This window comes from Nocardioides marinus, assembly GCF_013408145.1.
Classification (GTDB): Bacteria; Actinomycetota; Actinomycetes; order Propionibacteriales; family Nocardioidaceae; genus Nocardioides; species Nocardioides marinus.
The window spans coordinates 1,301,451-1,342,500 of record NZ_JACBZI010000001.1 but is presented as its reverse complement, the minus strand read 5'-3'; the positions used below and the strand labels follow the sequence as shown (position 1 = coordinate 1,342,500).

The 41,050-nt window shown below is 72.5% G+C and carries 35 protein-coding genes and 2 tRNA genes (2 of these 37 only partly in view); 12 read left to right on the top strand and 25 right to left on the bottom strand.

Features of this window, described 5'->3' with window-relative positions; genetic code table 11:
* Together BKA05_RS06460 and tyrS are read right to left on the bottom strand one after the other, a co-directional pair.
* A protein-coding gene (locus BKA05_RS06460; protein ID WP_179530697.1) for an alpha-hydroxy acid oxidase crosses the window boundary here: on the bottom strand, positions 1 to 554 show its 5' portion. The gene continues 526 nt to the left of window position 1, outside the view; only the first 554 of its 1,080 coding nucleotides appear in the window; its start codon is at positions 552 to 554; the stop codon falls past the left edge of the window.
* Positions 551 to 1,822 carry a tyrosine--tRNA ligase gene (gene tyrS, locus BKA05_RS06455; protein ID WP_179530696.1) on the bottom strand — a complete coding sequence of 424 codons (1,272 nt, stop codon included), beginning with the start codon at positions 1,820 to 1,822 and terminating at the stop codon, positions 551 to 553. Before tyrS ends, BKA05_RS06460 begins: the two co-directional genes overlap by 4 nt.
* A gap of 187 nt (positions 1,823 to 2,009) precedes the next feature.
* Between tyrS and BKA05_RS06450 the strand changes: the two genes are divergently transcribed.
* Positions 2,010 to 3,476: a protein kinase domain-containing protein gene (locus BKA05_RS06450; protein WP_179530695.1), complete on the top strand. Its 1,467-nt coding sequence runs from the start codon at positions 2,010 to 2,012 to the stop codon at positions 3,474 to 3,476.
* An 88-nt stretch (positions 3,477 to 3,564) separates the two neighbouring features.
* Positions 3,565 to 6,756 carry a response regulator gene (locus tag BKA05_RS06445; RefSeq protein WP_179530694.1) on the top strand — a complete coding sequence of 1,064 codons (3,192 nt, stop codon included), beginning with the start codon at positions 3,565 to 3,567 and terminating at the stop codon, positions 6,754 to 6,756.
* Here the strand turns inward: BKA05_RS06445 and BKA05_RS20220 are convergent.
* Both BKA05_RS20220 and BKA05_RS06435 read right to left on the bottom strand, forming a co-directional pair.
* Positions 6,741 to 8,072: an LCP family glycopolymer transferase gene (locus BKA05_RS20220; protein ID WP_179530693.1), complete on the bottom strand. Its 1,332-nt coding sequence runs from the start codon at positions 8,070 to 8,072 to the stop codon at positions 6,741 to 6,743. The genes BKA05_RS06445 and BKA05_RS20220 overlap by 16 nt on opposite strands.
* Positions 8,073 to 8,392: 320 nt before the next feature.
* Positions 8,393 to 8,983 (bottom strand): sulfotransferase family protein, encoded by a 591-nt coding sequence (locus BKA05_RS06435; RefSeq protein WP_179530692.1) that lies wholly within the window; start codon positions 8,981 to 8,983, stop codon positions 8,393 to 8,395.
* A 130-nt stretch (positions 8,984 to 9,113) separates the two neighbouring features.
* On the opposite strand from BKA05_RS06435, the gene BKA05_RS06430 reads away from it, so the two are divergent.
* The gene (locus BKA05_RS06430) at positions 9,114 to 9,341 is read left to right on the top strand and encodes a hypothetical protein (protein WP_179530691.1); all 228 of its coding nucleotides are present in this window, start codon (positions 9,114 to 9,116) and stop codon (positions 9,339 to 9,341) included.
* Here the strand turns inward: BKA05_RS06430 and BKA05_RS06425 are convergent.
* The 8 genes from BKA05_RS06425 to dusB all read right to left on the bottom strand — a co-directional run bounded on the left by BKA05_RS06425 (position 9,339) and on the right by dusB (position 16,609).
* Positions 9,339 to 9,412, bottom strand: a tRNA-Ile gene (locus BKA05_RS06425). The genes BKA05_RS06430 and BKA05_RS06425 overlap by 3 nt on opposite strands.
* A 124-nt stretch (positions 9,413 to 9,536) precedes the next feature.
* Positions 9,537 to 9,609 (bottom strand) — tRNA-Asn (locus tag BKA05_RS06420).
* A gap of 57 nt (positions 9,610 to 9,666) precedes the next feature.
* Positions 9,667 to 10,185, bottom strand: coding sequence for a hypothetical protein (locus tag BKA05_RS06415; RefSeq protein ID WP_179530690.1), 519 nt, complete (start codon positions 10,183 to 10,185; stop codon positions 9,667 to 9,669).
* Positions 10,185 to 12,080, bottom strand: coding sequence for a DNA primase (gene dnaG / locus BKA05_RS06410; RefSeq protein WP_179530689.1), 1,896 nt, complete (start codon positions 12,078 to 12,080; stop codon positions 10,185 to 10,187). The genes BKA05_RS06415 and dnaG overlap by 1 nt, the downstream gene beginning before the upstream one ends.
* A gap of 30 nt (positions 12,081 to 12,110) precedes the next feature.
* Positions 12,111 to 13,049, bottom strand: coding sequence for an NAD(P)-dependent oxidoreductase (locus tag BKA05_RS06405; RefSeq protein ID WP_179530688.1), 939 nt, complete (start codon positions 13,047 to 13,049; stop codon positions 12,111 to 12,113).
* Complete coding sequence (locus BKA05_RS06400) at positions 13,046 to 14,326, bottom strand: deoxyguanosinetriphosphate triphosphohydrolase (protein ID WP_179530687.1); 1,281 nt, start codon at positions 14,324 to 14,326, stop codon at positions 13,046 to 13,048. Before BKA05_RS06400 ends, BKA05_RS06405 begins: the two co-directional genes overlap by 4 nt.
* Positions 14,327 to 14,394: 68 nt before the next feature.
* The gene (locus BKA05_RS06395) at positions 14,395 to 15,297 is read right to left on the bottom strand and encodes a VldE C-terminal domain-containing protein (RefSeq protein ID WP_179530686.1); all 903 of its coding nucleotides are present in this window, start codon (positions 15,295 to 15,297) and stop codon (positions 14,395 to 14,397) included.
* A 169-nt stretch (positions 15,298 to 15,466) separates the two neighbouring features.
* Complete coding sequence (gene dusB, locus BKA05_RS06390; RefSeq protein WP_179530685.1) at positions 15,467 to 16,609, bottom strand: tRNA dihydrouridine synthase DusB; 1,143 nt, start codon at positions 16,607 to 16,609, stop codon at positions 15,467 to 15,469.
* A gap of 44 nt (positions 16,610 to 16,653) precedes the next feature.
* Between dusB and BKA05_RS06385 the strand changes: the two genes are divergently transcribed.
* On the top strand, positions 16,654 to 17,316 hold the full coding sequence (locus tag BKA05_RS06385; protein WP_179530684.1) for an inositol monophosphatase family protein: 663 nt from the start codon (positions 16,654 to 16,656) through the stop codon (positions 17,314 to 17,316).
* On the opposite strand, the gene BKA05_RS06380 is transcribed toward BKA05_RS06385, so the two are convergent.
* From BKA05_RS06380 to BKA05_RS06370, 3 genes are read right to left on the bottom strand one after another with little or no spacing between them, the layout of a single operon-like run.
* Positions 17,288 to 17,947, bottom strand: a complete 660-nt coding sequence (locus BKA05_RS06380; protein ID WP_179530683.1) for a hypothetical protein — start codon at positions 17,945 to 17,947, stop codon at positions 17,288 to 17,290. The two genes, BKA05_RS06385 and BKA05_RS06380, sit on opposite strands and share 29 nt — an antisense overlap.
* A 26-nt stretch (positions 17,948 to 17,973) precedes the next feature.
* Positions 17,974 to 19,371: a glycine--tRNA ligase gene (locus tag BKA05_RS06375; RefSeq protein WP_179530682.1), complete on the bottom strand. Its 1,398-nt coding sequence runs from the start codon at positions 19,369 to 19,371 to the stop codon at positions 17,974 to 17,976.
* 54 nt (positions 19,372 to 19,425) lie between these two features.
* Complete coding sequence (locus BKA05_RS06370) at positions 19,426 to 19,746, bottom strand: antibiotic biosynthesis monooxygenase (RefSeq protein ID WP_179530681.1); 321 nt, start codon at positions 19,744 to 19,746, stop codon at positions 19,426 to 19,428.
* A gap of 107 nt (positions 19,747 to 19,853) precedes the next feature.
* On the opposite strand from BKA05_RS06370, the gene BKA05_RS06365 reads away from it, so the two are divergent.
* From BKA05_RS06365 to BKA05_RS06350, 4 genes are read left to right on the top strand one after another with little or no spacing between them, the layout of a single operon-like run.
* Positions 19,854 to 20,855 (top strand): metal ABC transporter substrate-binding protein, encoded by a 1,002-nt coding sequence (locus tag BKA05_RS06365; RefSeq protein WP_179530680.1) that lies wholly within the window; start codon positions 19,854 to 19,856, stop codon positions 20,853 to 20,855.
* A complete protein-coding gene (locus tag BKA05_RS06360) occupies positions 20,846 to 21,652 on the top strand; it encodes a metal ABC transporter ATP-binding protein (protein ID WP_179530679.1) in 807 nt (268 codons plus the stop codon). The genes BKA05_RS06365 and BKA05_RS06360 overlap by 10 nt, the downstream gene beginning before the upstream one ends.
* A complete protein-coding gene (locus BKA05_RS06355; RefSeq protein ID WP_179530678.1) occupies positions 21,652 to 22,659 on the top strand; it encodes a metal ABC transporter permease in 1,008 nt (335 codons plus the stop codon). The genes BKA05_RS06360 and BKA05_RS06355 overlap by 1 nt, the downstream gene beginning before the upstream one ends.
* Positions 22,646 to 23,086, top strand: a complete 441-nt coding sequence (locus tag BKA05_RS06350) for a Fur family transcriptional regulator (RefSeq protein ID WP_179530677.1) — start codon at positions 22,646 to 22,648, stop codon at positions 23,084 to 23,086. The genes BKA05_RS06355 and BKA05_RS06350 overlap by 14 nt, the downstream gene beginning before the upstream one ends.
* On the opposite strand, the gene BKA05_RS06345 is transcribed toward BKA05_RS06350, so the two are convergent.
* The 5 genes from BKA05_RS06345 to BKA05_RS06325 form a co-directional block, all read right to left on the bottom strand.
* Entirely contained in the window at positions 23,083 to 24,516 is a 1,434-nt protein-coding gene (locus BKA05_RS06345; protein WP_179530676.1) for an alpha/beta hydrolase family protein, read from the bottom strand. The genes BKA05_RS06350 and BKA05_RS06345 overlap by 4 nt on opposite strands.
* A 52-nt stretch (positions 24,517 to 24,568) precedes the next feature.
* Complete coding sequence (locus tag BKA05_RS06340; RefSeq protein ID WP_179530675.1) at positions 24,569 to 25,375, bottom strand: isoprenyl transferase; 807 nt, start codon at positions 25,373 to 25,375, stop codon at positions 24,569 to 24,571.
* Between the two features lie 11 nt (positions 25,376 to 25,386).
* Positions 25,387 to 27,003 (bottom strand): sensor histidine kinase, encoded by a 1,617-nt coding sequence (locus BKA05_RS06335; protein WP_179530674.1) that lies wholly within the window; start codon positions 27,001 to 27,003, stop codon positions 25,387 to 25,389.
* Between the two features lie 115 nt (positions 27,004 to 27,118).
* Complete coding sequence (recO, locus tag BKA05_RS06330) at positions 27,119 to 27,847, bottom strand: DNA repair protein RecO (RefSeq protein WP_179530673.1); 729 nt, start codon at positions 27,845 to 27,847, stop codon at positions 27,119 to 27,121.
* A gap of 35 nt (positions 27,848 to 27,882) precedes the next feature.
* Complete coding sequence (locus BKA05_RS06325) at positions 27,883 to 28,743, bottom strand: alpha/beta fold hydrolase (protein ID WP_179530672.1); 861 nt, start codon at positions 28,741 to 28,743, stop codon at positions 27,883 to 27,885.
* 57 nt (positions 28,744 to 28,800) lie between these two features.
* On the opposite strand from BKA05_RS06325, the gene BKA05_RS06320 reads away from it, so the two are divergent.
* The gene (locus BKA05_RS06320; protein ID WP_179530671.1) at positions 28,801 to 31,644 is read left to right on the top strand and encodes an ATP-binding protein; all 2,844 of its coding nucleotides are present in this window, start codon (positions 28,801 to 28,803) and stop codon (positions 31,642 to 31,644) included.
* Between the two features lie 56 nt (positions 31,645 to 31,700).
* Here the strand turns inward: BKA05_RS06320 and leuA are convergent, their stop codons facing one another.
* A complete protein-coding gene (gene leuA, locus BKA05_RS06315; RefSeq protein ID WP_179533027.1) occupies positions 31,701 to 33,392 on the bottom strand; it encodes a 2-isopropylmalate synthase in 1,692 nt (563 codons plus the stop codon).
* Between the two features lie 285 nt (positions 33,393 to 33,677).
* Here leuA and BKA05_RS06310 point away from each other — a divergent pair, with 285 nt between their 5' ends.
* Positions 33,678 to 34,280 carry a response regulator transcription factor gene (locus BKA05_RS06310; RefSeq protein WP_179530670.1) on the top strand — a complete coding sequence of 201 codons (603 nt, stop codon included), beginning with the start codon at positions 33,678 to 33,680 and terminating at the stop codon, positions 34,278 to 34,280.
* A gap of 30 nt (positions 34,281 to 34,310) precedes the next feature.
* Here BKA05_RS06310 and BKA05_RS06305 read toward each other — a convergent pair whose 3' ends face one another.
* Positions 34,311 to 36,425: a glycosyltransferase gene (locus BKA05_RS06305; RefSeq protein WP_179530669.1), complete on the bottom strand. Its 2,115-nt coding sequence runs from the start codon at positions 36,423 to 36,425 to the stop codon at positions 34,311 to 34,313.
* Complete coding sequence (locus BKA05_RS06300; RefSeq protein ID WP_179530668.1) at positions 36,400 to 37,992, bottom strand: hypothetical protein; 1,593 nt, start codon at positions 37,990 to 37,992, stop codon at positions 36,400 to 36,402. Before BKA05_RS06300 ends, BKA05_RS06305 begins: the two co-directional genes overlap by 26 nt.
* A gap of 164 nt (positions 37,993 to 38,156) precedes the next feature.
* Between BKA05_RS06300 and BKA05_RS06295 the strand changes: the two genes are divergently transcribed.
* Together BKA05_RS06295 and BKA05_RS06290 are read left to right on the top strand one after the other, a co-directional pair.
* On the top strand, positions 38,157 to 38,669 hold the full coding sequence (locus BKA05_RS06295) for a flavodoxin family protein (RefSeq protein WP_179530667.1): 513 nt from the start codon (positions 38,157 to 38,159) through the stop codon (positions 38,667 to 38,669).
* Between the two features lie 26 nt (positions 38,670 to 38,695).
* Positions 38,696 to 39,484, top strand: a complete 789-nt coding sequence (locus tag BKA05_RS06290; RefSeq protein WP_179530666.1) for a septum formation family protein — start codon at positions 38,696 to 38,698, stop codon at positions 39,482 to 39,484.
* A 19-nt stretch (positions 39,485 to 39,503) separates the two neighbouring features.
* Here the strand turns inward: BKA05_RS06290 and era are convergent, their stop codons facing one another.
* Together era and BKA05_RS06280 are read right to left on the bottom strand one after the other, a co-directional pair.
* Positions 39,504 to 40,442: a GTPase Era gene (gene era, locus BKA05_RS06285; protein ID WP_179530665.1), complete on the bottom strand. Its 939-nt coding sequence runs from the start codon at positions 40,440 to 40,442 to the stop codon at positions 39,504 to 39,506.
* Positions 40,439 to 41,050, bottom strand: the 3' portion of a protein-coding gene (locus BKA05_RS06280; RefSeq protein WP_179530664.1) for an SIP domain-containing protein. 171 nt of this gene lie beyond the right edge of the window; the window shows 612 of its 783 coding nt (coding positions 172-783); its start codon lies off the right edge, out of view; it ends in the stop codon at positions 40,439 to 40,441. Before BKA05_RS06280 ends, era begins: the two co-directional genes overlap by 4 nt.

Genomic DNA, 41,050 nt, shown 5'->3' with positions numbered 1-41,050 from the left:
TCGGCGGGTTCGTACTTGGTCCCCGGGAACGGTGTGTCCACGGTCAGGGCCACCGCTCGGGCGCCGGCCGCCGCCGCGGCACGCAGCACGGGGGTCGCCGCCTCCCGGTCGGGCGGGAGGTAGGCCTGGAGCCACCACACGGCGTCGGGGTCGACGGCGCGGGCCGCCTCGCCGATGTCCGAGAAGCGGTGGCCCGCGTTGGACGACACCACGTGCAGGGCACCGGCCGCCGCGGCACCGGCCGCCATCGCGAGCTCGCCGTCGGGGTGCACCACCCGCTGCATCGAGGTGGGCGCGACACCGACCGGCGTGCGTACCGGCGCGCCGAGGACCTCACCGCGGGTGTCCGGCTCCCCGGTCCCGTGCAGGACACGGGGCCACAGCCGGACCGCCCGCCAGGCGTCGACGGCCTCGTCCCGGGTCACGCCCTCGCGGGCGCCGGCCTCCAGGTAGGCCCACATGGGTGCGGGCACCACCTGCTGCGCCAGAGCGGCGAGCTCGGCCGGCCACCCGCGGCGGCGGGGGTCGGCCCAGCTCGGCCGCGCCGGGGTCATCGGACCTCGACGCCCTTGAAGCTCTTCTTGCCCTTGCGCAGCACCATCCACCGTCCACCGATGAGGTGCTCCGCACCGGGCACGAGCTCGGGGTCCTCGACGCGCTCGTTGTTGAGGTAGGCGCCGCCCTCCCCGACGGTGCGTCGTGCCTCGCCCTTGCTCTTGGCCAGGCCGGCCTCCACGAGGAGGTCGGTGATGGTCGGCATCGCACCACGCTCCACCGAGACGGCGCCCGCCTCCCCCAGTGCGGCGCCCAGCGTGTCGGCGGAGAGGCTGCTCATGTCACCGCCGCCGAACAGGGCGGCCGAGGCCGCTTGGATCCTGGCGGTCTCCTCGGCCCCGTGGACGAGGGTCGTGACGTGCTCGGCCAGCGCCTTCTGACCCGCACGCAGGAACGGCTTCTCCGCGTGGGTCGCCTCCAGCTCCTCGATCTCGGCCCTGGGCAGGAAGGTGAAGATGCGCAGCAGCTCCCCCACCTTCTCGTCCTCGACGTTGAGCCAGAACTGGTAGAAGGCGTACGGCGAGAGCATCGCCGGGTCCAGCCACAGCGCTCCGCCCTCGGTCTTGCCGTACTTCGTGCCGTCGGACTTGGTGATCAGCGGCGTGGCGAACGCGTGGACCGACGCTCCGGCGGCCCGCCGGATCAGCTCGGCGCCGCCGGTGATGTTGCCCCACTGGTCGGAGCCACCGAACTGCAGCGTCACGCCGTGCTCGCGGTAGAGGCTGAGGAAGTCCATCGACTGCAGCAGCACGTAGGAGAACTCGGTGTAGGAGATGCCGCCCGCCTCCAAGCGTCGCTTGACCGTCTCGCGCGCGAGCATCCGGTTGACCGGGAAGTGCTTGCCGATGTCGCGCAGGAAGTCGATCGTCGACAGGCCCTGGGTCCAGTCGAGGTTGTTGACCATCGTCGCGGCGTTCGCGCCCTCGAAGGAGAGGAACGGCTCGATCTGGCGGCGTACGCGGTCGACCCACTCCGAGACGGTGTCGGCGTCGTTGAGGGTGCGCTCGCCGGAGTCGCGGGGGTCGCCGATCATGCCGGTGGCACCGCCGACGAGGGCGTACGGCGTGTGGCCGGCGTCCTGGAGCCGCTTGGCGGTGAGGATCTGGACCAGGTTGCCCAGGTGCAGGCTCGGCGCCGTCGGGTCGAAGCCGACGTAGAACCGCACGCTCCCGGACGCCAGCGCCTCGCGCAGGGCGTCGAGGTCCGTCGAGTGCGCGAGGAGTCCGCGCCACTCGAGGTCGTCGAGGAGGGTGGGGTCGAGGGACACCGTGCTGCCTTTCGTGAGCAGTCGCACAGGAACCGGCCGACGGGGCTGTCGACAGGGCTGCGGACGGGGCTGTGTGCAGGGCAAGCCTGCCTCATCACCACCGGTGGCCGCCCGGGAGCCCACCCCCACGTGGGAGCACCGAGCCGGGCGGGCGGCCCTATCCTGACCGGTCAGGAGGTGCCGCTAGGTGATCGCAGGCAGGTACTCGCTGGACCGCGAGCTCGGCCGAGGAGGCATGGGCGCGGTCTGGCTCGGCAGGGACGAGGTGCTCGGGCGCGAGGTCGCCGTGAAGCGGCTCGGGCTCGCGCCGGGCGCCGACGGCCCCGACCTGGCACGTGCCGAGAGGGAGGCGCGACTCGCCGCGCGGCTCAGCCACCCCCACGTGGTCGCGGTGTACGACCTGGTGGAGGAGGAGCGCCAGCAGTACCTCGTCATGGAGTACGTCGAGGGCACGAACCTCTCCGGGCTGCTGCGCGCCCGCGGGCCACTGCTGCCCGACGCCGCCGCGGCCCTGATCGGCCAGGCGGCCGACGCGCTCGCCGCCGCCCACGAGGCAGGGATCATCCACCGCGACGTGAAGCCCTCCAACATGCTCGTCACCGAGGACGGGCAGCTGAAGCTCTCCGACTTCGGGATCGCCCGTGCCGAGGCCGACCCCTCGCTGACGCAGACGGGACTGGTCACCGGGTCGCCGGCCTACCTCGCCCCCGAGGTCGCCTCCGGAGGCAGCGCGCAGGACAGCAGCGACGTGTGGTCGCTGGGTGCCTCGCTGTTCCACGTCCTGACCGGTCACCCTCCCTACGAGGTCTCCGACAACGTGCTCGGCGCGCTGTACCGCATCGTGCACGAGGAGCCGCCCCGTGTCCCCGAGCCCGGGTGGCTCGGGCCGGTGCTCGCGGCCACGATGCACCGGGACCCCGCCGAGCGGTGGCCCATGGCCCGCGTGCGCGACTTCCTCCAGCTGGGCCCGGACGGTGCCGGCGTCACCCTGGTCACCGACCCCACCGCGGGGACGGTCGACACCGAGCCCGCGCACCACACCCAGGAGCTCGCCGCGGTCCCGCCCGTGAACACCGGTCCGCAGCCGGTGGTCCCCGCGCCCACGCCGCGCTCCGGTCCGGTCTCGACGACGCACGGTCGGACCCAGGGTCGGACCCAGGGTCGGCGCCAGGGTCGGCCCCGGGGCGGACTGGTCCTCCTGGGCCTCGGGCTGGGGGTCCTGGTGGTGATGGTGGCGTTCCTCCTGGGCCAGGGCCGGGACCCCGGGAGCGAGGAGGCCGCCTCGCCCGGCGACGGGAGCAGCACCTCCGGGGAGCCCACCGCCGGGCCGGCCCCGCCGACGCAGGAGGAGCTGGAGCAGTTCGCGGCGTCGTACGTCACCACGGCGGTGGGCGACCCACCGGCGGGGTTCGCCCTGCTCACCTCCGACTTCCAGCAGCAGAGCGGGGGGCTGGACGGCTACCGCAGCTTCTGGGGCTCCGTGCGCGAGGTGTCGTCCTTCACCCCGGTCGGGGCCGATCCCGAGGCGGGGACGGTGACCTACGAGTACAGCTACGTGCTGCGCAACGGGACCAGACGCACCGAGACCATCGAGCTGACCCTGGAGCAGCAGGAGGACGGTGCCCTGCTGATCTCCGGTGGCCGGGAGATCTGAGTCGTTCACGCACAGGCACCACCCTGTCGGCCTAGGGTGGTGCCACCGGGCCGGTGTCGCGGCCGGCATCGGGGTCGGGAGGTGGGACGTGGACCTGTCGGGGCTCTACCGTGGCGTGGTCGAAGGGTCACCCGACGGGATCTGGGTCATCGACCTGCACGGCCGCACCGCCTACACGAACCCCGCGATGGCCGCGATGTACGGCGTCGCGCCGGGCGAGATGACCTCGGTCTCGATGTTCGACTCCCTCGACGACCTCGGCAAGATCCAGCTGGCCGAGCACCTGCGCCAGGTGCGCGAGCACGGGCTCGAGCCGGACCAGGTCGAGGTCCAGATGATCCGCGCGGACGGCACGGCCATGTGGTGCCTCGTGCGTGAGTCCCTGCTCGACATCGAGCCCGGGCGCCCCGGGCTGTGTCTCTCCTTCAGCGACTACACCTCGCGCCGCGACATGGTCGAGGCCCTGCGCACCAGTCGGCGCAACCTGGCGGAGGCCCAGCGCATCGCCAGGGTCGGCAGCTGGGAGTGGGACCTCACGACCGACACCATCACCGGCTCGGTCGAGGTGGACTCGATGTTCGGCTCCTCCAGCGCCGAGGAGCCGTGGAGCTACGAGCGCTTCCTCGGCCAGGTGCACCCCGACGACCAGGCCATGGTCGAGTCCAGGGTCGAGGCCGCCATCGCCGAGCAGGGCACCTTCGACGTGATCGTGCGGGTGCAGGCGCAGGACCAGTGGATGTGGACCCGCGGACGCGGTGTCGTCCACCTCGACCGCGACGGTCGGCTGCTGATGTCGGGCACCCTGCAGGACGTCAACGAGGTCCAGGAGACCCGGTTCGCCCTGGAGGACCAGGTCGCGCAGAACACCCTGATGCAGGCCGTCGCCAGCGCCGCCAACGCCGCGTCGAGCCTCGATGAGCTGCTGCTGCGCGCCCGGGACCTCGTGCTGCTCCACGACGACTGGGAGCGCGCCCGGGGCTTCTGGGTCGACGGCGAGGACCTCGTGCCGATCGTCGTCCCCGGTGAGGCTCCCGACCCGACCCGCGACCGGGCGGAGCTGCGGCTGGCCCGTCGGGTGCTGACCCAGCGCGAGCCCGTGTGGGACGACGCCCGGCTCACGATCGGCTTCCCGGTCCTGCTGGGCGACGAGGCCCTGGCGGTCATCACCATCACCTCGGCCCCGCCGCTCCTCCGGCACGCGATGATCGAGCAGATGGTCGACCACGTCGCTGCCCAGATGGCGCTGGTCGCCTGGCGCGAGCGGACTGCTGCCGAGCTCGAGAAGGCACGCGACGAGGCCATGGAGGCCTCACGGATGAAGTCGGACTTCCTGGCCACGATGAGCCACGAGATCCGCACCCCGCTCAACGGCGTGATCGGCCTCAACGACCTGCTGATGCGCACGGCGCTCGACGCCGACCAGCAGCGGCTGGCCACGGGCGTCCAGGTCGCCAGCCGGGCCCTGCTCGGCGTCCTGAACGACATCTTGGACTTCTCCAAGATCGAGGCCGGCCGACTGGAGCTGGAGATCCTTGACTTCGAGGTGCGCGAGGTCGTCGAGCAGGTCGCCGGGGTGCTGGGCGAGTCGGCCCGGTCCCGCGGACTGGAGCTGGTCGTCTCCTGTGCCCCCGAGGTGCCGCAGATGCTCGCCGGGGACCCGACCCGGCTCTCCCAGGTGCTCACGAACCTGGTCTCCAACGCCATCAAGTTCACCGAGCGGGGCGAGGTCGTCGTCCGGGCCACGGCCGAGCCGGGGCCCGACCAGCGGACCTACCTCCGGGTCTCGGTCAGCGACACCGGCATCGGCGTCCCTGCGGCCAAGGTGCCCGGTCTGTTCGACCCCTTCACCCAGGCCGACACCTCCACCACGCGCGTGTACGGCGGCACGGGTCTCGGCCTGGCGATCTGCCGGGAGATCGTCCAGGCGATGGGCGGCACGATCAGCTACAGCGACAACCCCGGGGGCGGCGCCGTCTTCACCTTCAGCGTGCTGCTGGAGCCCTCGGCCGGCGAGATCGACGACTCCGCCGACGCCCACGCCCGCGAGGTGCTCTCGGGGCGCCGGATGCTCGTCGTCGACGACAACCCCCACAACCGGACCATCCTGGCCGAGCAGCTCGGCTGGTGGGGCGTCCGTGCCGTCGCCGTCGACTCCGCCGACGAGGCCCTCGCCGCGGTGGCCACCGCAGCCGAGCGCGGTCACCCCTTCGAGGCCGTCCTGCTGGACATGGCCATGCCCGGGCACGACGGCATCTGGCTGGCGCACCAGCTGCGCGCCGGCGAGGCCGGTGCGTCGCTGCGACTGCTGATGCTCACGTCGATGACCCAGCTGACCGAGGCGCAGGTCCGCGACGCCGGCATCGACGACCTGCTGGTCAAGCCGGCACCCTCGGGAGTCCTGCGCTCGGCCGTCGTCGACCTCCTCGGGGGCGATGCCGTCCCCGCGCCACCGGCAGAGGACCAGCCGCAGCCCGGCCCCACCGGCCGCCGGATCCTGGTGGTGGAGGACAACCCGGTGAACCAGATGGTCGCCGGCGGCATCTTGGACTTCCTGGGCTACGAGCACCGCATCGTCGACGACGGGCGTGCGGGGGTGGACGCCTGGGCCGAGGGCGGCTGGGACGCCGTCCTGATGGACGTCCAGATGCCCGTGCTCGACGGGTACGCCGCCACCCGGGAGATCCGCGAGCGCGAGACCGGCGAGCGCGTGCCCGTCATCGCGATGACCGCGGCCGCGATCGAGGGCGAGCGGGAACGCTGCCTGGCCTCCGGCATGGACGACTACCTCACCAAGCCCGTCGACCCGGCGGCACTCGCGGCGACGCTGTCGCACTGGCTGGAAGGCACTGCTGTGGATGACACCCCGACCCCGGAGGCTCCTGTGACGACCGAGGACCAGCCCGTCGACGTGCTCGAGGGCCTCGACACCGAACGGCTCGAGATGCTGCTGGACCTCGACCCCGACAGCACCGCCTACCTCGACAGGGCCATCGGGAACTTCATGCACAACAGCGTGAGCGGCCTGGAGCAGATGCGGGAGGCCATCGGGGCCGGTGACGCGACGGCACTGCGCCAGTCCTCCCACCGGCTCGCCGGCGGGGCGTTGAACCTCGGTGTCACCTACGCCGGCGAGGCGGTGCGCCAGCTCGAGGCCATCGCCGACGGCGGCACGACCGAGGGGGCCGCCGAGCTGCTCGACGAGGTGGCCGAGGCGCTGGATCGCGGGCGGCAGGCGCTGGCGGCGTACCAGGCGGGCTACCAGGCTCAGGCAGGGTCGTAGGCGCAGGAGTTCGCGGTGTTCTTCGGGCGCGCGGGGTCGTCCTTCTTGCGGCGGGTCCCGGGCGGGTCGATCGCCTTGGCGACGGTGTCGCGGAGGTAGTCGAAGTCGGGGTCGCCGGAGAAGAACTTTTCGCTGGTCTTGAACACGACCGAGCGGACCTTGGCGTCCTTCATCTGCAGCGCCAGGCCCGCGAACGCGGGGAGCAGGCTCTGCGGGATGTCGGAGTAGACGACCTCCTTGCCGGCCGCGGCGAGCGCGGTGTAGCGGCGCACCAGGGTCATCGGGTCGGCGGCCTCGATGATCGCGGCGACGGCGCAGCGCTGCCGGTCCATGCGCTGGTAGTCGTCGCTGCCGTAGCGCCCGCGCGCGAACCACAGGGCGTGGAAGCCGTCGAGGGTCTGGTCCGGGCCGGGCTCGATCCAGCCGGTCGGCGGGATCCCGGCGTCGGTGTTGCCGTTGATGGCCACCCTGGTGTTGACGTTGACGGTGATGCCGCCGATCGCGTCGACGATCTCCTGGAAGCCCTTGAGGTTGACCAGCACGTAGTAGTCGACCCCGATGCCGAGGCTGCCGCCGACCGCCTGCTTGATCGCGTCGGCACCCTCGTTGGTGCTCTCCCCCAGCACGCCGGGATGTAGCGCGGGGACGTTGCGGTAGATCGCGTTGAGCATGTACGACCCGGGGTCGCCGTAGCCGGTGAAGCCCACCGGGTAGAGGTCGTGCAGGGGGCTGTCCTCGGGGAACTGGGCGTTCATCATGTTGCGCGGGAGGCTGAACATCACGGTCTTGCCCGACGTGGTGTCGATGCTCACCAGGATGACGGTGTCGGTGCGGACGCCGTCGCGCCCCTCCCCGCCGTCCCCTCCCAGGAGCAGCACGTTGACGCGCTCGCGGCCGCCCCACGGGTCCGCGGGCGTGACGTCACGTGGGGTCGTGGAGGTCTCGTTGTCGCTGAAGACCGTCTCGACCAGGTCGGCCTGCACCGTCGCGTAGCGCGCGGCCACCGCGAAGGGCGCCCCCACCACGCCGACCAGGGCGAGGACGAAGGCATGACCCACCAGCGTGGTCCAGGCGCGACGCTGGAGGGGCCGGACCTGCCGGTAGGTCAGGTAGACGATCAGCGCCCACACCGCGAGCGCCGACACGATGACGCCGGCCGCGACCTTGAGCCGGGTCGGGTCGAGGACGAGGTCGAGTGCGGCATCGAGGTCGCGGGCGGCGTACCACGCCGAGAAGCCGGCCAGCGCGAGCGTGGGCAGCAGCACCAGGACGCCGAGCAGGCGACGTCCGGTCCACAGGAAGCCACCGCCGGGCACGAGGGCTCCGAGGAAGGTGACGGCCAGGGTGCCGGGGAGCCCGGCGGCGCGGCGCCAGGCACGCCGTCGGGCCCGATGACCGGGGGGCCGGTGCTCGGTGGGCCGGTGCTCGATCGGCCGGGGCTCGGGAGACCGGGGCGGGGACGGGGCTGCGGCCGGTGCGGCGCGGCGGGCCCGCCGTGCCTGTCTCCTCGTGGTCGCCCTGCGCCGACCCGTGCGGGGTGTGCGCGGCTCCGTCGCGGGATCGACCGGGTCGGTCACGGGGAGCCTCTCTGCGCGCAGGGACGAGGCGGGCCGATCGGCCGCGCGGCGCGAAAATATCACCCCAACGAGCGGTAGAGCGCGAGGTCGGCGGCGTAGGCCTCCTCGATCAGGTCGCGCGTCGAGGCGGTCACCTCGTGCTCGCGGGCCGGTGAGACGTTGCGCTGGGGCAGCTTGATCTTCTTCTTCCCCACCTTCAGGCGCATCCACTCGAAGGCCGTGTCGAGGTCCTCGTAGCGCCACAGCCGGTCCACGGCCAGCCGACCGTCGGGGGAGGTCACGTAGTCACACTGCGGACGGAGCCGGATCTCCCCGGTGACCACCCGGCCCACGAACTCGTCGAAACCGAGGTCCCCGACGTAGGTCCGCTTGCCCGCGATGCCCGGCCGGGAGCGGTAGCGCCACCAGGAGGCCAGCCAGGACACCGGCTCGCGGACCAGCGCGGTGACCTCGTAGTCGGCTCGGGCGTACCCGTGCTGCTCCAGGAGCGGGACGAACCTCTCGCCGAACTCACGCGCCGTCACGTGCTTGAGCGACGGCGGGCCCGAGGTCACCAGCTGCGCGTGCTTGATGAAGGCCGCTTCGAGGGCGGTGGACCCCGACTTCGGGACCGCGAGGACGACGAACCCGTACTTGGGGACGGCCAGCATGCGGCCCATTCTGCGCTGTCTGGCCACCCGCGGGGCACGAGGGGGTGAGGGTGGGACGCGGCGCAGCGGGTAGACGACGGGGGAACGCACACGACGAGTGCCGCCACCGAGGGCGGCGAGGAGGTCAGACATGCGACGAGGTGGAAGCAGCATCGTGGGGATCCTGCTGGCGATCTGGCTGGTCATCGGCTTCGTGGCCGCCCTGCAGCGGGGGTACTTCGGCGACGACCGCGAGGTGAGCTGCAAGAGCTTCGGCGACACCGCGCTCACGGTCCTCGCCGGCCCGCTCAACTACATGGGCGTCAACCCGAAGGTGGACTGCGAGCTGCCCGAGGACCTGCCCGAGCCCTCGGAGTAGGGCGGGTGGGGCTCGAACCCACGACCCAAGGATTATGAGTCCTCTGCTCTGACCGACTGAGCTACCGCCCCGCGCGCGGGCGGGCCGCGACGCGTCGGCGAGCGTACTTCGAGGCGATCCGCGGGCCGCGGGCGGGTCCGGACGTGCTGGAACGGCAGAGGGCCGCTGACCTGGTGGTCAGCGGCCCTCTCTCTGCTCCCCCGGTTGGACTCGAACCAACAACCCTCCGGTTAACAGCCGAATGCTCTGCCAGTTGAGCTACAGGGGATCGGTGCAGCGCGCACACACTAGCAAGGCGCCCAGACGCCGGTGAAATCGAGGTGGCTCAGAGCTCGCCGAGCTGTTCACGGGCCTGTGCCAGGGCAGCGGCAGCGCTCGCACGCACGGTCGGATCGTCGGGATCCAGGCCCTCGTCGTACTCGTAGACCCACTGGACCGGCGCCGCACCGGAGGGCGCGCGGCGGGCGATGACCCGCAGGCCGCGGCGACCGGCGACGGGCACGTGGCGCTGGAACAGGACACTGGCCGTGACCCTCTCGCGCACCAGCTCCAACAGCCGGCCGGTGTCCTCGAAGGTCCAGGCGTGCTCGGGTCGGGCACTCCCCCAGGCACCGACCTCACTGACCCTCAGCACCCCGGTGTCCTGGTCCCAGTCGGCGGCCTCGACCTGCTCCCAGGCGATCCGCAGGGTCCCTCCGTCGGGCTCGGCGGCGTGCAGGGCATCGCGCGAGCCGGCGACGACCGAGCCGTCGGCTGCACGGGCCCAGGCCAGCACCCGTTCACCGCGGGGCAGGGTGAGCCCGTGCCGGTCACGGACGGCGCCCGGGCGAGGCATCCGGGGCATCAGTGCGCCGCCTCGCCCGCGACCAGCTGGTCGCGCAACGCCCGCCGGTGCTGCTCGAGCGCCGCGAGCTCACCGAACATGCGGTTGTAGCTGTCGGGGTCCTCCACCGGGTTGGTGCGCTGGAGCCTGGACTTCACGCCCTCGATGCGGCGAGCAGCGGTCAGCTCCAGCAGCCGGACCATGTGGTGGTTGACGTACGCCGCGTCGGGCTCCTTGGGCGTGAGCAGCGGCTCCACGGCCAGCGCCGAGATCGCCGAGGTCACCTCGGGGTCGCTCGCCCCGTCCCGCAGCTTCTGCGCCCAGGCCGGGTCGCCGTTGCCGGCACCGGGCCCGCCCAGCTGCGCGACGACCTCCCAGATGGCCCGGTAGACGGGGTGGGTGAAGTCGTCGGGGCCGATCTCGCTGCTGCGCCGGCCGATGGTCATCGGACGCTGCACCACGAGCTTGAGCAGCTCGCGCTCGAGCCGGAAGCGGGGGTCGCGCAGGTCGGGTCCCGCGGCGCGGGGTTTCGGCGGGGCCGGGGCGGTGGGCGCCGCGGTGGCGGGGCGCCCCTTCGCGCGTCGGATCTCCGCGAGCACCGCGTTGGGGTCGATGTCGGCGCCGATCATCCGGGAGATCTCCTGGGCGAACGCGGTCACCTTCGACTGGTCACGCACCGACGCCACGACCTTGGCCGCCTCACGCATGGCGTCGATCCGGCCGTCGGCACGGTCGAGGTCGTACTTGCCGATGATGTTGCCGACGACGAAGCGGTAGAGCGGCACCCGGCGGGCCACGAGCTCGCGCACGGCCGCCTCACCCGTCGCCAGGTCGTCGGTCGACATCCGCAGCTCGCACGGGTCCATGCCCGACGGCTCGACGGCGACGTAGGTCTGGGACACGAAGTTCTGGTCGCCGTCGAAGGCCCGCAGCGCCGCCTTCTGACCTGCGGAGTCGCCGTCGAAGGTGAAGATGACCTCCCCGCGGAACTCCTCGTGGTCGTGGAGGAAGCGGCGCAGCACCCGGGCGTGGTCGTCTCCGAAGGCGGTGCCGCAGGTGGCCACGGCGGTGCCGACACCCGAGAGGTGGCAGGCCATCACGTCGGTGTAGCCCTCGACGATCACGGCCTGGCTGGAACGACCGATCTCACGCCGGGCCAGGTCGATGCCGTAGAGCACGTGGCTCTTCTTGTAGATCGGTGTCTCGGCGGTGTTGAGGTACTTCGCCTCGATGCGGTCGTCGTCGAAGATCCGCCGCGCGCCGAAGCCGATGGTCTCGCCACTGGGCTCGCGGATCGGCCACAGCAGCCGGCCGCGGAACTTGTCGTACGGCGAGCGCCCCACCGCCACGAGGCCGGCGACGGTGAGCTCCTCGACCGAGAAGCCCTTCTGCTGCAGGTGCCGGTAGAGCACCTCACCCCCGCGCGGTGCGAAGCCGATGCCGAAGGTCTCCGCCGCGGCCTGGTCGAAGCCCCGCTGGGCCAGGAACTGGCGCGCCACGAGGGCGTCGGGCGAGGCGAGCTGGTCGGCGTAGAACTCCTGCGCGTGCCGGTGCGCCTCGACCAACCGGTTGCGCGGCGGGCCCTTGGGACGCTCCTCGCGCGCGTCGCCCTCCTCGCGCTGGAGCTGCACGCCGGACTTGTCGGCCAGCCGCTCGACGGCCTCGCCGAAGGACAGGCCGTCGATCTTCATCAAGAAGGTGATGACGTCACCGCCCTCCTGGCAGCCGAAGCAGTGGAAGAATCCTCGACTCGGCGTGACGTGGAACGAGGGCGACTTCTCGTCGTGGAAGGGGCACAGCCCCTTCATGGAGCCGCCGCCGGCGTTGCGGAGCGTGACGTACTGGGAGACGACCTCGTCGATCCGGGCCTTCTCGCGCACCTCGGCGATGCTGTCGTCACGGATCCGGCCTGGCACGGGGCCGATCCTACGGGCGTGCGGTCGCGGTCAGTAGGCGCCCGTCATCTGGTGGTGGAGAGGCTCGCCCGCGGCGTAGCGGCGCAGCTGCTCGGCCACCAGCCGGTGGGCACGGGGCCACATCGCCGACGAGGCGCCACCGACGTGCGGGCTCACCAGCAGGCCGGGGGCGTCCCACCAGGGGCTGTCGGCGGGCAGCGGCTCGGTGTCGACCACGTCGACGGCCGCGGTCAGCCGCTCCGCGTGCAGCTCGGCGAGCAGCGCGGGGGTGTCGACCACGCCACCACGGGCCATGTTGACCAGCAGGGCGCCGTCCTTCATCCGGGCCAGGAACCCGGCGTCGACCAGGCCGCGGGTCTCGTCGGTCAGCGGGCAGATCAGCACGACCACGTCGGCCCCGGGCAGCAGGGCGGGCAGCTCGTCGAACCCGTGGACCGGCCCGGAATCCTCGACCCGGGCCGTGCGCGCCACCCGCACCACCTCGGTCTCGAACGGGAGCAGGCGAGACTCGATGGCGCGGCCGATCGCGCCGTACCCGACCAGCAGGACGCGGCGGTCCGCCAGGGCCGGACGCCACCGGGTGTTCCACCGGCGGGCGTCCTGGTCGCGCACCATGCCGGGGACGTCGCGCAGCGAGGCCAGGACGAGGGCCAGGGTCAGCTCCGCCGTCGAGGAGTCGTGGATGCCACGCCCGTTGCACAGCACGACGCCCTCCGGCACCCGGTCACGGACGTTGTCGACCCCCGCCGAGAGGGTCTGGACGACCTCCAACGAGCGCATGCGCGGCAGGACGTCGCCCACCGCCGGCCCCATCTGGTACGGCGTGACGTAGAAACGCACGTCCTGGACCGAGTCCGGGACGTGCTCGGTGGGATCCACCACCTCGAAGCGGAGTCCGCCGGGCAGCTCGCCCAGCGTGGCCCGCAGGTGGGAGGGGTCGAAGGGCAGCCAGACGAGAGGGTCGCTCACGCCCGCGACGCTACCCGCGGCCCACGCAGGGCCTCCCAGCGCGAGACGGCCGAGGCGTCGGTCAGCGAGGCGACCTGGTCGATGACCACCCGCAACCGGGCGGCGTCGTCGGCCGCCGCGTGCCAGTCGTCGGCGAAGGCGCGGTCCAGGGCGTCGGGGCCGCGGTGCGCCAGCAGTGCCACCAGCTCGGCCAGCAGCTCGCGCTGGCGCGCCATCACCGCCAGCCGGTCCTCGGCCTGCATCACGTAGTGGGCGGCGACCCCCTTGAGGACCAGCATCTCCAGCCCGGTGCGCCGGGGCACGACGAGGTCGGCCTCGTAGCGCACGAACGGCCCCGGGCCGGCGGCGTGCGTGGCGTGCTGGACGGCACCGCAGAAGCGGCCGATGAGGTCGCTGGTGAGGTTCTTCAGCGCCGCCAGCGAGGCGCGGCTGCCGTCGTACGCCGCGTGCGGCCACGAGCCGACGGCCTGCAGGTCCCCCAGCACGTCGTCGAGCTCGTCGTCCGGCACGTCGACGAGCTCGGAGGGGTACCACTCGCGCATCGTGGCCCAGACCGACGAGGGTTCCAGGCGGGTGAGGTCCACGCGCCCGGCGACGACGCCGTCCTCCACGTCGTGGACTGAGTAGGCGACGTCGTCGGCGAGGTCCATCACCTGCGCCTCGAGGCAGCGACGCGGTGGGGCCTGGCCGGACGCACCGACCGGCACCCCGTCACGCAGCCAGGAGAAGACCGCACGGTCCTCGGCGTAGACGCCGAACTTGCCGGCGCGGGCGTCCTCGGGGCCCCAGGGGTACTTCGAGCAGGCGTCGAGCGTGGCCCGGGTGAGGTTGAGCCCCACCGAGCGGCCGTCGGCGTCGACCGTCTTGGACTCCAGGCGGGTCAGCAGCCTCAGCGTCTGCGCGTTGCCCTCGAAGCCACCGCACTCGATGGCCACGTCGGCCAGCACCCGCTCCCCGTTGTGGCCGAACGGCGGGTGCCCCAGGTCGTGGGCCAGCGCCGCGGTCTCCGCGATGTCGGGGTGGGAGCCGAGCGCGCGGGAGAGGTCCCGCGCGACCTGCGCCACCTCGAGGCTGTGGGTGAGACGGTTGCGGACGAAGTCGTCGCTCTGCGGCCCGACGACCTGGGTCTTGGCGGCCAGCCGCCGCGAGGAGGCCGCGTGCACCACGCGGGCGCGGTCCCGCTCGAACGGGGTGCGCTCAGGGGCGTCGACCCGCTTGGGCGGCTCGGGGACCACCCGCTCACGGGCGTGGTCGTCGTACAGCTCCAGGGCATCCATCGGCGCCGAGCCTAGGGCAGGGCGCCCCCAGGCGGGCCCGCGCCGGACCCGCCCACCACGCCGGGGCGTCAGTACGTCGTGACGTGCACGTGGTCGTAGTGGTTGGCCGTGGCCGACCCGCGGTCCGACATCGGGCGCCAGCCCTCTCCGCCCCGCTCGACGGACCAGATGCGCTGGGAGTAGATCAGGTAGCTCACACCGAGCTCGGCGTAGTTGGCGCGGACGAACTCCGCGACCTGCCACCCGAGGTCGCCGGAGACCATGATGTCGACCGCCAGACCACGGGCGTGCTCACCGTCGCCACGGAAGGTGCCGTAGGTGGTGATGCTCGGGAACTGCGCACACACCGCCCGGTGGACCTTGACGATGTTCGGGCTCACGCCGGAGGGCACGCTGGTGCCGTTGGTGCAGCTGGCCGCGGTGCTCGCAGCCGCCGGCCGCGCCTCGGGCTTCTCCTGCTGCAGGTAGCCCTTGGTCACCCACCGCGCCTTGCCGTCCACGACGACCTCGTCACGGCCGTAGAGGTGCCGACCGGTGACGAGCACCTTGCGCTCGGCAGCGACCTGTCCGACCTTCTTGGCCTTCTTGCCCGGCTCGTTCCACAAGTTGAGCGGTGCGGTCGTCCAGAGCGTGGTGTCGGCCTTCTTGATCGCGCGCTGCACCGCCTTCGGCGACAGCACGCGGTCGAGCTTGGTCTGCTCCTTCTCCAGGGTGACGCCCTTGACGGCCGAGCGGTCCGAGGACCGGCTCAGGACGGAGTCGCGGATCCCGAGGCCGGAGCCGTCGGTGACCTGCTGGAGGTCGGCGGCCGTGGTGCGGGCGGTGACGGCCTCCGGGACGGGGCCGCCACCGAGGACGACTCCCAGGGAGACCACCGAGGCGGTGGCGACGAGGGCGAGAGGGCCGGCCACGAGGGTCGCTCGCGGCGTCCGGCGGGCATCGGTGTCCCGCTTGTGGCGATGGTCTGCCACAGCGCTGATCCTTAGCTGTCGGGGTCGGGGGATGTGCGTGGCCGGTCGACTTACCGACCGGTACGCGTCGTTCACTGAACCACAGCCGGCGAATCGTGTCCGAATCTTGACCTCGTCTTCACGGGTGTTCCCGCTCACCCTGTGTGAGCCGAGCCACTCGCGACGGCCCTCATCCGCCTGAGTGCAGGTCCTCCTCGACCGCGCAGCCGCTGCCGTCGGAGTCGTCGAGCCAGCCCTCGGGCAGCACGACGCGATCCCGGGGCGAGCCCTGCCGTCCGCGCGGGGTGCCGAGCTCGGCCACCGGGAACGGCTCGTCGGGGTCGAGGTCGGCCAGCAGGCCGTCGAGGTCGGCCAGGGTGCCCACCAACCCGAGACTGCGGCGCATGTGGCCACCTGCCGCGAAGCCCTTGAGGTACCACGAGACGTGCTTGCGGAACTCCTTGCAGCCGCGCTCCTCGCCCATGTGCTGGCACAGCAGCTCGGCGTGGCGGCGCATCATGTCGCGCACCTCCCCCAGGGTCGGCAGGGTCGCGACCTGCTCGCCGGCGAAGGCGGCCGCGAGGTCGCGGAACAACCACGGGCGGCCCAGGCAGCCCCGGCCGACGACGACACCCGCGGCCCCGGTCCGCTCCACCATCCGCACCGCGTCGGCGGCCTCCCAGATGTCGCCGTTGCCGAGCACCGGGATGTCGACCGACGCCGCGAGCTCGCCGATGGCGTCCCAGTCGGCCTGCCCGGAGTAGGCCTGCGCGACGGTGCGACCGTGCAGCGCGATCGCCGCGCACCCGCTCTCCTGCGCGATCCTGCCGGCGTCGAGGTAGGTGAGGTGCTCCTCGTCGATGCCCTTGCGGGTCTTCATCGTCACCGGCACGTCGTAGCGGCTCGCCGCCCAGACGGCGTGCTCGAGGATCTCCCCCAGCAGGCCACGCTTCCACGGCAGCGCCCCGCCGCCGCCCTTGCGGGTCACCTTGGGGACCGGGCACCCGAAGTTCAGGTCGATGTGCGCGACGCCGTACTCGGCGCAGAGGATCTCCGCCGCCTTGCCCACGTAGACCGGGTCGGTGCCGTAGAGCTGCACCGAGCGGACCGTCTCGAGCTCGTCGAAGACCAGCATGTCCCTCGTGTGCTGGTCGCCCTCGACCAGGCCGCGGCTGGTGATCATCTCGCAGACGTACAGCCCTGCGCCCTGCTCGGCGCACAGCCGGCGGTAGGCGGCGTTGGTGATCCCGGCCATCGGGGCCAGGACCACCGGGGTCGGCACGTGGAGCGGGCCGAGGGTGAGACCGGAGGTCGGTCCGGGAGCGGCGGACATGGCTCCATGGTGCCGCCTGGCAGGCTGTGCGGGTGAATCGGCCGATGGACACCGACGCGGTGCTGGACCTCGTGCGCGAGGTCGTCGCCGAGCACGTCACCCCCCGGTTCGGCCACCTCACCTCCGCCGACGTCTCCAGCAAGCGCCGACCCGGCGACCTGGTGACGGTGGCCGACCGCGAGGCCGAGGTCGCCCTGGCGGCCGCCCTGCGGGCGGCGCACCCCGGGGCACTGGTGGTCGGCGAGGAGGCCGTCAGCGCCGACCCCGCGCTGCTGCGGGGCCTGCCCACCGCCGACCACGCCTTCACCGTCGACCCCGTCGACGGCACCAGGCACTTCGTGGCCGGCTCACCCGACCACGCCACCATGCTCGCGGAGCTGCGGCACGGCGTCACCGTCCGCAGCTGGATCTGGCAGCCGCAGCACGAGCGCGCCTACGTCGCCGAGCGGGGCTCCGGCGCCTGGGCGGACGGGGTGCGGCTCACGTCGGGCACGGCGGGTCGGCGCCCCCTCCGACCGACGGGCACCTGCTGCGGGGTCGACTACCCCCGCCTGGCCAGCGGTCAGGCCGGGTGGGCGGCGTACGTGAAGCAGAAGCCGTGGGACCACCTGCCCGGCGGGCTGCTGCTCACCGAGGCCGGCGGCCGGGTACGTCGCCGTGCTGGCCTCCTGCTGGCGCTCAGCCCTTCCGCTTCGCGCCCAGCTTGAGCACGTCGCCGGACCAGGTGATCGGGTTGAACTCCTGGGCCGGGCGGAACGACACGGCCACCAGCTCCCCGGCGTCCGGGGCGAGGTAGACCAGGCAGGTGGAGACCTTCTTGCCCGGCTTGAACTTCTTCGGGAAGTCCTTCGAGGGGCAGGCGTCGAAGTCGCTGACGAAGGTCGAGGACTCCACCAGGGTGTCGTTGCCGTCGACGATGTAGAGCGGCGGCCGCTGGCCCCCGAGGTCGGTCTCGCCCTTGTTCTTGAACGTCGCCTCGACGAAGTAGGGGTTGGCCTTCTTCAGCGCCTTGTCGAGCTTCCACCCCTGGAAGGACTGCTTGAAGGTCGTCCTGCGCATGTCGGTGACCGTGATCGCCAGCACCCCGACGGTCGACTGGTCGACCTCGTAGGCCACCGTCGCTGTGTCACCGAGCTCCAGCGCCGAGCCCTGCGTGGTCAGCTCGACCCCGTCGGGCACGTCGAGCGACGGGGTCGCCGACGGCTCCTCGCTGGGTGACTCCGTGACCGTCGGGGTCGCCGACGGGTCGGCCCCGGGCTCCTCGGAGCCCGAGCAGCCCGCCAGCACCACGGCGGGCAGCAGCGCCGCCAGGGTCAGTCCCACCAGCCTCGTCCGCATCGCGCCATTGTGCACGGCCCAGGCCCTCAGGCGCCGCGGAACCGCTGGGCGAAGTAGCCGCTGATCCCGTCGATGGAGATCCGCTCCTGCTGCATCGTGTCGCGCTCGCGCACGGTCACCGCGCCGTCCTCGAGGGTGTCGAAGTCGACGGTGACGCAGTACGGCGTCCCGATCTCGTCCTGGCGGCGGTAGCGCTTCCCGATCGCGCCGGCGTCGTCGAAGTCGACGTACCAGTGCTTGCGCAGCTCGGCGGCGAGATCGCGCGCCTTGGGCGAGAGGTCGGCGTTGCGCGAGAGCGGCAGCACGGCGACCTTGACCGGCGCCAGTCGCGGGTCGAGCCGCAGCACGGTGCGCTTGTCGACACCACCCTTGGTGTTGGGCGCCTCGTCCTCGTGGAAGGCGTCGACGAGGAAGGTCATCAGGCTGCGCGAGAGGCCGGCCGCCGGCTCGATGACGTAGGGCGTGTAGCGCTCGTTGCCGGCCTGGTCGTAGTAGGACAGGTCCTTGCCGGAGTGCTTCGCGTGCGTGGAGAGGTCGAAGTCGGTGCGGTTGGCGATGCCCTCGAGCTCGCCCCACTCCGACCCGGCGAACCGGAAGCGGTACTCGATGTCGACGGTGCGCTTGGAGTAGTGCGAGAGCTTCTCCTGCGCGTGCTCGTAGTGGCGCAGGTTCTCGGGGTCGATGCCGAGGTCGACGTACCACTGGGTGCGGGTGTCGATCCAGTACTGGTGCCACTCCTCGTCCTCACCCGGCTTGACGAAGAACTCCATCTCCATCTGCTCGAACTCGCGGGTGCGGAAGATGAAGTTGCCCGGCGTGATCTCGTTGCGGAAGGACTTGCCGATCTGGGCGATGCCGAACGGGGGCTTCATCCGCTGGCTGGTCACGATGTTGGCGAAGTTGAGGAAGATGCCCTGGGCGGTCTCGGGGCGCAGGTAGTGCAGCCCCGACTCGTCCTCGACGACGCCGAGGTAGGTCTTGAGCAGGCCGGAGAACTGCTTGGGCTCGGTCCACGCGCCGCGGGTGCCGCAGTTGGTGCACGCGATCTCGGCCATCGGCACGGAGTCGGGGTCCTCGATGCCCTTCTTCTCCGCCACCGCCTCCTGCAGGTGGTCGGCACGGAAGCGCTTGTGGCAGGACTGGCACTCGGTGAGCGGGTCGCTGAAGGTGTCGACGTGGCCACTGGCCTCCCACGTCTGGCGCGGCAGGATGATCGAGGAGTCCAGGCCGACGACGTCGTCGCGCTGCTGGACCATCGCCTTCCACCACTGGCGCTTGATGTTCTCCTTCAGCTCCACCCCGAGCGGGCCGTAGTCCCACGCGGAGCGGGTGCCGCCGTAGATCTCGCCGCAGGGGTAGACGAAGCCTCGGCGCTTGGCCAGGGAGACGACGTTGTCGACGGCGGACGGGGGCGGCTTGGCCACGGGTGGGCTCGCTCTCTGGTGCGGGACGACGTCGGCTGGCTGCCGACCGAGCGCTCAGCCTAACGAGCGCGACACCGCCACGTTGAGGTCGGTCCCGGGCTGCACCGTCTCGTAGGCGCTGGGCTCGTCGAGCGCCCGGTAGAGCACCGGCACCGCGCGCATCTTGACGTCGTAGGAGGAGAGCGCCCGGCGGTACGCGCCCACGTGCTCCCACCGGGTGCTGAGCACCCACAGCTCCGGGTCGTCGATGTTGCGACCGACCGTCCCGTCGACGTACCCCCGGCACGCGGCCAGAGCCTCGTGCGCGGTGCCGAGGTCGTCACGGAAGGAAGCGACGTCGCCCTCGGGGACCCGGAACCTCGTGACCACCAGCACGTGCGCAGCCTACGGGAGCCCTGCGGGCGCGGCCGCCGACGCCGACGCCGACGCCGACGCCGACGCCGAGTTGACAACGATTCTCATTCGTCGTGAGAATCGTTCTCATGAAATCGTCCCCCACTCGCCGGGCCGTCCGCGCCTCCGCCCTCCTCCTTGCCGGGACGGTGGCGCTCAGCGCCTGCTCGGCGTTCTCCGACGCCACGGGCTCCGGCGACTCCACCGGGAAGGACGGCGCCCCGTCCGTGGCCGCGTCGTTCTACCCGCTGGAGTTCGTGGCCCAGCGGGTGGGAGACGGGCTCATCGACCTCACCGTGCTGACCGGCCCGGGCCAGGAGCCGCACGACCTCGAGCTGACCGTGGCACAGACCGCGATGGTCGCCGGGGCCGACCTGGTGCTGCTGGAGGAGGCGTTGCAGCCGGTCGTCGCCGACGCCGTCGAGCAGAACGGCACCGGGCGGGTGCTCGACGTCGAGGACGTCATCGCCCTGCGACCGGTCGCCGAGGAGCACGAGCACGCCGAGGAGGAGGACGAGCACGCCGACGAGCACGCCGACGAGCACGCCGACGGGGACGGGCACGACCACGGCGACGAGGACCCGCACTTCTGGCTGGACCCGCTGCTGATGGCCGACCTGGCCGACGCCGTCGCCGAGGAGCTCACCGAGGTCGACCCCGACCACGCCGAGGAGTACGTCGCCAACGCCGCCGCGCTGGTCGAGCAGCTCGAGGCGCTCGACGCCGCCTGGACCAGCGGGCTGGCCGACTGCGAGCGCGAGGTGGTCGTGGTCTCCCACGACGCGTTCGGCTACCTGGGCCGCTACGGCCTGGACTTCCACGGCATCGCCGGCCTCTCCCCCGGCGCCGAGCCCACCCCGGCCGACCTCGGCGAGCTGCAGGCACTGATCCGCGACGAGGGCGTCACGACGGTGTTCGGCGAGACCCTCGCCCCGCGCGCCCTCTCCGAGACCCTGGCCCGCGACGCCGGCGTGGACACCGCCGTGCTCGACCCGATCGAGGGGCTCTCCGACGACACCGCCGAGGAGGACTACCTTTCCCTCATGGAGGCGAACCTCGAGGCCCTGCGGGAGGCCAACGGATGCCGGTAGCACCCGTGCACCTCGAGGACGGGGCGGTCGCCATCGGCGGTCGTCCCGTCCTGCGTCACGTCGACCTGCGGGTCGAGGCCGGGGAGTTCGTGGCCCTGATGGGCGCCAACGGGTCGGGCAAGTCCACGCTCGTGCGTGCCCTGGTCGGGCTGCGCCCGCTCACCTCGGGCCGGCTCCGGCTCTTCGACACCGACCTCGAGCGGTTCCACGCCTGGGCCCGCGTCGGGTACGTCCCGCAGCGGGGCGGAGCCGCCTCCGGCGTACCGGCCTCGGTGTGGGAGGTCGTGGCCTCCGGTCGGCTCACCAGGCGACGCCTCCTGCGTCCCCTGGTTGCCGCCGACCGGGCGGCGATCCGCGACGCGCTGGAGGTCGTGGGGCTGGCCGACCGCGCCGGTGACGGGGTCTCCCAGCTCTCCGGCGGTCAGCAGCAGCGGGTACTCATCGCGCGGGCCCTCGCCGGCGAGCCCGAGCTGTTCTTCCTCGACGAGCCCACCGCCGGGGTGGACCTGGCCAACCAGGAGGCGCTCGCCCACGCGCTGGCGGTCCTGAAGTCCCGCGGCGCGACCATCGTCCTGGTCGCCCACGAGCTCGGACCCCTGGCCGACCTGGTCGACCGCTCCGTCGTGATGCGGCACGGCCGGGTCGCCTACGACGGGGCGCCGCTGGGCGACCACGCGTCCCCGGGACTGCTGCCCGACGGCGGCCACGTCCACCACGTCGACCACCTGCACCGCACCCGGCACGACGTCGTGCCGCCCGTCGCCGGCCCGCTCGACCACCGCCACCAGGAGCACTGATGAGCACGATCGAGCTGCTGTCCCTGCCCTTCATGCAGCGCGCCCTGCTGGCTGCGGTGTTCACCGGCCTCGCGGCCCCGGCGGTCGGCACCTACATCGTCCAGCGACGACTGGCGCTGATGGGCGACGGCATCGGGCACGTCGCCGTCACCGGCGTCGCGCTCGGCCTGCTCACCGGCACCTCGCCGACGTGGACGGCGGTGGCCGTCGCCGTCGTGGGCGCGATCCTCATCGAGGTGATCCGCGAGCGCGGGCACACCAACGGGGACGTCGCCCTGGCCCTGCTGTTCTACGGCGGCCTCGCCGGCGGGGTCCTGATCACCGGTCTGGCCGGCCAGAGCGCTGCCGGCCTGCAGAGCTACCTCTTCGGGTCGATCACGACCATCTCCGCGGCGGACGTCCTGGTGACCATGGTGCTCGCCGCTGTGGTGGTGGTCGTCTGCCTCGGCCTCTCCCCCCAGCTCTTCGCCGTCGCCCAGGACCAGGAGTTCGCACGGGTCGCCGGGCTCAACGTCCGCGTCTACAACATCCTGGTCGCCGTGCTGGCCGCCGTCAGCGTGACCGTGGCGATGCGCACCGTCGGCCTGTTGCTGGTCTCCGCGCTCATGGTGGTGCCGGTCGCCACGGCCCAGCAGCTCACCCGGTCCTTCCGCACGACCCTCGGTGCCGCGATGCTGCTGGGCCTCGGTGCCTCGGTGGGCGGCCTGCTCGTCTCGGCGTTCGCCTCCTCGCGTGCGGACGTTGCCCCGGGGCCGACGATCGTGCTGCTCGCCCTCGCAGGCTTCGTCGTCACCTGGCCGGTGGGGGTGTGGCTGCGGCGCCACCAGCACCTGACCGAACCCTTCGACGACGAGGTCCCCGATGACCACCACGACGTGAGCGAGGGCCACACCCACCAGCACGGGGAGGACTGCGGCCATGTCGCGGTCCCGCACGGTGACCACGTCGACTACCTGCACGACGGCCACCGGCACGCGCCGCACGGGAGGCACTATGACGAGCACTGAGCACCCCCTCGCGCACCCCGCCGAGCACCCGGCGGGGCTGCGCCCCACGCGACAGCGACGTGCGGTCACCGAGGCGATCGCCTCCTTCGACGACTTCCGCTCGGCGCAGGAGATCCACGAGCTGCTCGGCCGTCGCGGCGAGGCCGTGGGGCTGGCCACCGTCTACCGCACCCTGCAGCGGCTGGCCGACGCCGGCGAGATCGACCGGCTGCTCACCGAGGGCGGCGAGGCGATCTACCGGGCCTGCTCACGCACCCACCACCACCACCTGGTCTGCCGCGACTGCGGTCGGACCGTGGAGGTCGAGGGGCCGACCGTGGAGCGGTGGACGCGCTCGATCGCCGCCGAGCACGGCTACGAGCAGGTCAGCCACACGCTGGAGATCTTCGGCACCTGTCCGTCCTGCGCGGCGGTGGCGGGCGGCTAGCAGCCGACGCCGGTCAGGTCGCCGTCGTCGATGGCGCCCCGGTCCAGGTGCATCGCAGAGCAGTAGTAGAACGACAGCAGCGGGTCGCGCTCCAGCACGACCGGCGCCCACTCCCCCGAGCTGGTGGGCTCCAGGTAGCGCAACCGCGTCGTCAGCAGGCTGCGCACGGAGGTGCGGTGCTTGAGGTAGTGCTCCAACCAGCGCTGGACGTAGGCGCTGGTGAGTGCCTGGCCCCACCGGCTGGCCGGCAGGACGAGCGGGATGTCGGTGTACTCCAGGTGCGTGGAGGCCCGCGGGACCACGAGCATCGAGTCGACCCCGGCGTCGCGCCAGGCGTCGTACCCGGTGGCGCGCTCGCGTCGGGGGTCGGGGCCCTGCGGCGAGGGCTGCGGGGTGATCGAGGAACCACCGGCGGTGAACCACGGGCTGACCGTGAAGCCGTACTCCGACTGCACCGCCAGCGCCGGGACCACCGGCTCGAAGGAGTCACCGCCGTCGGTGCCCGAGGAGGTCGTCAGCCCGAGCTTGTCCAGCGCCACGACCGTGGAGACCCGGTCGTCGACGCCCTGCACCTGCGTGACGGCGGCGGCGCCCAGCGAGTGCCCCACGACGGCGATGCGCGTCGTGCGCCCGGGGGCGTTGGGACGCCGGTCCGGCCGGCGGTCGAACAGCCGGTGCCAGGGGTTGTGGGCATCGACCAGGTCAGCCGGTGCGCCGTGGTCCGGATAGGGCTCGCGCGGGGTGGAGGTGAAGAACGAGAGGGCGTCCTGCGTGCCGACCACGAAGTTGTCGATCTGCTGGCTCGGGACGCCGTTGAGCGTCCCGTCGTGCGGCAGCGTCTCGCTCGTGCCCTGCCCCTGCACGTCGTAGGTCAGCACGAGGTAGCCGCGCTCGGCGAGGTCCTGGGCCAACCAGCGGTACATCCCCTCCGAGCCCTGGACGGACCCCTCGGTGATGACCACTCCCGGGAGCCGACCCTTGATCCGCTTGCCGGTGTAGGGGTCGCGAGCGCGCGGCAGGGGTGCGTACAGGGTGCCGCGCAGCAGGGCGCCGTAGCGGTTGGTGAAGGCGACGTCGCGCATCCGACCGCGGGTGCCGTCCCAGTCGGCGCGGTAGGGGTTGCCGACGTTCCACCCGGGCACGAACGCCCCCGGGGTCAGGGAGGGGCGGTCCGGGGTGGCCGCCTGCTCGAGGAGCTGGGCGACGCCGACGAGGGTGCTCTGGGAGACCAGCGCCGGGACGTACGCCGGGTCGCCCAGCTGCTGCTCGGTCACCCGGCCGTAGGCGTCGGCGATGTTCTGGGTGTCGCGCGCGAGGTACTCCGGGGAACCGACGGCGGGGTCGTCGGCGCGAGCGCCCGCCTGGGCGGGGGCGAGCCCCACTCCCGTGAGCAGGGCGGAGAGGGCGAGGGCGGCTCCGAGCGTCTTCACACCTGGGTGAACGACGTCACAGCCGCCTCGTCACGCGGCCGGCGCGGCGGTCTCAGGAGCCGGGCAGCTCGGGATTGGACAGCTCGGGGTTGGGCAGCGCGCCACCGAAGCGGCGGTCGCGCTCGGCGTAGATCTCGATGGCGCGCCACAGCGCCCGACGGTCCACGTCGGGCCACAGCACGTCGGTGAACACCATCTCGGAGTACGCCGCCTGCCACAGCATGAAGTTCGACAACCGCTGCTCCCCCGAGGTGCGCCACACCAGGTCGGCGTCGGGGAGGTCGGGCAGGTAGAGGTGTCGGGCCAGCCGCTTCTCGTCGATCTTCTCCGGGTCCAGGCGACCGGCGGCGACCTCGCGGGCGAGTGACCGGGCGGCGTCGGCGAGCTCGGCGCGACCGCCGTAGTTCACGCACATCGTGAGCGTGAGGACGTCGTTGTCGCGGGTCATCTCCTCCGCGACCTGGAGCTCCTTGACCACCGACCTCCACAGCCGTGGTGCCCGCCCCGCCCAGCGGACCCGGACGCCGAGCTCGTGCATCTCGTCGCGGCGACGGCGGATGACGTCGCGGTTGAAGCCCATCAGGAACCGGACCTCGTCGGGACTGCGCGACCAGTTCTCGGTCGAGAAGGCGTAGGCGGAGATCGCCTTGACCCCGATCTCGATCGCGCCCTCGACGACGTCGAAGAGCGAGTGCTCCCCCGCCTCGTGACCCTTCGTGCGCGCCAGCCCACGCTGCTTGGCCCAGCGGCCGTTGCCGTCCATCACGATGGCCACGTGCTCCGGGACGAGCTCGCGGGGCAGTGCCGGTGGGCGGGCTCCCGAGGGGTGCGGTGTCGGGGGACGGACGGCTCGCTTCACGAGTCCGGAGCCTACGGCCCGGTGGGCGCGGCAGCGGCACCCTGCCGGTCCAGCGGCAGCCTGACCCGCACGGTGGTGCCGCGCCCCACCTCGCTCTCGAGCTCGATCCGGCCACCGTGCGCGGCCACGATGTCGCGGGCGATCGAGAGTCCGAGGCCGACACCGGGGATCGCCAGCTCACGGCTGGTGCTGCTGCGGTGGAACCGGTCGAAGAGCCGGTCGCGGTCCGCCGCCGGGATCCCGGTGCCCGTGTCGCTGACCGCCACCTCCACCCGGTCGGTCTCGATGGTCAGGTCGACCCGCACGCAGCCGCCTCGTGCCGTGTGCTTGAGCGCGTTGGAGAGCAGGTTGTCGACCACCTGGCCCAGGCGCCGGGAGTCGACGGTCACCGGCACGCTCTCCGGACCCGAACGGCTCAACGCGATCCCCGCGGCCGCCGCAGCCGGGATCGCGGTCTCGACCGACTCCCGCACCAGCACCGCGAGGTCGCAGGTCGCGCGCTCCAGCGACATCGGGCCGTGGCCGGCCTGGGCGGTCGCGAGGAGGTCGCCGACCAGCCTGTCCAGCCGCACGGTGTTGCGCTCGACCACCCGCAGGTGTTCGGCGGCAGGTGCGGGCAGGTCGTCGCCGTCCAGCACCACCTCGAGGTAGCCGGCGATCGAGGCCAGCGGGGTGCGCAGCTCGTGGGAGACGGTCGAGACGAACTCGTCCTTGACCTCGATGGCACGCACCAGGTCGGTGACGTCCTTGTAGGCCAGGGCCGCCCCTGCCACCCGACCCTGGTCGTCGCGCAGGGTGCGCGAGGAGACCGAGAGCGCGCGCCGGGTCACCGGGTCGTCGCCGCACCAGATGCGCAGGTCGTCGAACTCCTCGCCGCGGCTGGCCCGCAGGCTGGGCATCTCCTCGCGGCCCACGACCCGGCCGTCGGGGTGATGGACCGCACCGAGCTGTCCGGCCCGGCCGGCGTGACCGCCGGGGAAGGCCAGGTCGATGAAGTCCTGGTGCCGCCTGTTGGCCCGCAGGTACCGACCCTGGGCGTCGAGCAGCACCAGACCGACGTCGACGGTGTCGAGGATCGTGGCGGACACCTGCCGCTCGGCCTCGGCGCGGGCGACGGCGGAGGCGACGCCCAGTCCGGCCAGCCACCCGACCAGCGGCAGGAGCGCCGCGCGCGTCAGCGCCGGCCCCTCGACCCCGTGGTAGGCCAGCCCGGGGACCGACACGAGGAGCGCGGAGCCCACTCCGGCGAGCGCCGCGCCGCGCGCACCCCGGATCCGCGCGAGCCACAAGGCCGGCAGCACCACGAGGATCCCGGCGGCCGAGCCCTCCGGAGCGAGCCGGACCATCCCGATCACGGCGAGGTCGAGCACGCCGACCACGAGGGCGGCCCGCTCCGCGGAGGGGCGGGCACGGGGCGCGAGCCACACGGCGGCGGTGACCAGCGCCAGGAGGGAGAGGCCGACCACCGGACCGACGGTCCGGCCCAGGGGGGTACCGACGGAGGCACGCAGCACCGTGTCCAGCAGGACGAGTGCGGCGAAGGCGGTCTGGAGCAGCCGCGGGTCCGGGTCGTCGACCAGGTCGAACAGACCGACAAGGTGGCGCAGAGCGCGTGGGCCGAACCGCATCCGCCCCCCTCCCAGCTCTCCTCGCGCCGGATGTCGCGGGGGACAGCATGGCATCCCGGCCGACCGACCGGGAGCGCATCGACCCCTCTGCTCGCCGGGACGGCCGAGGCACGGCTCAGCGCTGGACGTGCTCCATCGAGCGCAGCCCGCGCTCGAGGTGCCAGGCGAGGTAGGCCGACACCAGACCGCTGGCCTCGCGCAGGGCCCGGGGCTCGGCAGCGCCCACGACGGCCCAGTCCCCCGCCAGCAGGGCGCCGAGCACGAGGACGGTCCCCTCCGACGGACTGGCCGACCCCGGCACCCGGCAGGTCGTGCACAGCACGCCGCCCATCGAGGCGTTGAACCAGCGGTGCGGACCTTCGAGACCGCAGCGCGCGCAGCCGTCGAAGGTCGGGGCGTACCCGGCGACCGAGAGCGAGCGCAGCAGGTAGGAGTCGAGCACCTGGCTCGGCCCCAGCTCGCCGGCCGCCATGGCCCGCAGCCCGCCGACGAGCAGCAGGAACTGCTGCGTGGCCGGTTCCCGCTCCTCGGTCACCAACCGCTCGGCGGTCTCCAGCATCACCGTGCCGGCCGTGTAGCGCTCGTAGTCACCGCCCATCCGCCCGGCGAACGGCGTGAGCGTCTCCGCCTGGGTGATGGTGTCCAGGCTGCGGCCGTCGGCGAGCTGGAGGTCGACGTGGGTGAAGGGCTCCAGGCGTGAGCCCCAGCGCGAGGACGTACGCCGCACGCCGCGCGCGACGGCGCGGACCCGGCCGTGCTGGCGGGTCAGCAGCGTGATGATGCGGTCGGCCTCGCCCAGCTTGTGCGTGCGCAGCACGACCGCCTCGTCGCGGTAGAGAGGCACCGCACCATTGTGCCTCGGCGCGGTGCCGGGGTCCGTCAGCGCCCGACGGCGCGGCGGCGTCGACGGGGCGCCCGCCAGCAGCTCTGGCAGAAGCCCGTGGCGGCACCGGTCAGCCGCTCCGGGCTCAGTCGCCACTCCAGGACCCCCCGGGCCCGGACCAGCTCGGCGCCCGGGATCTCGGCCGCGAGGAGGTCGGCGTCGGAGGTGCGGTGCAGGGGGTCGCGGGGGTGGCCGACGACCAGCGTGGGCACGGTGATCTCGCGCCTTTCCCTCGACCGCGGCGCCAACCTGCCGAACAGGAGGCCGTGGAGCAGAGCAGCCGTGGCACCCGACCGCTGGTCCAGGGCGTCGACCGCGATGCCCGCCCAGAACGGCAGCAGCGACCTCGGCACCGGGCGGCTCAGGACCCGCGCGGTGTCGACGGCGACGGGCAGCACCCTGGCGGTGAGGAGGAGCGGCGAAGCCGCGAGCAGCCCGGTCTCGAGGGCGTTGTCGAGGAGGGGGGCCTCCAGCAGCAGTCCGCGCACCCGGTCGGGGGCGGTCACCGCGACCTCCAGCGCGACGTTGGCGCCGAGCGAGGTGCCCCCCAGGACGGCCTCGGCGGCCCCGAGGTGGTCCAGGAGCGCCACCACGTGCTCCCCGAAGGCCTCGACGGAGTAGGCGAGCGGATCCGCCGGGCGGTCGGAGCGGCCATGGCCGAGCAGGTCGGGCACGACGACGTGCAGCCCCGTCGCGGCCAGGGCCCGCGCCAGCGGCTCGTGCATGCGCCGGGTGAGAAGCGGGGCGTGCAGCAGGACCACCCAGGAGTCGCCCGATCCGTACTCGGTGTACTCCAGCCGGTCCCGTCCGTCCTCGGAGTGGGAGAAGAACTGACCGACGCGCTCGGAGACCAGCATGCGGGGAATCTAGCGGGACCTCGCACCTCGAGGGGCTCGGACCGTGACAATGGCCCCATGGCCACCACGGTCACCACCCCCGCAACCACCCCCAGCCCCGGACCGGCAGCACCCGCCGGTCCGGCCGCTGGCGCAACGGTGTCGCCCCGGCTGGGCCTGGGAGGGTCGCTGCTGCTGCTGGTGTCCATCTACGTGGCCGCCGTCACGTCGGTTGCCCTGCGCCCCGAGGACAACCCGGTGGCCGGCTGGTGGCCGGCTGCGGGCCTCGCGGTGGCCCTGGTGGCGCTGAGCCGGCCGGGACTCGACCGGCTGCTCCTGGTCACGGTGGGGCTGGTCGCGGTCACAGGACTGGCGAACGTCACCGGTGGCCGCGACTGGGGCATCTCCGCGGCCTTCGGTGTCGCGAACGCCGCGGAGGCCGTGGTGGCCGGCCTGGTGCTTCGTGCCCGCCCACAGGGCGGCCCCCCGGTCCTCGTGACCTTGCAGGACTTCGTGCGCCTCGTCGTGGCCGCCCTGGCCGGCGGGGTCGTGATCGCCGTGGGCGCCGCCCTGGCGGTGGTCGCCCTGGCCGACGGCAGCTTCCTCTCGACCGCCCGGTCGACCTTCACCTCCCACGCGGCAGCGGTGCTGGTGCTGGTCCCGCTCGCCCTGACCTGGCGGACCCGCGCCCAGCGGGACCGGCCCGGGGAGCTGCCGCTGCAGGTCGCCGCCCTGGCCCTGTCGGTGGTCCTGGTCTTCATGCCGGCCCAGCAGCTGGCGCTGACGTTCCTGCCCCTGACCTTCCTGGTCTGGGCGGCCCTGCGCTTCGACATCCGCGTGGTGGCCGCCGAGCTGATCGCCTTCGCCGCCGTCACGACCTACCTCAACGCACTGGGCTGGGGGCCCTTCGCCGCTGAGATCGACGAGGGCAACACCACGCAGGTCTCCGCCGCGGCGCTGTGCCAGCTCTACCTGGTGTGCGCCTCGCTGCTCACGGTGCCGCTGGCCATCGTCCTGGCCGACCGCAACCGTCTGGTGGCGCAGGTCAGCGCCGAGGAGGTGCTCTTCCGGCGCAACTTCACCGACTCGCTGCTCGGACAGCTGATCCTGCGCATCGACCACGGCGTGCTCCGGGTGGCCGACGCCAACGACACCGCCGCCGAGGTGGTGCGCCGCCCGGCGGGCACCCTGGTCGGCACCCGCCTCGACGACCTGCTGTCCACGCCGCCGGAGCTCGGGGCCCGGCTGGTGTCCGGGCAGTCCTGGCGCGGCCGGGTGAGCCTGCGCGACGACGACGCCTCGCGGGTCGAGGTCGCCCTCAGCCGCCTCTCGCACCCCGGCGACGACGGCAGCCCGGTTTGGTCCGCGCAGCTGCTCGACGTCTCCGCCGAGCACGTCGCCCGCCAGGGTCTCGAGGCGGCCGAACGCCTCACCTCCGCCACCTTGGACACCACGGCGGCGGTCATCCTGGTCACCGACCGCGAGGGCCGCATCGTCCGGGCGAACCAGGCCACCACCGACCTGACCGGCTGGCGCGAGGAGGACCTGCTGGGTCGCAAGGTCTCCGAGACGACGCTGGCAGCCAGCGCGACCCCGGACCTCGAGGCGCTGTTCGTGTGGCCGAACCGCTCCGGCCAGCCCGTGGTGCGCGAGGGCGAGGCGACCACCCGGGACGGCAAGAAGCTGCGCATCCTGTGGAGCAACAACATGGTGCGCGACGAGCAGGACCTGCCGGCGTACGCCGTGCTGACCGGCATCGACGTCACGACCGAGCGCGCCAGCTCGGGGCTGGTGTCGCACCTCATGCGCGCGGCGATCACCACCGCCATCATCGGCGTCGACCAGGACGGGCTCATCACCGTCTTCAACGCCGGCGCCGAGCTGATGCTCGACCAGGACGCCACCCGCCAGATCGGTCACCGCTTCGTCGACCTGCTCGACCCCGACCAGGTCGCCGAGCGGCTCGGCACCCGCGACCCCGCGCAGGCCTTCGACGCCCTCGTCCGGGGCATCGGCCAGGGCGAGCTGCCGGCCCGCGACTGGCTGTGGATGGCGCGGGACGGGAGCCGTCGCATCGTGTCGATGACGCTGAGCGCGACCGAGGCCTCGGTCACCACGCAGGTGGGCTTCTTGTGCGTCGGCCGCGACGTCACCGAGCAGCGCCAGGGCCAGGACATGCTGGTGCAGGCCCTGGAGAAGGAGCGCACGGCCGTTGAGCGGCTGCGGGCGCTGGACGAGGCCAAGAACGAGTTCGTGTCCACGGTCTCCCACGAGCTGCGCACGCCGGTGACCAGCATCGTCGGCTACACCGAGATGCTGCAGGACGGCACCGTGGTGGCGCCGCTGGAGGACCAGCTGCCGCTCTTCGCCACCATCGCCCGCAACGGCCAGCGCCTCATCGTCTTGTGCAACGACCTGCTGACCCTCGCCGGGCTGGACTCGGAGTCGATCACCTGGGAGGCCGAGGAGGTCGACCTCGGCGAAGCGCTGGCCAGCGCGGCGGCCGCGGTCGCCCCCATGCTCCACGAGCGCGACCTGACCGTCCTGTGGGAGACCGCCGAGGAGCCGGTGCGGGTCGTCGGCGACCCGACGCAGCTCGAGCGGGTCGTGATGAACCTCGTGACCAACGCCGTGAAGTTCACCGAGGACGGCGGGGTGGTCCGGGCCCGGGTCGAGGTGCAGGGCGACGAGGCCGTGCTCAGCGTCACCGACACCGGCATCGGCATCCCGGCCGAGGAGCAGTCGAACCTCTTCCAGAAGTTCTTCCGCTCCTCGACCGCCCAGAAGGAGGCCATCCAGGGCACCGGCCTGGGGCTGTCCATCGTGGCTGCGATCGTCTCCGCCCACGGCGGCACGATCCGGGTGCGCTCGGAGCACCTGGAGGGCTCCACGTTCACCGTCCGGCTGCCCGTGAAGTACTGATCCCCACCGCCGAGCCGGGCGTCCTTCCGGAAGGACGCGCCGGCTCGGCGGGACGGTCAGGCGCGGTTGACCGCGCTGATGACGGCCTTGAGCGAGGCGGTCACGATGTTGGCGTCGATGCCGACCCCCCACAGCACCCGGCCGTCCACGGCGCACTCGACGTACGCCGCCGCCAGGGCGTCGCCGCCCGCGGAGAGCGCGTGCTCGGCGTAGTCCAGGACGCGCACGTCCTCCACTCCCCCGAGCTCGGTCCCGCCGAGGCTCAGCAGGGCGTCGACGAAGGCGGAGAGCGGCCCGTTGCCCTCGCCGTGCAGGCTGCGCAGCTCCCCGCGGACGTAGACGTTGACGTCGAGCGCGTCCTTCTGCCCGGCCGCCGAGGAGGTGTGCACCGAGTTCAGCTTCAACGGGGTCTCGCGGTCGAGGTACTCGGCACGGAAGACGTCCCAGATCGCCTCGGGGGTCATCTCGCCGCCGTCGGCGTCGGTGCGCTGCTGGACCACCCGGGAGAACTCGATCTGCGCCCGCCGGGGCAGGTCGAGCTTGTGCTCGGCCTTGAGCACGTAGGCCACGCCGCCCTTGCCGGACTGGCTGTTGACCCGGATGACGGCCTCGTAGGTGCGGCCGACGTCCTTGGGGTCGATCGGCAGGTAGGGCGCCTCCCAGGGCAGCTCGCGCACCGGGACCCCCTGCTCGGCCGCGCGGCGGTCGAGGTCCTCCAACCCCTTCTTGATGGCGTCCTGGTGGGAGCCGGAGAAGGCGGTGTAGACGAGGTCGCCGGCGTACGGGTGACGCGGGTGGACCGGCAGCTGGGTGCAGTACTCCACCGTACGGCGGATCTCGTCGATGTCGGAGAGGTCGACCTGGGGGTCGACGCCCTGGCTGAAGAGGTTCATGCCCAGGGTCACCAGGCAGACGTTGCCCGTGCGCTCGCCGTGGCCGAACAAGCAGCCCTCGACACGGTCGGCACCGGCCATCATGGCCAGCTCCGTGGCTGCGACGGCGGTGCCGCGGTCGTTGTGCGGGTGCAGGGAGATCACGGTGTTCGCCCGGCGGGTGAGCTGGCGGGAGAACCACTCGATCTGGTCGGCGTAGACGTTCGGGGTCGCCACCTCGACGGTGGCCGGGAGGTTGAGGATGATCTCGCGGCCGTCCTCGGGCTGCCACACGTCGGTGACCGCCTCGCAGACCTCGAGGCTGAACGGGAGCTCGGCCGAGGTGAAGATCTCCGGGCTGTACTCGTAGCCGATCACGGTCATGTCCAGGTGCGCCTCGCCGTGCTTCATCACCAGCTCGGTGCCGCGCACGGCGATGTCCTTGACCTCGTCGGTGCTGGCCTTGAACACGACCCGTCGGAAGAGCGGTGCCACGGCGTTGTAGAGGTGGATGTTGGCCCGGGGCACGCCGACCAGCGACTGGACGCTGCGCTCGATCAGGTCCTCACGCGCCTGGGTCAGCACCGAGATCGTCACGTCGTCGGGGATCCGGTCGCCCTCGATGAGCTGGCGGACGAACTGGAAGTCGGTGTCGCTGGCCGAGGGGAACCCGACCTCGATCTCCTTGTAGCCCATCTTCACGAGCAGGTCGAACATGCGCATCTTGCGCGCCGGGCTCATCGGGTCGATCAGGGCCTGGTTGCCATCACGCAGGTCCGTGGAGAGCCAGCGCGGCGCCTCGGTGATGGTGCGGCTGGGCCAGGTCCGGTCCGGCAGGTCGATCGGCGGGAAGGGGCGGTAGCGCTCGAAGGGCATGCCGCTGGGCTGCTGGGGCGGGATGGTGGTCACGGTGTCCTCGCTGGGTGCTGGTGGCTGGTGCTCTGGCTGGGAGTCGTGGTGACCGGCGCACAGGGGAGCCTCCGCAGCGAGGGGGTCCGGCGTCAGACCTCGCTGCGGCAGCGAAGGAGGAGGGACTGCAGCATCATGACGCCGCCCACCATAGCCCAGCACCCGCACCGGGGCGTCGGTCGTCCGGATTCACCCCATCGGGCGAGGCGTCGCGCGAGCCCTCGCGCGATCGGCCCCACTACCTTCCTGCCCATGCCACTGCGCCCGTCCAGACCAGTGCGGCTGGGCGTCGTCGCCGAGACCGAGCTCGTCGCCCACGGTCTCGCCGGGATGCTGCGTCCCCACAGCGGCCGGGTCTCGCTCTCGGTGCTGCGCGAGCCGGGACCCACCGCCGGTCTCGACGTCGTCCTCTGCGACCCCTTCGACGGGCGGGACGTGTCCCGCGGCCTCGAGCAGATCCCCGCCCTCGGACCGGCCAAGGTCCTGGTCTTCACCTGGTCCGACCACCCCCAACGTCGACGCCGCGCGCTGGAGGCCGGCGCCGACGGCTTCCTCACCAAGCGCGCCAGCGCCGCCGAGCTGCTGGCCACGGTCGAGGCGGTGCTGCGCGGTGACCCCGTGCCCGAGCACGGTCCGCGCGGCGAGGAGCCCCCGGCGTTCCCCGGCCTCTCCCAGCGTGAGTCAGAGGTGCTCGTCCTCATCGGTCGCGGCCTGTCGAACCAGGAGATCGCCGACCGGATCTATGTGTCGGTGAACTCGGTGAAGACCTACATCCGCCAGATCTACGCCAAGACCGGTGCCACCCGGCGCACCCAGGCCGTGGCCTGGGCGCACGACCACGGCTGGGGCGGCTGACCGACCCGAGCCGGTCCGACGGTGCGAGGGTCAGCTCCCCACCGGCACCGCCACCGCACCTCGGGCACGTGAGGGAACCGAGCCCCCGGGTACCGGTGCCTGTCGCCCAGGCATCTCGCGCACGGGCACCCGGAGGCCGGGGCGACGCTCCGCGCCCGGCGCGCCCACGGGCGCGGGCACGGGCACGGCGCTGGGGCTCCTCGGCTGCGGCGACTCGGGCAGCCAGCGGACCGGCGGCTTCGGCACGTCCCGCACGGGTCGGCCTCGTCGGCGGGCCCGAGGTGCCACCGGCCCTCGCGGCGACTCACCCACGGCGGCAGCCGCGGTCACCGCCCCTCGCGGCACGGGGACTCCCGCAGCGGCGGGCCGCAAGGCCGCCGGACCCGAAGCGACCGCTGGCACGGGGCGAGAAGGCACCGCCCGGGCAGGCCGCGACTGGACCGGCGCCGCTCGCGAGGGATCCAAGACCCGGGTGACGGCGGGTGTGGCGGGACGGATCACCGCCGTGCCGCAGCGATCGGCAGCGAGGAAGTGGACGGCCGGCCGACTGACGACCCTGACCGGGTTCCCTGCGGGGCGATCCCGGCGCCACTCCGCGAGCGCCACCGAGGTGGCGATCGCCGCCCGGCGCGTCGGGCTGGCGTACCGGACGCCGTGCGCGGTCTTGTTCCACGACGGCCGCCAGGACGGCACCAGCAGCTCGACGGCGGCCAGGTAGGTGGCCGCCGACAGCAGCATCCACCAGGCCGGCAGGCACAGCAGGAGATATCGCACCGTCCCGAAGCGCTCGCGACGTACGGCGGCGAAGAGCGAGATGCTCAGCAGAGCCAGGTTCCCGACGATCAGCAGGCCCATGCCGGCGTAGTAGAGCGGACCCGGGAACAGCGCGATGATCCGCGGGGACCCCGTCAGCATGTAGACGACGAAGATCGTCCAGAAGATCGGCGAGAGTGCCAGGGAGACAAAGGTGCCCCCGACCTGGAGGAGGAAGGCGAGGTAGCCGAGCAGCCCCATCGAGTGTGCCGCGCGGATCGGGTTGCGCATCAGGACCAAGGAGGTCTGGGCGTACCCCTTGACCCATCTGCTGCGTTGGTTGAGCGCCGCGCGGGCGGTCAGGCACGCCTCCTCGTCGGTGTGGCTGTCCATCACGGCCGTGCGCCAACCGGCAGCGGCGATCGCGCCGCCGAGCTCGGCGTCCTCGGTCACGTTCCACGGGTCCCACGCTCCGACCGAGGCGTCGGGCAACGGCATCGACGGCATCTCGTCGGGATCGAACGCGACCTCGTGGAGCACGTGCACGGGGAAGTGGTTCGAGGTCCCGCCCAGCGGTACCGGCAGACCGAGGCGGGCTAGGCCGGTCAGCACCAGGTCGAAGTGGACGGCGTACTCGTTCCCGAGCAGACGACTCGTCCAGGTCGTCGGACGAAGGTCGTAGCCCTCCTCGTCGCGGCGCACGCGCCCCTCGCCGTCGATGTCGGGCACCTCGTTGTCGAAGACCAACCGGGCCTGCAGGCAGCCCAGCGGCTCCCCGCGATCCTCCGCAGCACGGAACGTGCCGACGGCCAGACGAAGCTGGTCCGGCTCGGGTCGGTCCTCGGCGTCGTAGATGACGACGAACTCGCCAGTCGCGAACTGCAGCGCGTAGTTGCAGGCCTTCGGCTTGCCGTACGGCTCGACCGCAGGCGTCACGACGACCCGGACGTAGTCGGGCAAGGGGTAGGCGCGAGCGGCCTCCACCGTGGCCGTGTCCCGCTCCTCCAGGACCAGCAGGCACTCGAGGCGGTCCTTGGGGTAGTCCAACGCCTCCATCGCGGCGACGACCGAGGGAAGCATGTGCGCTTCGTCGTACATGGGGTGCAGCGTCGTGTAGCGCGGCAGGTCCTCGTCGGCGACGGCCGCGACCTGTGGCGCCCGGTAGCCGCGCGACGCCCAGACGAGCAGCAGCCTCAGGCCCATGAACACGGTCAGGAACAGCATCGCGGTGGCCACGGAGAGGACAGCGACGAGCCCCGGTGCGACCAGGACCGCCCCGAGGACGAGCGTGAGGACGACGACGAGGACGGTGCGCTGGGCCGCGGTGGTGGTGCGACGCGCGGTCTGGCGCACGTACGGGCGGCGGTCACTGACGGGTACGGACAGCGTCACCGGGTGCTCCCTTCTCGAGGACGAGGAAGTTGTCGGTCTGCAGGACGACCCCGAACCCGGACAACCGATGGGTGTCGTAGAGCGCGTCGTGGACCGAGTCCTCGTCGCCCGGAGTGGTCCGCATCACCACCACGTCGATGTCGTTGGCCGCGGCCGCCGGTGCGGTCAGCCCGGAGGTCCAGGCGTCCTGGCTCCCCTCGTAGACGACGCGGTCCTGGTTGGGGAACACCACCCACTCGTTGAAGATCGACTCCACCAGGACACGGCCACGGGTCTGCTCGGCCACCCACACCCCAACCTCACGCTGCTCCTCGTAGGCCCGCCACGCCTCAGCGGCCTCCACCTCGGTGACCACCGAGTCGCCTCCCCCATGCCAGGCGACCGCCAGACCGGCGGACCCGATCGCGACGACCAGGCCCGCCCCAAGGACACGTAGGCCCGGTGCACGCGGGGGCAGCTGAGCGACGAGGTACCCGGTGAACAGCGCGGCCGGCACCAGCAGCACCACGGCCATCCGCAGGTTGTAGAGGTCGCCGTCCACCTCGACGACGCGCATCGGCTGGCTCCCCGACCACAACCCGTAGACGAGAAAGGCAGAGGGCACGAGGGTCACGGCGAAGACGCTGAAGGCCGACGAGAACCTCTCGCGCGCCGCCATGAGCACCAACCCGACCAGTCCGGTGGCCAAGAAGGGCCACGAGACCACGTGCGCGGCTCCCCAGGCGTAGGTGAGCAGCGACAGGCGCCACGATCCGACCTGCTCCAGCTCCAGGCGGGCGGTGAGGTCCCGGCTGCCGTAGGTCCCGGACAGCCACCCCATCCAGTCACCGAAGATGACCTGGTTCCAGAGCAACCAGGCGACCACGGCCGCGCCCATGTAGAACCCGAACACGAGCAGCAGTCCCTGGGCCGACTGGTCCCCGCGCCAGAAACGTCGGCGCTGAGCGACGCAGGTCTGCAGCACGACGCACCACATCGCGGCGGAGAAGACCCAGGCCTCGTAACGCACCAGCACGAGCAGGGCGCACAGCCCGGCGCCGATGAAGAGCCAGGAGGTCCGTCCCTCACGCTGCCACTGCCCGACGGCGAGCACCGCCCAGACCATGCCGGCGTACATCAAGGGCTCGCCCATGGGCGTGGCCTGGAGGTACAGGACGTCCGCCGCCAGCCCGAAGACCGCGGCGCCCGCCCACCCGGCTGCCCGGCTGCCGGTGGCCAGGTGCAGCACCCGGTGCAGCCCGACGCAGGTGGCGACGTAGCAGAGCATCGAGAAGACAGAGCCGGCCAGTCCGGTCAGGTAGAGCGTGTCGTTCCATGCCAGCGTCATGATCAGCACGTGCTGCAGGGGAAGCCAGACACCGCCCAGCTGCCCCAGGCCAGTGGTCTGCCCCACCAGCACGCGCCGCCCGATGAGCAGGTGGGACAGGGAGTCCTTGTATCCCAGGACCGTGCCCTGCTGCCAGACGACGACGAACGCCAGCACCGAGGCCACGGTGGCCAGGACAGCGATCCTGGTGGCGTCGGGGTGCCAGGATCGCTCGCCGGTCGTCACGGGATGCGGTTCCACGCGGCCCCCTGGGCTCGTGCCACGCGTCCCTGCCCCCATGACGACGCTCAGACGATTCTGCTGGCTCGCACGGTCCTGCGCAGCCGCTTGAGTAAAATCCTGGTGACGAGGGGCTCACGTGAGTCGCCGCCCGTCGCCCTGCCGCCTCTCCTAGGCTCGAGGGCATGGCCTCCCTGCTCGTCGTCCACCACTCCCCCACCGGCACCGTGCGCGCAGTGACCGACGCCGTGGTCGCGGGGGCACGGCACGAGGACATCAGCGGCGTGGAGGTGGTGGTGCGGCCGGCCCTGGAGGCCAGTGCCGAGGACGTGCTGGGTGCCGACGGCTACCTGCTGGTGACCCCCGCGAACTTCGGCTACATGTCGGGGGCGCTCAAGCACTTCTTCGACTCGCTCTTCCTGCACGTCGGGGGCTCCCTCGCCGACGACGGCGCAGCCGTGGGGGGTGCCGCCGGAGGGGGTGCAGCCGGAGGAAGCGGGAGGCGCCGGCCCTTCGGCCTGGCGGTCCACGGCCGCTACGACACGACCGGCGCGGTGCGCTCGGTGCTGGCGATCACCGGCGCGCTCCCCTGGCAGCAGGCAGCCCCCGTGCTCGAGCTCCTCGGCGACCTCGACGAGGCCGCACTCGAGGAGGCCCGCGAGCTGGGCGGGACCCTGGCAGCGCTGCTGTCGGACTGACCGAGGCCGCCCGGTAGCCTCCCGACGTGCTCTCCCCCCGCCGCCTCCCGAGACCGGTCCTCGCGGCCGCGCTCGTGGTCGCGCTGGTCGCGTGCGGTGACGAGGAGCCCTCGACCAGGAGCACGGAGCCACCCGAGAAGGGCGCGTGCCGGCTGCTCACCCCCGAGGACGTCGCGCAGCCCAGCGACGGCACCCCGACCGTGCCCTGCGGCGACCGGCACACCGCGCAGACCTTCGCGGTCGGTGAGCTGCCGCCGAGCCTGCACGACCTCGACGCGGACGACCCGTCCCTCGGCGCCTGGGTGTACGGCGAGTGCAGCGGTGCCTTCACCGGCTTCCTGTCCGGCGACGAGTCCGCGGTGATGCGCAGCGTGGTGTCGTGGGTCTGGTTCCGGCCCGACGACGCGGCGTGGGAGGCCGGAGCACGGTGGTACCGCTGCGACGTGATCGGCGGCGGCGAGCAGCTGACCCCCTACCGGGCACTGCCGAAGAACGCCAAGGGCCTGCTCGAAGGGCTCCCGCCGGACCAGTGGATGGTCTGCGCCACCGGTCGGACGGTGAAGGCCGGGACGAAGGTGCCGTGCAGCGAGCCGCACACCTGGCGCGCGGTCACCACGATCAAGGTCGGCGAGGCGGGTGAGCCCTACCCCGGCGACGCCGAGGTCGCGGAGATCACCAGCGACTTCTGCTCCGACTCCGTCGGGGCCTGGCTGGGCTACCCCACGTCGTACGACTACGGGTCCACCTTCTTCGGCGAGGCCGAGTGGGAGGCCGGGAACCGCCGGTCGGTCTGCTGGGCCAAGACCCAGCAGTGAGCCGGACGCCCCGAGCGGGCTAGAACCCGAGCTTGCGCAGCTGGCGCGGGTCGCGCTGCCAGTCCTTGGCCACCTTGACGTGCAGGTCGAGGTAGACCGGCGTGCCGAGCATCGCCTCGATCTGCGCCCGGGCGGCGGTGCCCACCTGCCGCAGCCGTGCGCCCTTGCGGCCGATCATGATGCCCTTCTGGGAGTCGCGCTCGACGTAGAGGTTGGCGTGGATGTCCAGCAGCGGCTTGCCCTCCGAGCGGCCCTCGCGCAGGCCCATCTCCTCGACGACCACCGCGATGGAGTGCGGCAGCTCGTCGCGGACGCCGTCGAGAGCGGCCTCGCGGACCAGCTCGGCCACGAGGACCTCCTCGGGGCTGTCGGTGAGCTCACCGTCGGGGTAGAGCTGCGGGCCCTCGGGGAGCATCCCGACCAGCAGGTCGGCCAGCAGGCCGACCTGGTCGCCGGCCGTGGCCGAGACCGGCACGATCTCGGCCCAGTCGGTGCCGGTCTCCTGGCCCAGGGCCTGGATGGCCAGCAGGTGCTCACCGATGCGCTCGGGGGAGGCCAGGTCGGTCTTGGTGGCGACCGCGATCTTGGTGGTGCGCCGGACCTTGGCGAGCTCACCGACGATGAACCGGTCACCGGGGCCGATCTTCTCGTTGCTGGGGAAGCACACGGCGACGACGTCGACCTCGGCCCAGGTGCTGGTCACCAGGTCGTTGAGGCGCTCACCCAGCAGCGTGCGCGGGCGGTGCAGCCCGGGGGTGTCGACCAGCACCAGCTGGGCGTCGGGGCGGTGCACGATGCCGCGGACCACGGTGCGGGTGGTCTGCGGCTTGTCGCTGGTGATGGCGACCTTCGAGCCCACCAGGGCGTTGGTCAGGGTGGACTTCCCGGCATTGGGACGCCCCACGAACGAGGCGAACCCGCTGCGGTGCTCCTGCTGGTCCTGCGTGGTCTCACTCATCCCTGGGCCTCCCGTGCCTGGTCGTAGTCGGCCCAGATCTCCTCGTCGGACTTGCCGGCGGCCTTGCCCGCCCGCCAGATGGGGCCGGGGTCGACGGCCCGAGGCTGGCGCTCCTGCCCACCGCGCCAGTAGCCCATCACGTCGTACTGCTCCGAGGGCAGCCGCCGCTCGCGCATCAGGTGCTTGCGGATCGCCCGCATCTGCGCGGACTCCCCCGCCATCCAGAAGTAGCCGGGGCCCTCGGGCCACGTCAGGTCGGTGACCACCTCGGCCAGCGCGGAGACGCCGTCGCCGGGCTGGGCCAGCCACGACACCTCGACCTCGTCGGGGAGGTAGCCGGGCAGGCGCTCGGGGACCTCGGCCCACACCCGCACGGGCAGGTCGGTGCTCCCGACGATGCGGGCCATGGCGGGCATCGCGGTCAGGTCACCCACGAGCATCAGCCAGCCGGCGTCGGCCGGCGGCGAGAACGAGCCCTTGGGGTCGGTCACGGTCACGGTCTCACCGACCACGGCGTCGGGGCGCTGGGCCCACTCGGTCACCAGACCGACGTCGTGGACGACCACGTCGAGGACGAGCTCCGCGCCGTCCCAGGACCGCACGGTGTA

Excerpts from the sequence above, each read along its gene's own strand:
- BKA05_RS06435 (WP_179530692.1), bottom strand. The coding sequence starts at position 8,983 with ATGCTGGCCGTCCCCAAGTACGGGTTCGTCGTCCTCGCGGTCCCGAAG.
- BKA05_RS06320 (WP_179530671.1), top strand. The coding sequence starts at position 28,801 with ATGGCCACCACGGTCACCACCCCCGCAACCACCCCCAGCCCCGGACCG.
- BKA05_RS06385 (WP_179530684.1), top strand. The coding sequence starts at position 16,654 with ATGGACACCGACGCGGTGCTGGACCTCGTGCGCGAGGTCGTCGCCGAG.
- BKA05_RS06325 (WP_179530672.1), bottom strand. The coding sequence starts at position 28,743 with ATGCTGGTCTCCGAGCGCGTCGGTCAGTTCTTCTCCCACTCCGAGGAC.
- era (WP_179530665.1), bottom strand. The coding sequence starts at position 40,442 with ATGAGTGAGACCACGCAGGACCAGCAGGAGCACCGCAGCGGGTTCGCC.
- BKA05_RS06415 (WP_179530690.1), bottom strand. The coding sequence starts at position 10,185 with ATGCCCCGGATGCCTCGCCCGGGCGCCGTCCGTGACCGGCACGGGCTC.
- BKA05_RS06295 (WP_179530667.1), top strand. The coding sequence starts at position 38,157 with ATGGCCTCCCTGCTCGTCGTCCACCACTCCCCCACCGGCACCGTGCGC.
- BKA05_RS06335 (WP_179530674.1), bottom strand. The coding sequence starts at position 27,003 with ATGCGGTTCGGCCCACGCGCTCTGCGCCACCTTGTCGGTCTGTTCGAC.
- BKA05_RS06400 (WP_179530687.1), bottom strand. The coding sequence starts at position 14,326 with ATGGATGCCCTGGAGCTGTACGACGACCACGCCCGTGAGCGGGTGGTC.
- leuA (WP_179533027.1), bottom strand. The coding sequence starts at position 33,392 with ATGCCCTTCGAGCGCTACCGCCCCTTCCCGCCGATCGACCTGCCGGAC.
- BKA05_RS06430 (WP_179530691.1), top strand. The coding sequence starts at position 9,114 with ATGCGACGAGGTGGAAGCAGCATCGTGGGGATCCTGCTGGCGATCTGG.
- BKA05_RS06360 (WP_179530679.1), top strand. The coding sequence starts at position 20,846 with ATGCCGGTAGCACCCGTGCACCTCGAGGACGGGGCGGTCGCCATCGGC.
- BKA05_RS06380 (WP_179530683.1), bottom strand. The coding sequence starts at position 17,947 with ATGCGGACGAGGCTGGTGGGACTGACCCTGGCGGCGCTGCTGCCCGCC.
- BKA05_RS06355 (WP_179530678.1), top strand. The coding sequence starts at position 21,652 with ATGAGCACGATCGAGCTGCTGTCCCTGCCCTTCATGCAGCGCGCCCTG.
- BKA05_RS06365 (WP_179530680.1), top strand. The coding sequence starts at position 19,854 with ATGAAATCGTCCCCCACTCGCCGGGCCGTCCGCGCCTCCGCCCTCCTC.
- BKA05_RS06310 (WP_179530670.1), top strand. The coding sequence starts at position 33,678 with ATGCCACTGCGCCCGTCCAGACCAGTGCGGCTGGGCGTCGTCGCCGAG.
- dusB (WP_179530685.1), bottom strand. The coding sequence starts at position 16,609 with ATGTCCGCCGCTCCCGGACCGACCTCCGGTCTCACCCTCGGCCCGCTC.
- BKA05_RS06350 (WP_179530677.1), top strand. The coding sequence starts at position 22,646 with ATGACGAGCACTGAGCACCCCCTCGCGCACCCCGCCGAGCACCCGGCG.